Source organism: Amycolatopsis sp. lyj-108 (assembly GCF_046549005.1).
Classification (GTDB): Bacteria; Actinomycetota; Actinomycetes; order Mycobacteriales; family Pseudonocardiaceae; genus Amycolatopsis.
Map to the genome: position 1 here is coordinate 561,243 of NZ_JAJPWQ010000003.1, position 56,941 is coordinate 618,183.

51 protein-coding genes and 2 pseudogenes (2 of these 53 only partly in view) are annotated in these 56,941 nt (G+C 69.3%); 37 read left to right on the forward strand and 16 right to left on the reverse strand.

Going from position 1 to position 56,941, the window contains the following annotated elements; all coding sequences use genetic code 11:
• The 8 genes from ACLJO0_RS14285 to ACLJO0_RS14320 all read left to right on the forward strand — a co-directional run.
• Window positions 1-1,759: the 3' portion of an intein-containing Rv2578c family radical SAM protein gene (locus ACLJO0_RS14285; protein ID WP_410579037.1), read on the forward strand. It extends 149 nt beyond the left edge of the window; the window shows 1,759 of its 1,908 coding nt (coding positions 150-1,908); its start codon lies off the left edge, out of view; it ends in the stop codon at window positions 1,757-1,759.
• Window positions 1,760-2,068: 309 nt separating this feature from the next.
• On the forward strand, window positions 2,069-2,644 hold the full coding sequence (merB, locus tag ACLJO0_RS14290; protein ID WP_410579038.1) for an organomercurial lyase: 576 nt from the start codon (window positions 2,069-2,071) through the stop codon (window positions 2,642-2,644).
• A gap of 112 nt (window positions 2,645-2,756) precedes the next feature.
• Window positions 2,757-4,529, forward strand: coding sequence for an aspartate--tRNA ligase (gene aspS, locus ACLJO0_RS14295; RefSeq protein ID WP_410579039.1), 1,773 nt, complete (start codon window positions 2,757-2,759; stop codon window positions 4,527-4,529).
• Complete coding sequence (locus ACLJO0_RS14300; protein WP_410579040.1) at window positions 4,529-5,470, forward strand: DUF389 domain-containing protein; 942 nt, start codon at window positions 4,529-4,531, stop codon at window positions 5,468-5,470. The genes aspS and ACLJO0_RS14300 overlap by 1 nt, the downstream gene beginning before the upstream one ends.
• Window positions 5,471-5,549: 79 nt before the next feature.
• A complete protein-coding gene (locus tag ACLJO0_RS14305) occupies window positions 5,550-6,737 on the forward strand; it encodes a phosphotransferase (protein WP_410579041.1) in 1,188 nt (395 codons plus the stop codon).
• Window positions 6,738-6,812: 75 nt separating this feature from the next.
• Window positions 6,813-7,661 (forward strand): SGNH/GDSL hydrolase family protein, encoded by an 849-nt coding sequence (locus ACLJO0_RS14310; RefSeq protein ID WP_125793727.1) that lies wholly within the window; start codon window positions 6,813-6,815, stop codon window positions 7,659-7,661.
• 43 nt (window positions 7,662-7,704) lie between these two features.
• Complete coding sequence (locus tag ACLJO0_RS14315) at window positions 7,705-9,072, forward strand: replication-associated recombination protein A (protein WP_410579042.1); 1,368 nt, start codon at window positions 7,705-7,707, stop codon at window positions 9,070-9,072.
• Window positions 9,073-9,236: 164 nt separating this feature from the next.
• Window positions 9,237-10,328 carry a hypothetical protein gene (locus tag ACLJO0_RS14320; RefSeq protein ID WP_410579043.1) on the forward strand — a complete coding sequence of 364 codons (1,092 nt, stop codon included), beginning with the start codon at window positions 9,237-9,239 and terminating at the stop codon, window positions 10,326-10,328.
• A gap of 281 nt (window positions 10,329-10,609) precedes the next feature.
• On the opposite strand, the pseudogene ACLJO0_RS14325 reads toward ACLJO0_RS14320, so the two are convergent.
• Window positions 10,610-11,727: pseudogene (locus ACLJO0_RS14325) on the reverse strand (DUF222 domain-containing protein).
• A gap of 199 nt (window positions 11,728-11,926) precedes the next feature.
• On the opposite strand from ACLJO0_RS14325, the gene ACLJO0_RS14330 reads away from it, so the two are divergent.
• From ACLJO0_RS14330 to ACLJO0_RS14380, 11 genes are all read left to right on the forward strand, one after another.
• The gene (locus tag ACLJO0_RS14330) at window positions 11,927-13,504 is read left to right on the forward strand and encodes a purple acid phosphatase family protein (RefSeq protein ID WP_410579044.1); all 1,578 of its coding nucleotides are present in this window, start codon (window positions 11,927-11,929) and stop codon (window positions 13,502-13,504) included.
• Window positions 13,505-13,572: 68 nt separating this feature from the next.
• Window positions 13,573-14,610, forward strand: coding sequence for a BMP family ABC transporter substrate-binding protein (locus ACLJO0_RS14335; protein ID WP_233599085.1), 1,038 nt, complete (start codon window positions 13,573-13,575; stop codon window positions 14,608-14,610).
• Window positions 14,591-16,108, forward strand: coding sequence for an ABC transporter ATP-binding protein (locus tag ACLJO0_RS14340; protein ID WP_410579045.1), 1,518 nt, complete (start codon window positions 14,591-14,593; stop codon window positions 16,106-16,108). The genes ACLJO0_RS14335 and ACLJO0_RS14340 overlap by 20 nt, the downstream gene beginning before the upstream one ends.
• Complete coding sequence (locus ACLJO0_RS14345) at window positions 16,105-17,109, forward strand: ABC transporter permease (RefSeq protein WP_410579046.1); 1,005 nt, start codon at window positions 16,105-16,107, stop codon at window positions 17,107-17,109. The genes ACLJO0_RS14340 and ACLJO0_RS14345 overlap by 4 nt, the downstream gene beginning before the upstream one ends.
• A complete protein-coding gene (locus ACLJO0_RS14350; protein WP_410579047.1) occupies window positions 17,106-17,963 on the forward strand; it encodes an ABC transporter permease in 858 nt (285 codons plus the stop codon). Before ACLJO0_RS14345 ends, ACLJO0_RS14350 begins: the two co-directional genes overlap by 4 nt.
• The gene (locus ACLJO0_RS14355) at window positions 17,960-18,688 is read left to right on the forward strand and encodes a nucleoside phosphorylase (protein WP_410579048.1); all 729 of its coding nucleotides are present in this window, start codon (window positions 17,960-17,962) and stop codon (window positions 18,686-18,688) included. The genes ACLJO0_RS14350 and ACLJO0_RS14355 overlap by 4 nt, the downstream gene beginning before the upstream one ends.
• Complete coding sequence (locus ACLJO0_RS14360) at window positions 18,685-19,815, forward strand: acyl-CoA dehydrogenase family protein (RefSeq protein ID WP_410579049.1); 1,131 nt, start codon at window positions 18,685-18,687, stop codon at window positions 19,813-19,815. Before ACLJO0_RS14355 ends, ACLJO0_RS14360 begins: the two co-directional genes overlap by 4 nt.
• Window positions 19,815-20,825 carry a methylthioribose-1-phosphate isomerase gene (locus ACLJO0_RS14365; protein ID WP_410579304.1) on the forward strand — a complete coding sequence of 337 codons (1,011 nt, stop codon included), beginning with the start codon at window positions 19,815-19,817 and terminating at the stop codon, window positions 20,823-20,825. The genes ACLJO0_RS14360 and ACLJO0_RS14365 overlap by 1 nt, the downstream gene beginning before the upstream one ends.
• A complete protein-coding gene (gene mtnC / locus ACLJO0_RS14370) occupies window positions 20,822-21,538 on the forward strand; it encodes an acireductone synthase (RefSeq protein ID WP_410579050.1) in 717 nt (238 codons plus the stop codon). The genes ACLJO0_RS14365 and mtnC overlap by 4 nt, the downstream gene beginning before the upstream one ends.
• Window positions 21,535-22,176 (forward strand): methylthioribulose 1-phosphate dehydratase, encoded by a 642-nt coding sequence (gene mtnB / locus ACLJO0_RS14375; RefSeq protein WP_410579051.1) that lies wholly within the window; start codon window positions 21,535-21,537, stop codon window positions 22,174-22,176. The genes mtnC and mtnB overlap by 4 nt, the downstream gene beginning before the upstream one ends.
• Complete coding sequence (locus ACLJO0_RS14380) at window positions 22,173-22,751, forward strand: 1,2-dihydroxy-3-keto-5-methylthiopentene dioxygenase (protein ID WP_125793738.1); 579 nt, start codon at window positions 22,173-22,175, stop codon at window positions 22,749-22,751. The genes mtnB and ACLJO0_RS14380 overlap by 4 nt, the downstream gene beginning before the upstream one ends.
• 225 nt (window positions 22,752-22,976) lie before the next feature.
• Here the strand turns inward: ACLJO0_RS14380 and ACLJO0_RS14385 are convergent, their stop codons facing one another.
• Both ACLJO0_RS14385 and ACLJO0_RS14390 read right to left on the reverse strand, forming a co-directional pair.
• Entirely contained in the window at window positions 22,977-25,361 is a 2,385-nt protein-coding gene (locus ACLJO0_RS14385; protein WP_410579052.1) for a chitinase C-terminal domain-containing protein, read from the reverse strand.
• A gap of 178 nt (window positions 25,362-25,539) precedes the next feature.
• Complete coding sequence (locus ACLJO0_RS14390; protein WP_410579053.1) at window positions 25,540-26,235, reverse strand: VOC family protein; 696 nt, start codon at window positions 26,233-26,235, stop codon at window positions 25,540-25,542.
• A gap of 161 nt (window positions 26,236-26,396) precedes the next feature.
• Here ACLJO0_RS14390 and ACLJO0_RS14395 point away from each other — a divergent pair, with 161 nt between their 5' ends.
• On the forward strand, window positions 26,397-26,990 hold the full coding sequence (locus ACLJO0_RS14395) for a hypothetical protein (protein WP_410579054.1): 594 nt from the start codon (window positions 26,397-26,399) through the stop codon (window positions 26,988-26,990).
• A 64-nt stretch (window positions 26,991-27,054) separates the two neighbouring features.
• On the opposite strand, the gene ACLJO0_RS14400 is transcribed toward ACLJO0_RS14395, so the two are convergent.
• A complete protein-coding gene (locus ACLJO0_RS14400) occupies window positions 27,055-29,133 on the reverse strand; it encodes a phosphocholine-specific phospholipase C (protein WP_410579055.1) in 2,079 nt (692 codons plus the stop codon).
• Window positions 29,134-29,227: 94 nt separating this feature from the next.
• Between ACLJO0_RS14400 and ACLJO0_RS14405 the strand changes: the two genes are divergently transcribed.
• From ACLJO0_RS14405 to ACLJO0_RS14440, 8 genes are all read left to right on the forward strand, one after another.
• Complete coding sequence (locus ACLJO0_RS14405) at window positions 29,228-29,755, forward strand: hypothetical protein (RefSeq protein ID WP_410579056.1); 528 nt, start codon at window positions 29,228-29,230, stop codon at window positions 29,753-29,755.
• Window positions 29,756-29,885: 130 nt separating this feature from the next.
• A complete protein-coding gene (locus tag ACLJO0_RS14410; RefSeq protein ID WP_005157207.1) occupies window positions 29,886-30,284 on the forward strand; it encodes a DUF948 domain-containing protein in 399 nt (132 codons plus the stop codon).
• Window positions 30,281-30,592: a hypothetical protein gene (locus ACLJO0_RS14415; RefSeq protein ID WP_037305987.1), complete on the forward strand. Its 312-nt coding sequence runs from the start codon at window positions 30,281-30,283 to the stop codon at window positions 30,590-30,592. The genes ACLJO0_RS14410 and ACLJO0_RS14415 overlap by 4 nt, the downstream gene beginning before the upstream one ends.
• A 100-nt stretch (window positions 30,593-30,692) precedes the next feature.
• Complete coding sequence (gene alaS, locus ACLJO0_RS14420; protein WP_410579057.1) at window positions 30,693-33,356, forward strand: alanine--tRNA ligase; 2,664 nt, start codon at window positions 30,693-30,695, stop codon at window positions 33,354-33,356.
• Window positions 33,349-33,852 carry a Holliday junction resolvase RuvX gene (gene ruvX / locus ACLJO0_RS14425; RefSeq protein WP_410579058.1) on the forward strand — a complete coding sequence of 168 codons (504 nt, stop codon included), beginning with the start codon at window positions 33,349-33,351 and terminating at the stop codon, window positions 33,850-33,852. Before alaS ends, ruvX begins: the two co-directional genes overlap by 8 nt.
• A gap of 356 nt (window positions 33,853-34,208) precedes the next feature.
• A complete protein-coding gene (gene mltG / locus ACLJO0_RS14430; RefSeq protein ID WP_410579059.1) occupies window positions 34,209-35,654 on the forward strand; it encodes an endolytic transglycosylase MltG in 1,446 nt (481 codons plus the stop codon).
• Window positions 35,644-36,507 (forward strand): shikimate dehydrogenase, encoded by an 864-nt coding sequence (locus ACLJO0_RS14435; RefSeq protein WP_410579060.1) that lies wholly within the window; start codon window positions 35,644-35,646, stop codon window positions 36,505-36,507. The genes mltG and ACLJO0_RS14435 overlap by 11 nt, the downstream gene beginning before the upstream one ends.
• A 137-nt stretch (window positions 36,508-36,644) precedes the next feature.
• Window positions 36,645-37,913 carry a GrpB family protein gene (locus ACLJO0_RS14440; protein ID WP_410579061.1) on the forward strand — a complete coding sequence of 423 codons (1,269 nt, stop codon included), beginning with the start codon at window positions 36,645-36,647 and terminating at the stop codon, window positions 37,911-37,913.
• 316 nt (window positions 37,914-38,229) lie between these two features.
• Here the strand turns inward: ACLJO0_RS14440 and ACLJO0_RS14445 are convergent, their stop codons facing one another.
• Window positions 38,230-38,892, reverse strand: a complete 663-nt coding sequence (locus ACLJO0_RS14445; protein WP_410579062.1) for a TetR family transcriptional regulator — start codon at window positions 38,890-38,892, stop codon at window positions 38,230-38,232.
• Between the two features lie 17 nt (window positions 38,893-38,909).
• Entirely contained in the window at window positions 38,910-39,329 is a 420-nt protein-coding gene (locus tag ACLJO0_RS14450) for a hypothetical protein (protein ID WP_396557669.1), read from the reverse strand.
• A gap of 151 nt (window positions 39,330-39,480) precedes the next feature.
• Between ACLJO0_RS14450 and ACLJO0_RS14455 the strand changes: the two genes are divergently transcribed.
• Window positions 39,481-40,680 (forward strand): endonuclease/exonuclease/phosphatase family protein, encoded by a 1,200-nt coding sequence (locus ACLJO0_RS14455; protein WP_410579063.1) that lies wholly within the window; start codon window positions 39,481-39,483, stop codon window positions 40,678-40,680.
• 3 nt (window positions 40,681-40,683) lie between these two features.
• Here ACLJO0_RS14455 and ACLJO0_RS14460 read toward each other — a convergent pair whose 3' ends face one another.
• Window positions 40,684-41,307 carry a maleylpyruvate isomerase family mycothiol-dependent enzyme gene (locus ACLJO0_RS14460; protein ID WP_410579064.1) on the reverse strand — a complete coding sequence of 208 codons (624 nt, stop codon included), beginning with the start codon at window positions 41,305-41,307 and terminating at the stop codon, window positions 40,684-40,686.
• Between the two features lie 93 nt (window positions 41,308-41,400).
• On the opposite strand from ACLJO0_RS14460, the gene ACLJO0_RS14465 reads away from it, so the two are divergent.
• Window positions 41,401-42,342: a D-2-hydroxyacid dehydrogenase family protein gene (locus tag ACLJO0_RS14465; protein ID WP_410579065.1), complete on the forward strand. Its 942-nt coding sequence runs from the start codon at window positions 41,401-41,403 to the stop codon at window positions 42,340-42,342.
• On the opposite strand, the gene ACLJO0_RS14470 is transcribed toward ACLJO0_RS14465, so the two are convergent.
• From ACLJO0_RS14470 to ACLJO0_RS14505, 8 genes are all read right to left on the reverse strand, one after another.
• Complete coding sequence (locus ACLJO0_RS14470) at window positions 42,276-44,744, reverse strand: AMP-binding protein (protein ID WP_410579066.1); 2,469 nt, start codon at window positions 44,742-44,744, stop codon at window positions 42,276-42,278. The genes ACLJO0_RS14465 and ACLJO0_RS14470 overlap by 67 nt on opposite strands.
• Window positions 44,741-45,757, reverse strand: coding sequence for an ABC transporter ATP-binding protein (locus tag ACLJO0_RS14475; protein ID WP_410579067.1), 1,017 nt, complete (start codon window positions 45,755-45,757; stop codon window positions 44,741-44,743). Before ACLJO0_RS14475 ends, ACLJO0_RS14470 begins: the two co-directional genes overlap by 4 nt.
• The gene (locus ACLJO0_RS14480; RefSeq protein WP_410579068.1) at window positions 45,754-47,193 is read right to left on the reverse strand and encodes an ABC transporter permease; all 1,440 of its coding nucleotides are present in this window, start codon (window positions 47,191-47,193) and stop codon (window positions 45,754-45,756) included. The genes ACLJO0_RS14475 and ACLJO0_RS14480 overlap by 4 nt, the downstream gene beginning before the upstream one ends.
• Before the next feature lie 62 nt (window positions 47,194-47,255).
• Window positions 47,256-48,275: an iron ABC transporter substrate-binding protein gene (locus ACLJO0_RS14485; protein ID WP_410579069.1), complete on the reverse strand. Its 1,020-nt coding sequence runs from the start codon at window positions 48,273-48,275 to the stop codon at window positions 47,256-47,258.
• Window positions 48,276-48,681: 406 nt separating this feature from the next.
• The gene (locus tag ACLJO0_RS14490; RefSeq protein WP_410579070.1) at window positions 48,682-49,497 is read right to left on the reverse strand and encodes a serine hydrolase domain-containing protein; all 816 of its coding nucleotides are present in this window, start codon (window positions 49,495-49,497) and stop codon (window positions 48,682-48,684) included.
• A gap of 60 nt (window positions 49,498-49,557) precedes the next feature.
• On the reverse strand, window positions 49,558-49,824 hold the full coding sequence (locus ACLJO0_RS14495) for an HPr family phosphocarrier protein (RefSeq protein WP_076163675.1): 267 nt from the start codon (window positions 49,822-49,824) through the stop codon (window positions 49,558-49,560).
• 40 nt (window positions 49,825-49,864) lie between these two features.
• Window positions 49,865-51,121, reverse strand: a complete 1,257-nt coding sequence (locus ACLJO0_RS14500) for a PTS transporter subunit EIIC (protein WP_410579071.1) — start codon at window positions 51,119-51,121, stop codon at window positions 49,865-49,867.
• Window positions 51,118-51,906, reverse strand: coding sequence for a GntR family transcriptional regulator (locus ACLJO0_RS14505; RefSeq protein WP_410579072.1), 789 nt, complete (start codon window positions 51,904-51,906; stop codon window positions 51,118-51,120). The genes ACLJO0_RS14500 and ACLJO0_RS14505 overlap by 4 nt, the downstream gene beginning before the upstream one ends.
• 224 nt (window positions 51,907-52,130) lie before the next feature.
• Here ACLJO0_RS14505 and ACLJO0_RS14510 point away from each other — a divergent pair.
• Together ACLJO0_RS14510 and ACLJO0_RS14515 are read left to right on the forward strand one after the other, a co-directional pair.
• Window positions 52,131-52,376 (forward strand): annotated as a pseudogene (locus tag ACLJO0_RS14510) (glucose PTS transporter subunit EIIB); the annotation flags it as partial.
• Complete coding sequence (locus ACLJO0_RS14515; protein WP_396557683.1) at window positions 52,373-52,828, forward strand: PTS glucose transporter subunit IIA; 456 nt, start codon at window positions 52,373-52,375, stop codon at window positions 52,826-52,828. The pseudogene ACLJO0_RS14510 and the gene ACLJO0_RS14515, both read left to right, overlap by 4 nt.
• Before the next feature lie 65 nt (window positions 52,829-52,893).
• Here the strand turns inward: ACLJO0_RS14515 and ACLJO0_RS14520 are convergent, their stop codons facing one another.
• On the reverse strand, window positions 52,894-53,334 hold the full coding sequence (locus ACLJO0_RS14520; protein ID WP_410579073.1) for a Rieske (2Fe-2S) protein: 441 nt from the start codon (window positions 53,332-53,334) through the stop codon (window positions 52,894-52,896).
• Between the two features lie 132 nt (window positions 53,335-53,466).
• Between ACLJO0_RS14520 and ACLJO0_RS14525 the strand changes: the two genes are divergently transcribed.
• The 5 genes from ACLJO0_RS14525 to aroC form a co-directional block, all read left to right on the forward strand.
• Window positions 53,467-53,835: a hypothetical protein gene (locus ACLJO0_RS14525; RefSeq protein WP_410579074.1), complete on the forward strand. Its 369-nt coding sequence runs from the start codon at window positions 53,467-53,469 to the stop codon at window positions 53,833-53,835.
• On the forward strand, window positions 53,832-54,344 hold the full coding sequence (locus ACLJO0_RS14530; protein ID WP_125675061.1) for a sigma-70 family RNA polymerase sigma factor: 513 nt from the start codon (window positions 53,832-53,834) through the stop codon (window positions 54,342-54,344). The genes ACLJO0_RS14525 and ACLJO0_RS14530 overlap by 4 nt, the downstream gene beginning before the upstream one ends.
• Window positions 54,341-54,970 (forward strand): anti-sigma factor family protein, encoded by a 630-nt coding sequence (locus ACLJO0_RS14535; RefSeq protein ID WP_410579075.1) that lies wholly within the window; start codon window positions 54,341-54,343, stop codon window positions 54,968-54,970. The genes ACLJO0_RS14530 and ACLJO0_RS14535 overlap by 4 nt, the downstream gene beginning before the upstream one ends.
• Window positions 54,971-55,381: 411 nt before the next feature.
• Window positions 55,382-55,993: a prepilin peptidase gene (locus tag ACLJO0_RS14540; protein WP_410579076.1), complete on the forward strand. Its 612-nt coding sequence runs from the start codon at window positions 55,382-55,384 to the stop codon at window positions 55,991-55,993.
• A gap of 47 nt (window positions 55,994-56,040) precedes the next feature.
• Window positions 56,041-56,941, forward strand: the 5' portion of a protein-coding gene (gene aroC, locus ACLJO0_RS14545; RefSeq protein WP_125793765.1) for a chorismate synthase. The gene runs 287 nt beyond the window's last position; 901 of the gene's 1,188 nt are visible here — the first part of the coding sequence; the start codon lies at window positions 56,041-56,043; its stop codon lies beyond the right edge, outside the window.

Here is a 56,941-nt window from a genome sequence, read left to right on the forward strand (position 1 = left end):
GTCGGGTGTCCCGTTCGGATGGACGGTGAACCCGTACCGCGGTTGTTCTCACGCGTGCACGTACTGCCTCGAAGGCGGGACGCCGGTCCTGATGGCCGACGGCCGGACGAAGGCACTGGCGGACCTGGCGCCCGGTGACGCGATCTACGGGACGCGCGGGCGTGGCGCGGGGCGGCGGCTGGTGCCCACGGAGGTGCTCGCGCACTGGTCGACGCTGAAACCGGCGTACCGCATGACCCTCGAAGACGGAACGTCCATCGTGGCCAGTGGCGACCACCGGTTCCTGACCGGCCGCGGCTGGAAACACGTCACCGGCACCCGGTTCGGCGCGGCGCAGCGGCCGCATCTGGTCGGTGGCACCGAACTCGTCGGCGTCGGAAAACTCGCCCGTACCCCGGACGACACCCTCGGCTATCGCGCCGGGTATCTGTGCGGGATGTTGCGCTCCGGCGGCTTCTCGGCCGAGAAGGACGCCGCGGACCGCGCGCTGAGGTATCTGCCCGATTTCGGCGCGTCGGTCGGTTTCGTGCAGGTGCCGCCTTCGCCGGATTCCCATTGGCGGCGCGGCTTCCTGGCCGGGCTGTTCGATCTCTCCGGAAGTTACCGGCACGGCGCGCTGCGCGTCACCCACGACGAGCAGGACATCGTCTCGACCTTCTGCGCCGCTCTCGACAACTTCGGCTTCCGTTACGTCAAAACCGAAAACGCCAAGTTCAGTCCGTTGTGGACGGTGCAGCTCCTCGGCGGGCCGTCGGAGGAGGTGCGGTTCCTCCACCTCTCCGATCCGGCCGTCGGCTGGAAGCGGTCGCTGGACGGCCTCGTCATCGGCCGGACCAGGCGGAAGGTGACGTCCATCGAACCGCTGGGCATCGAGCTGCCGCTGTTCGACATCACCACCGGCACCGGCGACTTCATCGCCGACGGCATGGTCACGCACAACTGCTTCGCCCGGAACACCCACACGTACCTGGACTTCGACGCCGGACGTGATTTCGACACGCAGGTGATCGTGAAGGTCAACGCGCCCGAGGTGCTGGCCGCGCAACTGCGGCGGCCGAGCTGGACCCGCGAGCATGTCGCGATGGGCACGAACACCGATCCCTATCAACGCGCCGAAGGCCGGTACAAGCTGATGCCGCGCATCATCACCGCACTGGCCGATTCGGGTACGCCACTGTCCATCCTGACCAAGGGCACGGTGCTGGCCAGGGATCTGCCGTTGCTGGAGTCGGTGTCGAAGGACGTGCCCGCCGGGCTGGCGATCTCACTGGCGCTGCTCGACGAGGACCTGCAGCACCGGCTGGAACCGGGGACGCCGAGCCCGCGGGCGAGGCTCGACCTGATCCGCAAGGCGCGGGACGCCGGGCTCCCGTGTTCGGTGCTGGTCGCCCCCGTCCTGCCGTACCTGACCGATTCGGTGGAGGCGCTCGACGCCTTGTTCTCGCGGCTGGCCGAGGCCGGCGCCACGCGGGTCACCGTCCTCCCGCTGCACCTGCGGCCGGGCGCGCGGGAATGGTTCGCGCGCTGGCTCGGCAGGGAACATCCGGAGCTGGTGCCGAAATACCGCGAGCTGTACGCCCGCGGGGCCTACCTGCCGAAGTCCTATCGGGAGCGGCTGGGCACCCGCGTCGGCCCGCTGCTGCGCCGTCACGGCTTCGGTTCCCGTGCGGACGACGGGGACCGAATGCAGGTGACGATGCCCGTGCAGCGTTCGGGAGAGGCGGTGATCCCGGCGGCGGAGCAGCTCAAATTGCTGTGACGCGGCCGAACCCCAGCCGGAACGCGTGTCGTCCATCCAGTCACGCGTGTCGTCCGCCTGATCACCCGTGTCGGCCGATCAGCCACGCGAGACCGCCGGCGTGGCACCCCGGCGATGCCTCGCGTGTCACTTTCGCTTCGGGTGGCCGAAAGTGTGTCCTGTTTCGCGCGATCCGGGGGACGCCTTCCCGCTGCCCGTCGTGTCCGCACATTTTCTTACCGCGCAACGGATTCGGCCGTTCGGCGCAGTGACTTGGCGGAACACCTTTTCGTGATTAATCTCAATGGGACGAAGGCGAGGAGGTGCCTGTTGACCACCCGTACGGATCGCACCGCCGCTGTCCGCATCGCCTGGGCCGCGACCAAGCTGACCAGAGCGGGCAGACACCCCATCGCCATCGGCAGACTCGCCGCCACCGTCGGCATGGCCCCGGACGAAGCCCACCGCCTGATGGATCTGATGGGTTTCGTCATCCGCGACGGCCTGGTCGTGATGGACCGCGGCTCGCGCCCGGCCGAGCGCGCGGGCTCCGACCGGTACCGGGTCGACCTGTTCCTGCTGGCCGTCGCCACCGGTGAACCGGTGCACGCGGATTCGGTCTGCCCGGCGACCGGAGCACGCGTCCGCGTCCACTTCACCCGCGAGAGGGTCTTGAGCGTCGATCCGCCGCACGCCGTCGTCGCCGCGTCGCGGCTGTCCGGGATCGACCTCGCGCTCGGCCAGGACTACGTCGAGGCGCTGGTCTGCACGCAGTTCTTCGCGTCGAAGGAGGCGGCCTCGGGCTGGCTGCTGGAGAACATCGACGGCCGGATCCTGTCCGTACGCGACTATCTGGCGCACACCCGGCGGATGGTCGCGGCGCTGGAGTCCTGGCCGACGCTCTGAGAACACTCGGCTTGTACCTGGTCGCGAGGCATCCGGGGTGATTCGTTAGCCTTTGACGTCGGCGAAAAGCCGTCGAATCGCAGAATCGTGATGCCGAAGGAGAGCACCCGCAGTGCTTCGCACCCACAAAGCCGGCACCTTGCGTGCCGAGCACGCCGGTCAGACGGTCACCCTCACCGGATGGGTGGCTCGGCGGCGCGATCACGGCGGCGTCATCTTCATCGATCTGCGGGATGCCAGCGGCGTGAGCCAGATCGTCTTCCGCGAAGGCGAAATGGCCGAGCGCGCCCACCAGCTGCGCTCCGAATACTGCGTCCGCGTCGTCGGCGAGGTCTCGAAGCGCCCCGAGGGCAACGCCAACGCCGAGATCCCCACCGGTGAGATCGAGGTGCTGGTCACCGAGCTCGAGGTGCTGTCCGAGGCCGCCGTGCTGCCGTTCCCGATCGACGAGCGGGTCGACGTCGGCGAGGAGGTGCGCCTCAAGCACCGGTACCTCGACCTGCGCCGCAGCGGCCCCGCGGCCGCGATGCGCCTGCGCAGCGAGGTCAACCGGGCCGCCCGCGAGGTGCTGCACGCGCAGGAGTTCGTCGAGGTCGAGACGCCGACCATGACCCGCTCCACCCCCGAGGGCGCCCGCGACTTCGTGGTCCCGGCCCGGCTCAAGCCCGGCTCCTGGTACGCGCTCCCGCAGTCGCCGCAGCTGTTCAAGCAGCTGCTCATGGTCGGCGGGCTCGAGCGGTACTACCAGATCGCGCGCTGCTACCGGGACGAGGACTTCCGCGCCGACCGGCAGCCGGAGTTCACCCAGCTCGACATCGAGATGAGCTTCGTCGAGCAGGACGACGTCATCGCCCTCGGCGAGGACATCGTGACGGCGCTGTGGAAGCTGATCGGCGCCGAGATCCCCCGGCCGTTCCGGCGCATCTCCTACGCCGAGGCGATGGAAAAGTACGGTTCGGACAAGCCGGACCTGCGCTTCGACCTCGAACTCACCGACATGACGGCGTTCTTCGCCGACACCCCGTTCCGCGTGTTCCAGGCGCCGTACGTCGGCGCCGTCGTGATGGCGGGCGGGGCCGACCAGCCGCGCCGCACCCTCGACGCCTGGCAGGACTTCGCCAAGCAGCGCGGGCACCGCGGGCTCGCGTACATCCTGGTGAACGAGGACGGCACGCTCGGCGGCCCGGTCGCGAAGAACCTGTCGGAGAAGGAGCGCGAGACGGTCGCCGAAGCCGTCGGCGCCAAGCCCGGCGACTGCGTCTTCTTCGCCGCGGGCAAGCCCGCCGACGCGCGGGCGCTGCTGGGCGCCACCCGCCTGGAGATCGGCAGCCGTCTCGGCCTGATCGACGAGAACGCCTGGTCGTTCGTCTGGGTCGTCGACTTCCCGATGTTCATCTCGGCCGAGGAGTCCGACGACGTCGCCGTCGGCGGCGGCAAGTGGAAGGCGCTGCACCACGCCTTCACCTCGCCGACCCCGGAGTGGATCGGCAAACTCGCCGACGACCCCGGCAACGCGCTGGCCTACGCCTACGACATCGTCTGCAACGGCAACGAGATCGGCGGCGGCTCGATCCGTATCCACCAGCAGGAACTGCAGAAGCAGGTCTTCGAGCTGATGGGCCTCGGCGAGGAGGAGGCGCAGGAGAAGTTCGGCTTCCTGCTCGACGCCTTCGCCTTCGGCCCGCCGCCGCACGGCGGGATCGCGTTCGGCTGGGACCGGATCGTCATGCTGCTGGCCAAGGCCGAGTCGCTGCGTGACGTGATCGCGTTCCCGAAGACCGGTGGCGGGTTCGACCCGCTGACCGCCGCTCCCGCGCCGATCACGGCGGAGCAGCGCAAGGAAGCGGGCATCGACGCCAAGCCCGCGCCGCCCGTCAAGAACTGATGCTCCACCTCAGGGCCGTGTGCCCGCCGGACCGGACCGAGGAAGCGATCCGGATCCTGCGGGCACACTCCGGGACCGCGCACCTCGTCGTGCATCACGGGGTGGCGGTCGCGCCCGAAGGTGACCTGATCGAGGCGGACATCGCCCGCGAGGCGACCGACGAGATCATCGAGTCGCTGTGCGGACTCGATCTCGACCACACCGGCGGCATCACGCTGGAAGCGCTGGACACCGCGGTGTCCGACGCCGCGGACAAGGCCGAGGAAGCCGCGCCGGGCGAAGGCGCGGACGCTGTCGTGTGGCAGGAACTCGTCGGCCGCTCCGGCGAGGAGTCCCGGCTCACCTGGACGTTTCAGGCGTTCCTGACCATCGCTTGCCTGCTGGCGGCGGTCGGTGTCGTCACCAACTCGGCGGTCACCATCGTCGGCGCCATGGTCGTGGGGCCGGAATTCGGCCCGCTCGCGGCCATCGCCGTCGGGTTGGTGCTCCGGCGGGGAGATCTCGTGAAGCAGGGCGCCGTCGCGCTGCTCGGCGGCTTCCCGATCGCGATGGTGATCACCCTCGGTGTGGTTCTGGTCGGCAACGCCACCGGAATGCTCGAAGTCAGCAAACTCGCGGACAACCACGAGGTGGATTTCGTTTACCAGGTGGGAATCGCGTCGCTCATCGTCGCGCTGCTCGCCGGTGCGGCCGGGATGCTTTCCATGACTTCGGCCAAATCCGCCGCGCTCGTGGGTGTGTTCATCTCGGTGACGACGGTTCCCGCGGCGGGTTACGCGGTGGTCGCGGCGGTTGCCGGTCAGTGGGACCGGTGCCTTGATTCGGCCGGTCAGCTGCTGGTCAATCTCATCGGAATCGTTGCAGCTGCGGCCATTGTGCTGACATTGCGCCGTCGTGGGCAACGATCGAGGGTGATGGAACGTCCGCTTTCACGCGGATGAGTCCCAGATCGCGCCAGTGCGCGCGATTGCCCGGATCTCAGTGGTCATGGTTGCTCAGTCACGAGTAGGGTCGGTGGCAATGACAGTCGATACCTCCTCTGCCGACGATTCGACCGTCGGAGCTGGAGCCGAAACTCTCGCCGTCGCAGCGGCGGTCGCTGCCGGCGAGTCGGTCCTTTCGCGCCGCTTCGGCAGCGCGATCACTCTCGTAGCCCCAGAAGACCTGGACGGCAGTGGTCCGGCGACGGTCGTGCGGGCGCGAGTGGCGACGTCACCGTTCGCGCTGCCGCGCACGCTGGTCATCAAGCACTACCCCGATCCACCCGAACCGGGACGGCCGGATCCGTTCGCGCAGGAGGCGGTCAGCTACCAGCTGTTCACCGCGCTCGCGCCGGAGGACCGGATCTGCCCGGAACTGCTGGCGCACGACGGCCGGTACCGCGTCCTGGTGATCGAGGACCTCGGCGGCGTCCCGACGCTGCACGACAAGCTCCACGCCCGTGACGCTCGCGGCGCCGAGCGCGCGCTGCTGTCCTGGGCGCGGTCGCTGGGCAGGCTGCACGCGAGCACGGCGAGCCGCGAACCCGATTTCAACGCGCTGCTGCGCCGTCTCGGCGGCCCGGTCAAGAACGAGGACGCGCCGCTGCCCGCGGTCTGCGCGCAACTGCCGGGGCTGCTCGAGGAACTGCTCGACGTCGAGACCCCGGAGCGGGTGCAACGGCGGGTCATGGAGGTCGCCGAGCGGGCGGGTTCACCGTCCTACCGCGCGTTCAGCCCGGTCGATCTCAGCCCGGACAACAACCTCGTGACCAGCGACGGGGTGCGATTCCTCGATTTCGAACGCGGCCGGGTGCGCAGCACCCTGATGGACGTGGCGTACCTGCGGCTCCCGTTCGCGTCGAGCGCGGACGCGCTGGCGCTGCCGCCGGGGATGAGCGAGGCGATGATCGCGGCCTGGCGGTCCGAGGTCGTCTCGGTCTGGCCGGGGCTCGCGGACGAGGACGCGCTGGCCGAGCACCTGATGGACGGTCAGCTGCTCCTGCTGTGGGTGATCACCTGGGAGATCCTTCCGGAGCTGGATCTGGAGCGGCACGCCACGCCGATCAGCCGGGAGGCCGCGCTGGTCACCTGGTGGCGGGAACTGGCCAAGCAATCGCTGCGTGCCCGCCTCACGGACATCTCCGAACACGCCACCAGGGTCGCCGCGGCGCTCGGGGCCAGGCTGGGGCCGCACGCGGACCTCGCCTTCTACCCGGCGTTCCGGTAGCCGCCGCACGGACTTTTCGCTCGACCGTCCTCGTCGCGTTACCCAGGCATCACCGCTGGTGAGTCTGCGTGGCCGATGGTGGCTACCGTGACCGTGATCAGTGTCGAAGTCACTCCGAGTCCCGAACCTCTCCTTCCTCCCGCCCCGGCCGTACCGCGGTCCGCTCGCAGACTGGTCGTGCTCGGCGATTCCACGGCCGTCGGCCTCGGCGACCCGCTGCCGAACCGAGGCGGGTGGCGCGGGGTCGGCCCGCTCGTCGCCGAGGCGCTGGGCGTCGAGCCGGACGGCTACCTGAACCCGTCGTTCACCGGAGCGCGTATGGGATGCGTGCTGACGGAGCAGCTCCCCGCGGCCGTGGCGCACCGGCCGGACGTCGCGCTGGTGGTGGCGGGGATGAACGACACCCTGCGTCCCGATTTCAGCGCCGAGAAGATCGCCGCGGACCTCACCGAGGTGATCCGTTCACTGGCCGCCGTCGGCACCACCGTGGTCCCCGTGCGCTATCACGACCACGGCAAGGTGTTCCGCCTCCCGGGGTCGCTGCGGCGCGCGCTGAGCGAGCGGGTGGCCGAACTGAACGCCGCCATCGCCGGCGTCGTCGAGCGCGAGGGCGTGCCGTGTCTCGACCTCGAACTGCTGCCCGGCGCCTACGACCTCACCGCGTGGAGCGTCGACCGGCTGCACCCGTCGGAACTCGGGCACCGGATGCTGGCCACCGGGTTCACCGAACGGCTCGCCGAGGCTGGATTCGCGGTGCCGCGGCCGGTCAGCCTGACCTGCTCCGGAGGAGTCGAACCGAGCACCGCCGGGCACGTCGGCTGGCTGGTGCTCAAGGGTGTCCCGTGGGTGTGGCGGCGGGGCCGCGAGTTCGTGCCGTACGCGGCCGTGATCATGTGGCACTCGTTCCGGGAGCGGCTGCGCTGACCTGTGGCCGGAACCGTCGGTGGCTACGGCTACCGTCGACACCGTGGCACAGGACGAACTCTTCACCGTGAACCCCGATCTCGGGCCGCCGCCGGAGCAGGCCGAGCCGAGGGAGGTCGCCGTACCGGCCGGGTCGCCGCTGGCCGTGCGGATGCGGCCGCGTTCGCTCGACGAGGTCGTCGGCCAGCAGCACCTGCTGCGCGAGGGCGCGCCGCTGCGGCGGCTCGTCGAAGGCGCGGCGCCCGCTTCCGTGCTGCTCTACGGCCCGCCGGGAACGGGCAAGACCACGCTGGCCAACCTCGTTTCGGCCGCGACCGGCCGCCGGTTCGTCGCGATGTCGGCGCTGTCGGCCGGGGTGAAGGAAGTGCGGGGCGTCATCGAGGAAGCCCGCCGCCGCCGGAGCTACAACGCCGAGAACACGGTGCTCTTCATCGACGAGGTCCACCGGTTCTCCAAGACCCAGCAGGACGCCCTGCTCGGCGCCGTCGAAGACCGGACGGTGCTGCTCGTGGCCGCCACGACGGAGAACCCGTCGTTCTCCGTCGTCTCGCCGCTGCTCTCGCGGTCGCTGGTGCTCCAGTTGCGGCCCTTGACCGACGCCGACATCGTCGCGCTGATCGACCGCGCGCTGGCCGACGAACGCGGTCTCGGCGGCGAACTCACCCTGACCGAAGACGCGCGGGCACATCTGGTGCGGCTGGCCTCCGGCGACGCGCGGCGCGCGCTCACCGCACTGGAAGCGGCCGCCGACGCGGCGAGCGCGACCGAGGCCAAGACGATCGACCTCGCCATCGTAGAGTCCACAGTGGACAAAGCGGCGGTGCGCTACGACCGCGACGGCGATCAGCACTACGACGTCATCAGCGCGTTCATCAAATCCATCCGCGGGTCCGATGTGGACGCCGCGCTGCACTATCTGGCACGGATGATCGAAGCGGGGGAGGACCCGCGATTCCTGGCCCGCCGCCTGGTGGTGCACGCGAGCGAGGACATCGGCATGGCCGATCCGACGGCATTGCAGTCGGCCATCGCGGCGGCGCACGCGGTGCAGTTCATCGGGATGCCGGAAGGCCGTCTCGCGCTGGCGCAGGCGACCGTGCACCTGGCGACGGCGCCGAAGTCGAACGCCGTCATCACCGGCATCGACGCCGCGCTCAGCGACGTCCGGTCCGGGCGGATCGGCACGGTGCCGCCGCATCTGCGGGACGGGCATTACGCGGGGGCGGAGAAACTCGGCAACGCGAAGGGTTACCGGCATCCGCAAAAAGTGCCGGAAGGTGTTCTGGCGCAGCAGTACCCACCGGACGAACTGGTCGGCCGGGATTACTACGAACCGACGCAGCACGGAGCGGAGCGGACGTTGTACGAGCGGGTGCCGAAGCTGCGGCGCACCGTCCGGGGTGAGCGTTAGCCCGCATTCGGCGTAATCCCAAGGTGATCGGTAACGTTCGTTGATCATGGGGCTATATCCCCCATGGCTGAGGGATCACCGGGTTGTCGATCTGGGTGGGGGATTCCTCGTGCTCGACCATCTCGGCGAGCAGCACGAAACTGACAGCCTCAACTATGATGACTATGGGTAAGTCCAAAGTTCGCGGCTTGATGGCGTCCTCCGTCGCCGCTCTCGCCGCAGTGACCGTGATGACCGGTGTTCTCGCCCCCGCGGTGGCGACCGCCGCTCCGGTCGGGGCCTCGTCCGCCGCGGCGCAGACGCCGGAAGAGTTGCGCACCAACGCGGCCGCCGTCGTCGGGCTCGCGATTACTCCGGAACTGCTGCGCCTCAGTGAACGCGACTTCGTCTACGAGATCTACCGGGCCGCGAAGCTGCGGGGCGAGACCGCGCGGGAGGTTCAGTTCGCGGCATTCGACGCCTACAACGGCGGGTGGACCTCGTTGTTCCTCACGACCGGGATCTACGAGGCGCACCAACGGGATCTGGACCGGGAAGCGGTCTATCAGGCCCGGCGCACGGAGCGGCAGCCCGCCGCCGCGCTGCTCGGTTTCGAGCTGACCACGATCCTGCTGGCCCAGGACGACAAGAACTTCGTCTTCGCGTTGTGGGAACGGGCCGCCAGGGGATCGTTCGTGCGGTCCGCCGCGGGCACCGTTTACAGCGGAACGCCGGCGGAGCAGAAGGAATTCATCGTTCGAGGGATCTTCGTCGAGCACCAGCGTGATGTGGACGCGGCGAAGGAAGCGGCCGAGAAGGAAGCCGCGGAGAAGAAGCTTCGTGACGCGCGGGTGAAGGCGGCCGCCGTCGTCGGCATGGACCCGGCCTTGGCCGCACAGCTGACGGACGAGTACTTCGTGCAGCAGATCGTGACCGGCGACCTGGTGCCTCAGGACTCCGAGGTGTGGTACCGGGCCTACCTCAGCCGGACGCCGGAGCAGTGGCGGGCTTTCATCGACACCGGCATCTTCGAGGCCGCGGCCAAGGACAAGGTGGACGCCATCAAGGTCCGCGCCGCAGCCGTCGTCGGTATCGAGGCCGGGTACGCCAGGTATCTCCAGGAAGGTCCTTTGGTCCGCGAGATCTGGAACAGGGCGAAGTCCGGGAGTCAGGTCCAGGCGGCCGCTTATCGGGCGTTGCAAAGCGAATCTCCCGCCCAGTGGCGAGTCTTCCTGGAAACGGACATTTTCGTTGCGGCTGCGGCGGACAAGTCCTGAGGTTTTTGTATGAGTGAATGCCGGTCCGGTCGTGACCGTACCGTTGGTGAGGGACCGTGTGGATTTGGTGCGTTGGATGACCTGAAATCCACACGGCCGTGCGTGATCGGTCCGGTCATGCGGGTCGTGAGTGGGCACGGAACGGGACATCCCCACGAGGCTCAGTGGCACCGGCAGTCACACCTTTCCCAGTACATGAAGGACCCCTTCCTTGCGTCTAGCGCAAGGAAGGGGTCCTTCATGTACTTCGAGCTGGGCATGGCGGGCGGGCTCCTCGGGGGTCAGACGTGGTGGAGGGTGTTGCGGCGGGATCTTCGTAACGGGTCCAGGTATTGGGGTGGGATGAACTCCGGTAACCCGTCGCCCGCCATCCGTACTTGCCAATCGCCGTGGTGGATCAGCCGGTGGTGGAAACCGCACAGCAGCACGAGATTCCGGAGATCCGTGGGACCTCCGTCTGCCCAGTGATGAATGTGGTGAGCGTGGCAGTTCTTCGGCCGGCGATGACAGCCGGGGAAGGCGCAGCCGCCATCCCGGATGTTCAAGGCGCGTCGTTGGCCGGGGGTGACGAACCGTCGCAACCGCCCCACATCCAAGGGTTCCCCTGCGGCGCTCATGACGACCGGGAGCATCAGGCAGTCGCAGGCGGCGAGGCGTGCTTCGCGGGCGGTCATCGTCCCGACAAAGTCCAAGCAGGCGGTCCCGAGACCGGACTTCAGTTCGTCGAGGCCGATCGTGACATGCAAGAGGGTGCGGTAGCCGCTGGTGCCCGGCTGGTCCGGGCACGCGATCGCCAGACCGAGGATGTCGACCCCACGCATCGCCCATGCGTTCGCATTTCATCCGCAGGTCGGCTTGGCCGGACTCGTCGACTGGGCGCGGCTGGGCGTAGGCCTCGAGTGCGGCGGAGGTGCGGGCACCTGTCTCGTCGTCGAGCAGGCCGGTGAGCTTCCAGAACCCGTCCTTGCGGCGCTCCAGGTGATCTCGCGGCGCGGTTCTTGGGGTTCGTTGCCGTCGGGGTCCAGCCAGCCCAGCAGTTTCGCTTCGGCGTCCACCAACTGTCGTGGCCCGGCGTTCGGGGCCAGGTTGGCGAGGATCTTCTCCGCACTCGCCCGATCCTCAGCGGACCCCGGCGGTCGCGGGAGCCACAGGCGGAACCTCGGTGCCGTCCAACGCGCGGGTGGGATTCAACGCGATGGCCCGATTCACCACCGCACCCGCCTCGCCGACCGACAACCCCGCTACATCAGCGAACCAGTTCGCCGTACGGCCATACCCGTACAAGTCTTTGACACCACGAGACTCGACCCATCCTGATCACCTGCAACGACTGCTGCACGCCATGAGCAAGCTCCAAGCGTTCGTAATTCAAGCGACAATCGAAACGTCCGAACAACACTGAAGGGTGATGCCATCCTGCATGGAGATCGCTTAAAGACAGCGTGGCGCAATTAGGTGACTAAATGCGCTCGCCCATTCACGAGACCGGAACAGTAAAGCCTGCTTGAGAGTCCCTTGAGCCGGCCCTGGGCAGCTCGACCACTCCCGTTCGTTTCACCGTCGCGAGCCGAACATCTGCGTCGGCGAGTATCCCGCGCATGGAAATCCCCAGGGTCGGTGTGCCCGACGCGCTGGCCTCGCACCTCACGATGGCCGAACAACACGAGTACCTGAGCCGACGCTCGATGCTCAAGGGGACCGGCGCCCTCCTCGCCGCCGGGCCGCTTCTCTTACAGGGCACCGCGTACGCCGACGGCGACAAGGTCGTCCCGGCGGGGCGGCATCTAGCGTTCGGCCGGAATCCGCGGACGTCGATGCGGGTCGCGTGGCAGGTGCCGGCGCAGGTGCGGAAGCCGTTCCTGCGGATCGCCGACGGTCATGGCGGCTGGAGTCACCGGATTCCGGCCGAGGTCCGCGCGCTGCATTCGGAGGTCGCCGGGGTCATCGCGCCGTACGACCAGTACTACCTGCACGCCGAGGCCGATCACCTCTGGCCCGGTCACACCTATCGGTACGCCGTCGGGCACGAGGGTTTCGACCCGGCGTCGGGTGACGGCGGGCCTGCCGCGATCTCGACGTTCACCACCGCGCCCGCGCGGGGTGTTCCGGCCGGCAAGTTCACGTTCACCGCGTTCGGGGACCAGGGGGTCTCGACGACGGCGCTCGCGCAGGACGGTGCCGTCGCGGGACAGAATCCGCGCTTTCACCTGCTGGCAGGCGACATCGCGTACGCAGACCCGAGTGGTGCGGGCAAGCCGCCCGGGTCCAAGCCCGACGCGGGGCACGACCTCTTCGACCCCAAGGTCTGGGATGCCTACTACCGCCAGATCGAGGGCGTCGCGGCGTCGGTGCCGTGGATGGTCACCACCGGCAACCACGACATGGAGGCCCTCTACTCCCCGGACGGCTACGGCGGCCAGCTCAAGCGTTGGGACTTCCCCGGCGGCGGCCCACACGACTGTCCCAGCGTGTACTCGTTCATCTACGGCAACGTCGGGGTGATCTCGCTCGACGCCAACGACGTCTCCTACGAGATCCCGGCGAACCTCGGCTACTCGCACGGCTCCCAGACGGCGTGGCTCAAGCGGCGCCTGCGGTATCTGCGCTCGCAGCCGGACGTCGACTTCGTCGTGGTGTTCTTCCATCACTGTGCTTACTCGACGACGAACCAGCACGCGTCCGAGGGCGGCGTCCGTGAGCAGTGGGTTCCGCTGTTCGACGAGTTCCGGGTCGATCTCGTGATCAACGGGCACAACCACATCTACGAACGGACCGACGCCCTGCGCGGCGGCAAGGTGACCCGTGAGGTCAAGATCGGCGACACCGTCGAGCCGGATCGCGACGGCACCGTGTACGCGACCTGCGGTGGCGGCGGGAAGAGCCTCTACAGCTTTCCGGTGCCCGACACGTTCGCGGGGGAGTTCGAGTCGTACCACTGGGTCAAGGGCGGCGAGAATGTGACCGAGACCGTGTCCTGGTCGCGGGTGCGCTACACCGGATACTCGTTCCTCGCCATCGACGTCGAGCCCGCTTGGCCCGGCCGCCGGACGACGCTGACCGTGCGGACCCTCCGCAACGACGGCGCCGAGATCGACCGGTTCACCCTGCGTCGCACCGCCGGTCTCCACCGTTCGCGGCACGGGAGTGTGCTCGGGGCAGATCCGGGCGACGTATAACGACCTACACGGTTCCGCATGGTGGGAATCGGTGCCATATCGTGGACCGGCGACATACAGTCCGGGACATGTCGCCGAGAACCCTCCTGCGGGCCGTCATGGCCGTTTCCGCCGTCACGCTCCTCGCCGCGTGCAACGCCTCGGCCAAGGACCCGGCCGCGCAAAACGCCGCCGGTCCGGCGCTGGTCCTGATCACGCCGAGCCCGGTCGGGGTCAACGACTTCCTCAAGCTCGCCGTCCAAGGCATCGAGGACTCGGCCAAGAAGCACAACGGGACGCAGAAGGTGTACCAGAGCACCGATCCGGCGTCGATCCAGCAGAATCTCGCGGCCGCGGTGCGCGAGAAGCCCGCCGTGATCGTCGCCGTCGGCTTCAACTTCGCCGACGCGATCGCGGCCGAGGCCGAGCGCAACCCGGAGCAGAAATTCCTGTTCGTGGATTCCTGCACCACCAAACCGTTCCCGAACGTCACCTGCGCGGTGTTCCGTGAGCACGAGGGCAGCTACCTCGCCGGTGCCGAAGCCGGGCTGTTGAGCAAATCCGGCAAGGTCGGCGCGGTCGTCGTGCTCGACACGCCCCAGTTCCGCCGGTACTCGATCCCGTTCGGGCAGGGCGCGGAGAAGGCCAAACCCGGCACCACGCTGGCCCCGCTGTTCATCGGCGGAGCGAACCCGTTCAACGACCCGGCCCGCGCGAAGGCGCTGGCCACCACCCTGGCGGGCCAGGGCGTCGACCATGTCATGGGCGCGGCCTCCGCGGCGGGCAACCTCGGCGTGTTCGAGGCCGCGAAGCAGGGCAAGTTCTTCGCGTTCGGCGTCGACGCCAACCAGTGCCCGGCCAGTCCGGGACAGGTCGTGGACAACGTCATCAAGCGCACCAACGTCGTCGTGGGCGACGGGGTCGAGGCGATCCTCGGCGGCAAGACCGGCGAGACTAAGTCCTACGGCGTCAAGGAGAAGGGCATCTCCCTGACCGGGCTGGAGCCGGACGCGGCGACGTCGCAGTGCGTCGTCGCGAGCCACCCCGACGTGCTGGCCAAGGTCGGCGAGCTGCGGGACCAGATCATCTCGGGCGCGATCGTCGTCGATGACCCCGCCAAATCCTGACGCCGTCTCGCTCCGGGGGATCGTCAAGCGGTTCCCCGGAGTGCTCGCGAACGATCACGTGGACCTCGACGTCGGCAGCGGCGAGATCCACGCCCTGATGGGCGAGAACGGCGCGGGCAAATCGACGCTCATGTCCGTGCTCTACGGTCTGCACCGGCCCGACGAGGGCACGATCTTCCTGCACGGCGAGGAGGTCTCCTTCGGCTCGCCCGCGCAGGCCATCGACGCCGGTGTCGGCATGGTGCAGCAGGGGTTCGCGTTGTTCGGTGAACTCACCGTCACCGAGAACGTCGTGTTCGGCAGCGAGCCGACCCGCTGCGGCCTGCTGGACCGCAAGGCGGCGACGGCCCGTGTCAGCGAGCTGATCGAACGACACGAACTGCGGCTGCGGCCGGGTGACCGGGTCAGCGACCTGCCGGTCGGGCTCCGGCAGCGCGTCGAGATCCTCAAACTGCTGTACCGCGAGGCCGGCGTGCTGATCCTCGACGAACCCACCGCCGTGCTGACCCCGCCCGAAACCGAGCGGCTGTTCGGTGTGCTGCGCGCCCTCGCCGCCGAGGATCGCACGATTCTGCTGGTATCGCACAAACTCCAGGAGGTCCTCGCCGTCAGCGACCACGTCACGGTGCTGCGGGACGGCCGCGTCAGCGCACGCGGCCGCACCGCGGACCAGACGGCCGCCGGGCTGGCCGCGGCGATGACCGGCCGCGTGGTCGACCTCGACCGGGTGCATCCGGCCGGGACAGCAGGGGACACCGTGCTCGAAGCCCGCTCCCTGACCGTTCCCGGAACGGAAGGAAAACCGTTGCTGGACAACGTTTCCCTGACCGTGCGCGCGGGGGAGATCGTCGGCATCGCGGGGGTCGCGGGCAACGGGCAGGCCGAGCTCTCCGACGCCATCACCGGCCTCCGGAAGACCGACGGCACCATCGTCCTCAATGGACAGAGTCTCGACGGCCTGTCGGTCCGCGCGCGAAGGGATGCCGGGCTCGCCCATGTCCCGGAAGATCGCGCCGAGGTCGGCTCGGCGCCCACGGCGGGCCTCCGGGAGAACCTCGCCGTCGGTTTTCACCGCAAGCGCCCCTTGGTGCGCAAGGGACTCCTGCGGCGCAAGGCGATCGACGAGCACGCGTCGGCGATCATCGGGGACTACGACGTGCGCGCGTCCGGCCCCGCCGCCGCGATGGGCACGCTGTCCGGCGGCAACCAGCAGAAAGCGATCTTCGGCCGCGAGCTCACCCACGACGCGCCGTTCCTGCTGGTCGAGCAGCCCACCCGAGGCGTCGACGTCGGCGCGATCGAGAACATCCACGCCCGGCTCGTCGCCCATCGCGACGCCGGGCACGCCGTCCTGCTGATCTCCGCGGAACTCAGCGAGATCCTCGCGTTGTCGGACCGCGTGCTGGTGCTGTTCGAGGGCCGGATCGTCGCCGAGTTCACCAAGGACGAGGCCGATCAGCACACGATCGGCCTCGCGATGGCCGGAGGTGCCGGATGACCCGCGTCCGTCTCGTCGCCGTCCCGGTCGCCGCGGCGCTCGTCCTCGGCGCGATCCTGCTGCTGGCCACCGGAACCGATCCGCTGGCCGCGTACGGCGCGATCGTCTCCGGCGCGTTCGGCCCCGACGGCATCGGCGACACCCTGGCCTACGCCGTCCCCGTCGCGGGGATGGCGACCGCGCTCGCGATCCCGCTGCGCGCGGGCATGGTGAACCTCGGCGGTGAGGGACAGCTGGTGCTCGGGGCGGTCAGCGCGCTCGCCGTCGGCCTGTACGTGCCCGGTCCCGGGCCGGTCAAGGTCATCCTCGCGCTGCTCGCGGGCATCCTCGCCGGAGCCGCGTACGCCGCGCTGGCCGCGGTCTGCGAGAACCGCCTGGGCGTCCCGCTGCTGATCAGCACGCTGCTGCTGAGCTATCCGGCGATGTCGCTCGCCGGGTATCTGGTGCGGTTCCCGTTGAAGGACGCCGGGTCCAGCCTGCCGCAGAGTCCGCAACTGCCCGACGGCGCGCGCCTGCCCGAAATCGACGGCGTGACGACCGGGATCTTCCTGGTGGTGGCGGTGATCGCGGTCCACACGGTGATCGACGCCCGCACGCCCGCCGGTTTCGAGACCAAGGTGACCGGCTGGGCACCGCGGTTCGCCGCCTACGCCGGGATCGACCGGCCGAAGCTCACGCTGCGGCTGCTGGCCGCCTCGGGCGGGACGGCCGGGCTGGTCGGCGCGATCGCCGTCCTCGGCTTCCCGTACCGGTTCATCGACGGCGCGCTGATCACGCCGCAGTACACCTGGATCGGCCTGCTCGCGGCACTGCTCGCCGGGGCCAGCCCGCTCGGGACCCTGCTCGCGGCGGTGTTCTTCGCGGCGCTGACCAGCGGCGGCTTCGCGATGGAACGGGCCACCCAGGTCCCGCGCGAGCTGACCGCGGTCCTGCAGGCGGTGCTGATCATCTTCCTCGCGGCCGCCTCGGGGGTCTTCAAGCGGAAGGGGAAGCGGGCATGATCGACGCGAGCCTGTTCTCCTCGGCGCTCACCGCGCTGACACCGATCCTGTTCGCCGCGCTCGCGGGCGCGCTGTGCCAGCGGGCCGGGGTCTTCAACATCTCGCTCGAGGGCTCGCTCCTGGTCGGTTGCTTCGGCGCCGTCGCCGGGAGCTGGTACACCGGCAGCGCGTGGATCGGCGTCGTCGTGGCGGTGATCGCGGCGACGGCGTACTCGCTGATCCTCGCGATCGGCTCGATCACCTTCGACGGTGATCCGATCGTGCTGGGTGTCGCGAGCAACCTGCTCGCGGTCGGCCTGACGAGCTTCCTCATCCGCACCGTCTTCGGCACCGAAGGCTCGTTCAGCGACCCCTCGTTGCAGGGGCTGGGCCAGTTCGGGCCGATTCCCGGGCAGTCGTTGCTGGTCTACCTGTCCTGGCTGGCCGTGCCCGCGCTCGCGGTCCTGCTGTACCGGCATCCGTGGGGCCTGCGGCTGCGCGGCGTCGGCGAGCGCCCGGAGGCCGCCTCCAGCCTCGGCGTCAACGTGACCAAATACCGCTACGGGGTGATCCTCGCCGGGGGAGCGCTGTGCGGTCTCGGCGGCGCGCAACTGGCGCTGGGTTCGGTGACGCTCTTCGCCGAGAACATGACCGCCGGTCGCGGCTGGATCGCCGTCGTGGCGGTCATGCTGGGCCGCGCGCATCCGCTCGGGGTGCTGCTCGCGGCGCTGCTGTTCGGCCTCGCCGAGGCGTTCGGCTTCCGGCTCCAGGGCATCGGGTTGCCGCAGCAGGCGACCGACGCCGCCCCGTACGTCGTCACGCTCGTGGTGCTGTTCCTGTCCAATTTCAAGCGGAAGAAAGGACAGCCCGCGTGAGCGACGTCCTGCCCATCACCAAGATCCCCCGGCACGGACTGCCGCCGCGCGCCCTCGTCGTGGGCGATCCGGACCGCGCGACCGCGGTGGCCGAGTCGCTGGTGGACTCCGCTCTCGTCGGGCAGAACCGCGAGTACCGGACCTACACCGGCACCTGGAAGGGCGTCCCGGTCGTCGTGTCGTCGCACGGCGTCGGCGGGCCCGGCGCGTTGTGCCAGTTCGGTGAGCTGGCCGAGGCGGGCGTCCGCACGTTCCTCCGGCTCGGCACCGCCGGTTCGCTGGCCGAGGGGATCACCGACGGCGACCTCGTCATCGCCGAGGCCGCGGTCCGCGACGACGGCGTCACCCAGCAGCTGATCCACCCCGAGTACCCGGCGTTCGCCACGCCGGAGGTCGTCGTGGCGCTGAGCCGCGAGGCACCGGACGCGCACCGGGGCGTGGTGTGGACGCGGGCCGCGTTCAGCCCGCTGGTGCTCACCCTTCCGATGGCCGAGTACCTGGCCGCCCGGGTGATCGCCATTGAGATGGAACTCTCCACGTTGCTGGTGTTCGCGGCATTGCGCGGCCTGCGGGCCGGTGGTGTGCTCGTGATCGACGGCGACGCGCGGCCCGAGCACCCCGACCCGTCGGCCTACGACCCGCATCGCGACGTCGTGGCCGCCGGGGTGGCGAGGGCGACCCGCGTGGCGCTGGACGCTCTCATCGACGTGGAAGGGGCGGAATGACCGAAGTGTGGCGTAAGGCGGCTCTCGAGCTGGCGAGCACCCTGGCGGCGGACGCGGCCGAGCGGGACTTGGCCGGTCAGCTGCCGGTCCGGGAAGTCGGCCTGCTGCGCGAGTCCGGCCTGTTGCTTTTGCTCGACACCGCCGGCTGGGCGGCCGCGAACGAGGCCACCCGGATCGTCTCCGCCGCCGACGCCTCCGTCGGGCACCTCCTCGGTTACCACTACCTGCAGCTGTGGCGCACCGGCCTGTTCGGGCCGCGCGCGGCGAGCGAACCGGGCTGGTTCTGGGCTGGCGTGAGCAACCCGCTCGACGCCGCCCTGCTCCTGACCCCGGTCGAGGGCGGGTTCACCGTCGAGGGCACCAAGACCTTCGCCACCGGCGCGGCCGTCGCCGACCGCCTGGTGGTCAGCGCGACGAGGACCGACAACGGCGAGAAACTGACCTTCGTCGTCGACGCGCGGGCCGACGGGATCACCTTCCCCGGTGACTGGGACAACATCGGCCAGCGGCTCACCGCGAGCGGCGCGGTACGGTTCGAGGCCGTCCGGATCGCTCACGACGACGTGCTCGGCGCCCAGCCGGAAGACCAGTCGGATCCGAAGGTGCCCCGGATCTCCCTGGCGGCGATCGGCTTCCAGCTCATGCTCGCGCAGGTGTACGTCGGCCTCGCGTTCGGCGCGCTCGACGCGGCCGCGGTGTACACCCGCGAGACCGCGCGACCCTGGACACTGTCCGATGTGGACAAAGCGACGCAGGATCCGTACATCCTGGCCGGATACGGCGAGCTGGTCGCGACCGCGCGGGCGGCCGGTTTCGCCGTCGACGCCGCGGTTTCCGCGCTCGGCGATGCCGACGAGCGCGGGTTCGAGCTGACCCCGGCCGAGCGTGCCGAAGCGGCGATCGCCATCTCGTCGGCGAAGATCGTCGCGAGCCGGGCCGCCGTCGAGACCACGAGCAAGGTCTTCGAGTTCACCGGCGCGCGGGCCACTGCGACGAAGTACGGCTTCGACCGCTTCTGGCGCAACGCCCGCACGCTGACCTTGCACGACCCCGTGACCTACAAGGCACGCGAGGTCGGCGACCACTTCCTCAACGGGATCCCGCCATGCCTTTCGGGGTACAGCTGATGACGCTGCCGATCCTCGCCGAAAGCGTCCGCCTCGACGACGAAGGTGTGCACATCCTCGATCGCCGGGTCTTCCCGTTCGAACGGGAATGGGTGCTGTGCCGGACTTCGGAAGAGGTGGCGGTGGCCATCGAAGAGATGGTCACGCAGTCTTCCGGGCCGTACTTCGCCGCGTTGGGCGCGATGGTGCTCGCGGCGCGCGAGGCGTCCGGGCTCGCGGACCCGCGGGCGTACCTGGCGCGGGCGGGGGAGCGGATCGTCGCGACCCGCAAGACCAACAACCACCTGCGCAAGGCCGTCTCCGCCGTACTGTCCGAAGTAGACAAATCGGCAGATGATCTGGTCGAGGCCGCGACGGCCGGTGCGCAAGCAGGTGACGAATTGTATCGGTCGCGCAGCCGTGCGCTGGGTGAGTACACGGCGGAACTGGTGCCGGGCGGGGCGACCGTGCTGACGCATTGCTGGGCGGATCTGTACCTGGTCGAATTCGTGCTGGCCGCGCGACGGCAGGGCAAGGAGTTCTCCTTCCTCTGCACGGAAACCCGGCCGTACCTGCAGGGCGCGCGGCTGACCGCCGAGACGCTCGCCGAGATGGGCGCCGACACCCGCTTGATCACGGACGGCATGGGCGCCGCTGTGCTGTCCTCGGGTGAGGTCGGCGCGCTGGTGACCGCGGCCGACCGGGTCACCATGGACGGCCACGTCGTCAACAAGATCGGCACACTGGGGCTCGCGGTGGCGGCGGAGGCGTTCGGCGTGCCGTTCCACGCGATGGTCCAGGCACCCGACCAGGCCGCGCCGACCGGCGCCGACGTGCCGATCGAATACCGCGACGGCGACGAGGTGCTGAGCGCGCTCGGCCACCGAGTCGCGAGCGAACGCGTGCGGGGCCACTATCCGGCCTTCGACGTGACACCACCGCGGTTCGTGACCTCGGTGGTGACCGACCGCGGGGCCTTCGAACCCCGGCGGCTCCGCGAGTACTACGCAGAAGGGGAAGCGAACCAGTGACCGCAACGCTGACCGCCCGATGGGTGGTCCTCGACATCGAGGGCACGCTGACCGCCACCAGCTACGTGCACGTGACCCTCTACGACTACGCGCGCCCGCGGCTGGGCCCGTGGATCGACGAGCACCCGGACGACCCCGAGGTCGCCGGCGCCGTCGCCCGGATCAAGGAACTCGGCGGGCTCCCGGCGGCCGCGTCCACAGTGGACGTCGTGCGGGTGCTGCACGGCTGGATGGACGCGGACCAGAAGATCGCGCCGCTGAAGACGTTGCAGGGCCTCATTTGGCAGCAGGGCTACGCCGACGGCGACCTCACGACGGAGTTCTTCGGCGACGTCGCCCCGGCGCTGCGGTCGTGGCACGAGTCCGGGCTGCGGCTCGCGGTGTTCTCGTCCGGTTCGGTCGCCGGGCAGATCGCGTCGTTCTCGCGGACCACCGACGGCGACGTCACCGGCCTGTTCGAGAAGCATTTCGACACCGTCAATGCCGGGCCGAAGCGTGAGGCGCCGTCGTATCGCGCGATCGCCTCCGCGCTGGAAGCCGAGCCGGGCGACATCGTGTTCTTCTCCGACGTCCCGGCCGAACTCGACGGGGCCGCCGCCGACGGCTGGCAGACCGTCGGCCTCGCCCGCGACGGCGAGCCGTTCGGCGACGCGGATTTCGGGACGCACCGGACGATCCGGACGTTCGACGAGGTGAAGGTCGTCCGGAGGTGACTACACCGAGTGTCCTGGAACTCGCCGGGCGCGCGCTGGCCGAGGAGTCCGCGCGGTTCGCCGGGCTGGGCTGGATGCGGGGCACGTCGGGCAACCTCTCGGTGGTGCTCGGCCGTGATCCGCTGCGGGTCGCCGTCACCGTCAGCGGCCGGGACAAAGGCGAGCTGACCAGCGACGACGTCGTCGTGGTCGGCGAGGACGGACTGGCCGTCGCCGACCAGCCGTATCCGGACAAGGTGCCGTCGGCCGAGGCCGGACTGCATGCCCGGATCGCGGCGGTGTCGGGTGCGGGCGCGGTGATCCACGTGCACGCGCTCGCGCCGGTGGTGGCCGCCGAACACTGGCCGGACGGCGTCGAACTGCGGGACCTGGAGATGCTCAAGGGCTTCGGCCGGGCCGCGCACGACGACCTGGTGACGATCCCGGTGATCGCCAACGGCCAGGACATGCGCGTCCTCGGCGACGCGTTCGAGGCGGGCTTCCGGGCGGACACGCCGGCGGTGATCGTCGCGCGGCACGGGATCTACGTCTGGGGCGATGACCTGCGCCACGCTCGCCACCGTCTGGAATGTTTGGAGTGGTTGCTCCGGTTCCGGGTAGAGACAAGACTTGTCGGTCGAGAAAGGGGAGTGCGATGACCCTGCTGACGGTGTGGCCGGACGACCGGCCCGACGAGATCGCGCTCAGGACCGAGGATCCGGCCGTGATCACCGGGGAACTGGGGCGGCTCGGTGTCCGGTTCCAACGCTGGGACCTCGTCCCGGACCTGCCGCGCGACGTGACGCCCGAGCAGGTGCTGGCCGCCTACGAGGAGCCGATCGGCAAGGTTTCGGCGGCCGAGGGCTACACCTTCGTGGACGCCGTCCGCATGACCCCGTCCGACGAGCCCGGCTGGGCGGCCGAAGCCGCCGAAGCCCGGCAGAAGTTCCTCGCCGAACACACCCACGACGATGACGAAGACCGCTTCTTCGCGCGTGGGTCCGGCGTGTTCTACCTGCACGTCGGCGGCAAGGTGTACGCGGTGCTGTGCGAGGCGGGAGACCTGCTGAGCGTGCCCGCGAACACCACGCACTGGTTCGACATGGGCACGCGGCCCGACTACGTGTCCATCCGGTTCTTCCACGACGACGGCGGCTGGGTCGGCAACTTCACCGGCGCGACGCTGGCAGGGGAGTTCCCGGACTTCGACACGTTGACGGCTGGACGTTACTGAGCGCTTCGGGGTCTTTTGAGTCTCGGGGCGGGGGCAGGTCGCGAAAGCCACTTTCGCGACACTCAGCGTCCCGAAAGTGGCTTTCGCGACGCACCCCTGAGGGCCGCCCGGTCACTCACGTGCGGCACGGCGGGCCTTCGCGGAACGAGCTCCGACGCCATGAACGGTCCTTTCCTTGCGAAATTCGCAAGGAAAGGACCGTTCCTAGCGCGCTGCCGGGCTCTGTCAGGCGGGGGTCCAGAGGGCAGGCACGTTCGGCGGCTCCCAGCCGGGCAGGGACCGGTGGCCCTGACGGCATACGTATGCCGCGCCGTTGTGGGTCACGCGAGCACCGGTGGCGTAGTCGGTGTTCGGCTTCCACGCGTCGGACGGCACCGTGGTGGTCGTCGTCGGGGTGGTGGTGGTCGTCCGCGTTGTCGTCGTCGGACTGGTCGTGGTGGTGGTCGTCGTACCGGTGGTCGTGGTGGGTGTGGTGGATGTCGGCGGGGCACCGCCGCCACGCGGGTGGTCCGATGCGATCGCGTACGTCGTCCCGCCGAAGGTGAACGTGAAGTTCGAGGGTGACGCGATCGGCATGTAGTAGTTCAGCCGGATCTCGACCGTCGCGCCCGGCGCGATGTTCTGCCAGGTCGGCACGGTCACCGCGACGTGCTGGAAGTCTCCCTTCATCCCGCCGACGTTGGGCCCGCTGTGGCCCTTGCTCGTGACCGTCAGGCCGAAACCGGACTGGTCGGACATGCTGCCGGGCGCACTGGTGCCGTAGTCGAACTCGATTTTCGTCCCGCCGGGGATGGTGGTGGTCGAATTGTTGGTGATGCGCATCCGCGGGGTGATCGGGTAGTTCGCGTCGCCCAGCGCGAATCCGGTCAGGTTGACGTTCGCGTTCAGCACCGACGAGGGCGCGGGACGCGACGACTTGGTGTTGCCGTACGGGGCGGCGCCGCGCAGGCCGTCGTTGATCTTCGTGATCAGCGTGTCACCCATGAAGTACTGGCCCTTGGCCTCGTCGAAGGCGTAGTCACCCGCCAGTTCCCAGATCATGATGCCGCCGATGCCCTTGTCGGCCACGTACTTGGCCTTCGTGGCGAGCGAGGCTTCGTCCTCAGTGGACAGGAACACCTTCTTGTCGTTGTTCCACAGCCACGGCGTCACCATCGTGTTGTCGTAGTGCCTGTTGTAGCTTCCGGAGACCCGGTCCGCCGGGTCGGTCTTCGGGGTCAGCCCGTACGCCTCCAGGTAGTCCGGGGTGATTTCGTTCTCGAGGTTCTTCGCGTGCCACATGGGGTTCGCGCCCGCGGGGACTTCGCCGCCCGCCAGGCCCAGATCGTGCCAGAGGTTGTCGATGCCGATCGCGCCGTTACCGCACGGCACCGTCGAACCGACCTGGGATCCGGTGCCGGGTGGACACTGTTTCTGGTCCGGTAGTGGCGCCTTGCCCCACAGCCCGTTCGTACCGCCGGACACACCTTGCCAGCCGCGGGTGTAGAAGCCGACGCCGATGTTGATCCGGCCGGCTTGCATGGCGCCTCGGAAGTAGTGATAGGCCCAGTCGGTGTTGAGATAACCCTGCCCGTCGTACTGCGGTGTCGTGTACACCTGCCAGTGCGCGAGTTCCGCGTCGTTGCCGGCGTCGTAGAGCGCCGCGTTCGGCCCGACGAACTGGTTCCACGCGCCGTGCAGGTCGTAGCTCATCATGTTGGCGTAGTCGAGATACCGCGTGACGCCGTAGACCTCCTGGCCGCGCAGCAACCAGCCGGACGCGGGCACGGCGGCCGTCAGCAGATAGTGCCTGCCGTCGGCGGCGCCCGCCCTGTCGAGCTTCTCGCGCAGCGTGCGCATCAGGTTCTCGTAGCCCGCCCAGAGGGTGCCGCGGTTGGACTGCGCGATCCAGTAGTCGTCCGGGTTTCCGGCGTAGCTCGCCGACGTCGCGTACTCGTAGTCGATGTCCGCGCCGTTGAAACCGTAGGCGCGCAGGAACTCCACGACGGAATCCGCGAAGACGTCGATACCAGCCTGAGTCTGCGTCATCTTGTAGAAGCCGCCCGAGGCGTTGCGGGTGCCGTCGGGATTGAGGAAGCCGCCGGTCTCGGCCCAGCCGCCGATCGAGATCAGCGACTTCACGTTGGGGTTCTGCTTCTTGTACTTGGTCAGCAGATTGAAATGTCCCTTGTAGGGCAACGACGGATCCATCTCGGCGCCCGGGACGCCCGGCCATTCCATGCCGATGGACTCGTTGGTCGCGCTCGGCGCGCCGACCGACACCTTGTTCTGCGCGTCGACGTGGGCGAACGCGTAGTTGAGGTGGGTGACCTTCGACCACGGGATGTTGTTGACCAGATAGGCCGGTGCGCCGTTCTTTCCGGTGCGCCAGCTGGTGAAGTAGCCGATCACGCGGCGGGAATGCCCTTCTCCCAGGGATTCACGGCCCGCGGTGTCGTAGACGGTGCAGTAGGGGGTGTCGACGCCGGGTGTCCGGTACAGCCCGTCGGGACGACAGTCCTCGTGACCTGCCGCGCTCGACGTGGACGGGGTGATGACGACGATCATGAGTCCGGCCAGCGTGATGAGCGACGCCAGCAGGGGGAGTAGTTTCCTGATTCTCCTTGGCACGCCGAACCTCCGACAGTGGAAGATGGCCCTCGGTCACAGCAGCTTGAGCCGCTGACCTGGCGCGCGTCAATAGGTGTAGACCAATTTCCATCCTGTGCCGTACGGCGGGGCGTACCTGCGGTCCGTCAGGTCCGGCTTTGCCGTGGGTGGCCATATCCTCGACCACATCCGGTGCGTGTTATGCCGCCGTTTCCCGCACCACGAAGGAAAACTCGTTCCCGTCGGGATCCGTCATCGCCACCTGGCCGCGCTCGCCGGTGCCGAGCCGGGTCGCGCCGAGCGCGACGAGCCGCTCGACTTCCGGAACAGGGCCGTGCACAACGAAATGGAGCCGGTTCGGCCCGGTTTTCGGGGTGAACGGCGGCCCGCCCCAGGTGATCTTCGGGCCGCCGTGCGGTGACCGGATCGCGGTCTCCTGGTCCTGATCCCAGACCAGCGGCCAGCCGAGCGCCTTGCTCCAGAAATAGCCGACTTCCTGCGAACCGTCGCTCGCCACCGCGCCGACGAAACCGCATTCGGCGAGGAAATCGTTGCCCGGCTCGATGACGCAGAACTCGTTGTCCTCGGGGTCGGCGAGCACCACGTGCTCTTCCTCGGGAAGCTGGCCGATGTCGAGATGCCTGCCGCCGAGTCCGAGCGCCTTCGCGACCGTCCGCCGCTGGTCATCGAGGGACTCGCTCGTCAGGTCGAAATGCATCTGGTTCTGGCGGGTCTTCGGTTCTTCCGTCGGCAGGAAACGGAGCCGGAAACCCGTGTCGTCGGTCGGGACCAGGGCGTCGCCGTCGGTTTCCCAGCCGAGGAGGCCCGCCCAGAAGCGCGCCAGACGTCGCGGGTCGTGCGCGGCGAAACAGAGCGTGTGCAAGGTGACGGTCATAGGCGACGCTAGAAACGACGGCGACCCGCACGCAACCGAATAAGGTGCTCTCCCCCATGGAGTGGACCCGCTTCCATCCGGCGGGGGACGCCGCGGGACGGGACGGCTGTGATCGTTGAAACCGATCAAGCGAGCTGAATCCGATCGTCCGAGGAGCACGTATGACCGTCCACCAAGCCACCGCGACCGGGCGGCTGCGCGCCGCGTGGACGAGAGCGCACGCCCCGGTGCCCGGGGTCCCCCGGTGGGCCAAGGTCGCCGCCTACGCCATCCCTTTCGTCGTGCTGCCCTCCGGCCTGTGGCGGATCATGACCGTCGTGTTCCACATCGGCGACGACGCCGCGCACGGTGCGGGCCAGCTCCCGTCGTGGTTGCCGGGGCCGGTGTACGTCATCGCGTTGTCCGTTGTCTCCGAGCTGATCGCCTTCACCGCCGTCGGGCTGATCGCCGAGTGGGGGGAGGTCCTCCCGCGCTGGATTCCGCTGCTGGGCGGCCGCAAAATACCGCCCCTCGCCGCCGTCGTGCCCGCCGCTCTCGGCGCCACGATCCTGACCGTGCTGTGGACGACCGCCTACGCCACCTCACTGGCCGGGCTCACCCTCCAAGGCGATCCCCTGCCGGACGACTTCCCCACGGAGTCACTGCACGGCTGGCAACTCGCCTTCTTCGAACTCACCTACGCCCCGCTTCTGCTCTGGGGGCCGCTGCTGGCGGCAGTCTGCTTCGCGTACTGGCGGAGGCGCCGACCGCAGTAAGTACATGAAGGCCCCCTTCCTGTACATAGGCGCAAGGAAGGGGGCCTTCATGTACTTCGAACGGTCAGCAGGAGACGCCGGTCCGCCCGTTCTCCACCCGCGCGGTCAGCGTCCGCAGGAACGACGGATCCCCGTCCGCGGTGACCTTCACGTCGTACCAGCCACCCGAAACCGGCCAGTCCACGGTGACCGAACGTCCGGCACCGACCCGCACGACGCGCGTGAGCCGCGAGGACGAAAGCCGCAGCGTCAGTGCCGAAGTGCCCGAGTTGGACAGCTTGAACTCGACACCCGAACGCCACGTCAGGAAGCGCGTCCGGACATCGACACCCGCGGCGGCCCCGCGACGGTTCCCGCGCAGTTCCCACCACGAACGGTTCGGTCCCTGGACGACCACGCGGTACTCGTCACCGGCCGGCCGAACGAGTTCCGGCGCCTCGCCGCGGACGTCGCGGTGCGCGGGTTCGGCGAACTCGCCCTTGTACGGGTACAGCGCGAAATGCGCCGATGAGGAGCCGCTGTTGGCCAGCGCGAGCGCCAGGTTCCCCGACTTGTCGACCGAACCGGACACCGACACCTGGTACGGCAGCGGACGGGACGGCCGGTTGCCGGGTTCGGCCACGGGCAGGCTCTGCTCCGCCGGGGCGGACGGCCGCCAGCGGCTGATCGGCGCGGGAACGGGACCGGGCCGGTTCACCCGAGGTTGCCGCCCGGCGTGCGAGAAGTCGAAGGCGCCGGTGAGGTCGCCCGCCACGGTCCGCCGCCACTTGCTGATGTTCGGCTCGCCGATCCCGGTCCAGCGCTCGAGGAACCGCAGCACCGAGGTGTGGTCGTACACGGTGGAGTCGACGTTGCCGCCGATCGACCACGGCGAGACGACCGTCATCGGCACGCGCGGCCCGAAGCCGAGCGGCTGGCCGTTGAAATGGTCCGCGTCGTTGGCCGCGTTCCCCGGCGGCATCGGCGGCGGGACGTGGTCGAAATAGCCGTCGTTCTCGTCGAAGTTGATCAGCAGCACCGTTTTGGACCACGTCTCGCGATCGGACGCCAGCGCGTCGAGTACGCGGTAGATCAGGTTCGCGCTGCCGACCGGGGTGGACGCGCCGGGGTGCTCGGAGTCCTTCGCGGACGGCACCAGCCAGCTGACCGCGGGCAGCCGGCGCGCCTGGATGTCCGCCTTCAGTCGAGTGACCAGCGTCTCCGGCTCGCTGCGGTACATGGCCTTCTTGAACAGGTTCCGCTCGGCGGGCGTCAGCTTCGCGACCCCGGCGTCGAACTGCGCCAGCAGTTTCGCGCGCTCTTCCGGGGTCTTCTTCGACAGCGCGTCGTAGAACTCCTCGGTGGTGCGGAACTTCTCCTCGACCGAAGCGAGGATCTTCGTGCCGACCTTCTTGAACGGCAAGAAGTACTCGACGGCGTTGTCGGTGAAGTTGTCCCACTCCTGGTAGATCTGCCACGGCACCCCGGCGGCCTCGAGGCGCTCCGGGTACGTCGTCCAGTCGTAGCCCTTGTGGTCGTAGGAGTACGCCGCGTTCGTCACCGCGCGGTTCGTCGTGCTGCCCGGTTCGAAACCCGTGGTCCCGGTCCAGAGGAAGTTCCGGTTCGGGTTGGTCGAGCCGAAGATCGAGCAGTGATAGGCGTCGCAGATGGTGAACGTGTCCGCGAGTTCGTACTGCAGCGCGATGTCACGGCGCTCGTAGTAGGTCATGGTGGCGGGTGTCTTCGCCGCGATCCAGCCGTTGTTCCAGCCGCGCGCCCACGCCTTGCCGCTGCCGTTCCAGCTGTGGTCGAGGTCGCCGAGGTACTGGATGTCGTCCGCTTTCCGCCCGGCGAGTTCGGCCGCCTTGCGGACCGAAAAGGGCAGCACCGTGCCGCCGGCGGGATTCGGCTGCTCGAACACCGATTTCCCCGACGGCAGTTCGAGCGGGTGGGCGTCGGAGAAGCCCCGGACGCCGCGCAGGCTGCCGTAGTAATGGTCGAACGACCGGTTCTCCTGCATCAGCACGATCACGTGCTCGATGGCGTCGAGTCCGCCGCGCCGCATGGGTTCGGCCATGGCGGCGTGCACGGACGGCGGGAGAAGGGTGGTGGCGGCCGCGGCGCCGGTGGCGCCCAGCAACGTACGGCGTGACAGTTCAGGCATGCCGGAACCTTGACCCAGTAACATGAACGTCACAAGAACCGAACCGGTCGACTCGGAGTCGGCAGCCGGAGTGGTCCGCCCGTACGATCCCTGGATGGCCGTGATTCCCGAGCATCACGACGAAAACGGCGGTGGGGGAGAACCCGCGAAGCCGGTGTCCGCCGAACCCGGTGGCCGTCGCGGCGTCTTGATCCGCCGGATCGCGATCAGTGCCGGCGCCGCCGCCGGTTACGGAGTCCTCCTTCTCGTCGCGCTCTCCGGCGTGCCGGACCTGCCCACCGCGTTGGGCCCCAGGCCGGTACCCAGGCCACAGGAGACGTCCCAGACTCCCGTGACAACGCCTCCCGCGACGACGCCGCCTACGACACCGCCGCCCACGACAACGACGGACGGGCCTCGAACGGCTTCGCCGCCGGAATCGCGGGGAGCGCCCGAGCCGGTTCTCGAAACAACGCCCACGAGCGCCAGGCCTGCTCCGGTCCGGACCACGACCGTGTCCGGTCCGCCGGACACACGGGCCCCCTCCACCACTTCGCCGCCGGACAGCGAGCGCCGCAACAGCCGCGCGCCCGATGACCCGCCCGGGCACGCGAGGACCACGCCGCCCAAGAGCGGGCGCTGACGTCCGGTTCTCCCCGGTTCGTCGTGAGGTCACTGCGCTGAGTGACCGTCCGGCGGGGTGACACCGCCGAACGGCTGGCGGGGCGGTAACCTCACGGGCACCAAAGACCGCAGACCCTTGAGGAGGGCCCGTGTCGGCAGGGCAGATCGCCGCGCTGATCGCCGCAGGAGCATTCGTCGTACTCGTCGTGCTTCTGGCGATCGTGCTGTTCAAGCTCGGCCGGACCCTGGACGAGGCCACGATCGCCATCCGCAAGGCGCATGAGAACACCGACCCGTTGCTGATCGGCGCGAACGAGACGATCACGCACGTCAACACGCAGCTGGAGCGGGTCGACGGCATCACCGCGAACGCGCAGGCCGTCTCCGGCAACGTGTCCGCGCTGTCGTCGGTGTTCACCGCGACGCTCGGCGGACCGCTGGTGAAGACGGCCGCCTTGTCCTACGGCCTCAGCAAGGCCATCAAGGCCCGCCGCAAGAAAGCGGAAGCGAAGGCGGCCCGCCCGGCGAAGAAGCGGGGCCGCAAATGAAGCGCCTGTTCTGGCTCGGCGTCGGCGTGGTCGCCGGCGTCGCCCTGTCACGCAAAGCGACCGAAACCGCTCGCCAGGCCACGCCGGCGGGGCTAGCCTCGAACCTGGGCGACGCCGTGCGGGAACTCGCGGGCGCCGTCGGTTCGTTCGGCGCGGAGGTCCGCGCCGGGATGAGCGAACGGGAACAGGAGCTGCACGACATGGTGTCCGAACGCACCGGTTTGAGCACGGCCGCCGATGGCCCTGCGGGCAGGCACGCGGCGTCGCCGCGGCGCCCGGCCCGGCGAGCTCGCCGGGCGGAGGGCTGATCGGGTCGCGTCCGCGACCGGAACAGACCCAGCCCTCCGCCGTTCCCGCCTGTCCGCATTCCCAGCGCTTTCGCGCGAGCCCGTATACAAGGACGATCCCGTGGAAACACACGAAATCACCCAGCGTTTTCTGAGCCATTTCGAGAACAAGGGACATACGCGCGTCCCGAGCGCGCCGCTGATCCTCGACGACCCGAACCTGCTGTTCGTCAACGCCGGCATGGTCCAGTTCAAGCCGTACTTCCTCGGCGAGGTCCCGCCGCCGTACCCGCGTGCGACCAGCGTCCAGAAATGCGTCCGCACCCCGGACATCGAAGAGGTCGGCAAGACCACCCGGCACAACACGTTCTTCCAGATGGCCGGGAACTTCTCCTTCGGCGACTACTTCAAGGAAGGCGCCATCGAGGCGGCCTGGGAGCTGATCACCAAGCCCCAGAGCGAAGGCGGCTACGGCCTCGACCCGGCACGCATCTGGGCGACGGTCTACGAGGACGACGCCGAGGCGGCCGGCCTGTGGAAGAAGCTCACCGGCCTGCCCGGCGAGCGCATCCAGTCCCGTGACGGCAAGGACAACTACTGGGACATGGGCGTGCCCGGTCCCGGCGGCCCGTGCTCGGAGATCTACTACGACCGCGGTCCCGACTACGGCCGCGAGGGCGGCCCGGTCGCCGACGAGGACCGCTACATCGAGATCTGGAACCTCGTCTTCATGCAGGACGTGCGGGGCGAGAAGAGCCCGAAGCACGGTCACAAGCCGATCGGCGAGCTGCCGAAGAAGAACATCGACACCGGCATGGGTGTCGAGCGGGTCGCGACGATCCTGCAGGGGGTCGAGAACGTCTACGAGACCGACCTCGTCCGCCCGGTGATCGGCCGCGCCGAGGAGTTCTCCGGCAGGCGCTACGGCTCCGACCACACCGATGACGTCCGGTTCCGCGTCATCGCTGATCACGCCCGCACCGGCGTCCTGCTCATCGGCGACGGCGTCACCCCCGGCAACGACGGCCGCGGTTACGTGCTGCGCCGCCTGCTGCGCCGCATCATCCGCTCCGCGCGCCTGCTCGGCGTGCACGAGCCGGTGCTGCCCGCCTTCGCCGAGGTCGTCCGCGACACCATGGGCCCGACGTACCCCGAGCTGGTCTCCGGTTTCGACCGCATCGAAGACGTCGTGCGTGTCGAGGAGGAGGCCTTCCTCTCCACGCTCACCAGCGGTTCGCGCATCTTCGATATGGCGGCCGAGGAGACCAAGCGCTCCGGCGGTTCGCTGCTGGCCGGTGACAAGGCGTTCCAGCTGCACGACACCTACGGCTTCCCGATCGACCTGACCCTGGAGATGGCGTCCGAGCAGGGCCTGAGCGTCGACGAAGAGGGCTTCCGCACGCTCATGAACGAGCAGCGGCAGCGCGCGAAGGCCGACGCGGCGTCGCGTAAGACCGGTCACGGTGACCTGTCCGAGTACCGCAAGGTGCTCGAACAGCACGGCGAGACCCAATTCCTCGGCTACACCGACCTGCAGGCCGAAGCGAAGGTCGTCGCGCTGCTCGAAGACGGCGTGCCGGTGCGCAGCGTCGGCGCGGGCAAGAAGGCGGAGCTGGTCCTGGACCGCACGCCGTTCTACGCCGAGAGCGGTGGCCAGGTCGCCGACACCGGCGTGCTGCTCGGCGACGGCGTCGAGCTCAAGGTCCACGACGTGCAGAAGATCGTGCCGGGCCTGTTCGTGCACCGTGTCGAGGTGCTCGACGGCGAGGTCGGCATCGGAACCGCGCTGACCGGTTCGGTCGACCAGCACCGCCGCCTGTCGATCGAGCGGTCCCACTCCGCGACACACCTGGTCCACGCGGCCGTGCGCGGCGCGTACGGCAAGCGCGCGGCGCAGGCCGGTTCGCTGAACTCGCCGGGCCGGATGCGCTTCGACTTCACCACCTCCGGCGGGGTCTCGGCCGACGTGCTGACCGAGGTCGAGGAGGAGGTCAACGACTACCTCCAGACCAATGTCGAGGTGAACACCTTCGTCACCACGAAGGACAAGGCCCTCGAACTGGGCGCGGTCGCGCTGTTCGGCGAGAAGTACGGCAACGACGTCCGCGTCGTCGACATGGGCGAGTACTCCCGCGAACTCTGCGGTGGCACCCACGTCGACCGCATCGGGCAGCTCGGCCTGGTGAAACTGGTCGGCGACTCGTCCATCGGTTCCGGCGTGCACCGCGTCGAGGCGCTGGTCGGCACGGACGCGCTCAAGTACGTCCGCAAGGAGCAGCTGCTCGTCTCGCAGCTCGCGAGCACCTTCAAGGTGCCGTCGGAGCAGCTGCCGTCGCGGATCGACGACGTGCTCACGCGGCTCAAGAACGCCGAGAAGGAGATCGAGCAGCTGCGCACCCAGCAGGTGCTCGGCTCGGCGGGCTCGCTCGCGGACAAGGCCGAGGACATCGGCGGCGTCGCGGTCGTGGCGGAGAAGCTCGGCGAGGGCGTCGACTCGAACGGGCTGCGCGCGCTGGCCTCCGACATCCGCGGCAGGCTCGGCAACCGTCCCGGCATCGTCGCGCTGTTCGCCCCGCAGGGCGAGAAGGTCGCCTTCGTCGTCGCCACCACCAAGGCGGCGCAGGAGAAGGGGATCGCGGCGGGCAAGCTCGTCCCGTCGTTCGCCGAGGCGATCGGCGGCCGCGGCGGCGGCAAGCCGGATATGGCGCAAGGCGGGGGTACCAACCCGGCCGGGGCCGAACAGGCCATCGCCTCACTGCGCGCGGCGGTCGCCCAAGTTGGCTGACGACGCCGTTGGGCGGCGCCCGGATCGGCCAGGGGAGACCGATCCGGGGCGCGGCAGGCGGCTCGGGGTGGATGTCGGATCCGTCCGGGTCGGGGTCGCGCTCAGCGATCCCGACCCCATCCTCGCGAGCCCGCTCGTTACCCTCACTCGCGACGCGGCGGGCGACAAGGACGTCGACCAGCTCGTCGGACTCGTCACGGAACACGACGTCGTCGAAGTCGTCGTGGGCCTGCCGAGGACGCTCAAGGACCGTCACGGCCCGGCGGCCGAAGCGGCGCTCGACTACGCCGAAAAGGTCGCCGCCAGGATCGCCCCGGTGCCGGTGCGACTGGCCGACGAGCGGTTGACCACGGTGACGGCATCCAGGATGCTGTCGCAGCGTGGGGTGAAGGGACGTAAGCAACGTGCCGTCGTCGATCAGGCGGCCGCGGTCGAGATCCTGCAGGCGTGGATCGACGCGGTAGCGGCACATCGCGCACGGAAGGGCGATACATGACCGAGCCCCACGGCCGGCCCGAGCGCCGTCAGGGCGGTAGGCGACGATTGCGGGAGCCTGAGGAGGCCATCCAGCCGCCGGCCCCGCCCCGTCGAAGGCCCGAACCCCAGCCGACGGGACGACGGCACATCCGGCAGGAACCACCCGAGGCGCCCCCCGTGCGGCGTCCGGCGGAGGAACCGCCGCGTGCCCGCCGGTCTCCCGAAGAGCCACCGCCGCGTGTCCGGCGTGCGGCCGAGGAGCCGCCGCCGGTGGCACGTCCGGCCCCGCCGAGGCGGGCTCCGGAACCCGCGGCTCCTCCGCCGCCTCCCGCGCCGCCGCGGCGGTCCCCCCAGCCGGGTGACCGGAGTCTTGGCATGCCCGCCTACGCCCAGGACGAGCCGCCCCGCCCCGGCCGCCGCAGGCGCCGCGAGGACGACGGCCCGCTCCCGGACGAGCGGCCGACCGACATCCTCCCCGCGATCCAGGACGCGCCGATCGCCCGGCGCCCCGGCGCTGCTCCTTCTTCGCCGCCTCAAGGCAGCGAAGAGGAATACAACGAGATCTTCGGCGATGACGAGTACGACGACTATGACGAGTACGACGACTACGAGGATTACGACGACTTCGAAGACGACGATCGTGCCGAGCCGGAACGCATCGAGGACGAGCGCCCGGAACGTCAGGGGCCGCCGCCCAAGAAGCGCAAGAAGAAACGCGCGGTGGGCTGGATCGCCGCGCTGACCGTGCTCGTCCTGCTCGCCGGTGGCGCCTACTACGGCTTCACACAGATCTTCGGTTACGACGACTACGAAGGCACTGGCGAGAGCGACGTCCTCGTCCAGGTGGAGAAGGGCGACTCGACCTCCGCGATCGGCAACCGGCTGCAGGCGGCCGGGGTGGTCGCCAGCGGCAAGGCGTTCGTGAAGGCGGGCGAGGACAACACCGCCGTTTCGCGGCTCCAGCAGGGCTACTACGTCATGAAGACGAAGATGTCCGGTGCCAGCGCGGTCGAGAAGATGATCACCCCCGCGTCGAAGGTCGGCCAGGTCGAAATCCGGCCGTACACCCAGTTCCACGACATCACCCAGCCCGACGGCAAGGTGACGCCGGGTGTGTATTCGTTGCTGTCCAAGGCTTCCTGCGCCGACTTGAACGGCAAGAGCACCTGCATCCCGGTCGAGGAACTGCGGAAGACGATCGAGACCGCGGATCTGGCGAAACTGGGTGTCCCGTCGTGGGCCATCGACTCGGCCGCGAAGGCGGAACACAAGGACCGGCGGCTCGAAGGGCTGATCGCCCCGGGCATCTTCAACGTCAAACCCGGCTGGACGGCCGAGGAACTGCTCACCGACGTCGTGAAGACCTCGGCGAAACGCATCCTTGACGCAGGACTGAGCGATCAGTCCAAGGGCGAGGGCAAGACGCCGTACGAGACGCTCATCATCGCGTCGATCATCGAACGCGAGGCGGTGAAGGCCGACTTCGGGAAGATCTCGCGGGTCATCTACAACCGGCTCGACGAGAAGATGCGGCTCGAGATGGACTCGACGGTCAACTACGTCCTCGACCGGCCGACCCTGCTCACGAAACCCGAGGAACGGGAAAAAGCGGGCGCGTACAACACCTACAAGTCCGTCGGCCTGACCCCGACACCGATCGCGGTGCCCAGCGCGGAAGCGATCCAGGCCGCGCTCAAGCCGGTCGCGGGAAACTGGATCTTCTTCGTCAAGTGCGAGAAGAACGGGCTCTCCTGCTTCGCGGTGACCTTCGACGAACACCGGAAGAACCGAGATGACGCGGTGCGGCGCGGTGTCATTTAACCGCAAGGCGGCGATCCTCGGGAAACCGGTCGAACACTCGCTTTCGCCCGTGCTGCACGGCGCCGCCTTCCGTGCGCTGGGCCTGGACGGCTGGACCTACGAGCGGGTCGAGATGGACGGACCCGGGCTGCCCGCGTTCGTCGACGGTCTCGGTCCGGAGTGGACCGGGTTTTCGGTGACCATGCCAGGGAAACGGGCCGCACTGGAGTTCGCCGACGAGGTCACGCCGCGGGCGACGGCGGTCGGCGCGGCGAACACGCTGGTGCGCCGGGAAACCGGCTGGCTGGCGGACTGCACCGACGTCGACGGGGTCACCGAGGCGCTGCGGATCGCGGGGGAGTACTCGCCCGGTGAGGATGACGCGGCCGTCGCCGGTGTCGTTCTCGGAGCGGGCGGCACGGCCGCGGCGGCCGTCGTCGGGCTCGCGTCGCTCGGCGTGCGGACCGTGCGGCTTGTCGTGCGGGATCCCGCACGGGCCACGGAAACGGTCGAGGCGGCGCAGCGGGCGGGGCTCGACGCCGAAGTGCTCCGCTGGGCCGACGCCGACTTCGGGAAGCTCGCGGCCGACTCGGCGGTACTGGTGAACACCGTGCCCCCGGACGCGGTCCGCCCGCACCTGGCGGAGCTGGCCCGGATCGGCTGCGTCCTCGACGTCATCTATCATCCCTGGCCGACAGCGCTCGCCGAAGCCGTCGCCGAACAGGGCGGTCGGCTCGCGACCGGACTGGACATGCTGCTGCACCAGGCTTTCGGGCAGTCCGAGTACTTCACCGGGCAGCCGGCGCCGCGAGCGGAGATGCGGGACGCTCTTCGGGAAGCGACCGGCGGGATCCTTCCGTTGCCGATCAGCTGACAAGTTCGCCGAGGTTCGATAATCTGGCCGACTGCCTCGAGAGGGGCGTCGCGGCAACCAGGTGACCCACCGCGCGCGCTGGGCCTCCTCGAATCGCGCAGACTCGCGATGAGTGCTGAGGAAGGAACAAGGGGTCGATGCCTAAACCCGATCGAGACGATTACACCGAAGAAGACATCAACAACGCCTGGGTCGGTCAGCCTCCGGTACTGAACTCCACCGTCACGCTGGCCGAATACGACCCGGAGTGGCCCGCCCTGTTCGAGCGGGAAGCCAAGCGCATCAGGGGGATCCTGGGGGAACGCGCGCTGGTCCTGGAGCACGTCGGCTCCACGTCGGTGCCGGGACTCTGCGCGAAACCGATCATCGACATCATGCTGATCGTCGCCGATTCGGACGACGAAGACGCCTATGTACCGCAGTTGGAGGCGGCGGGCTACCAGCTCGTCATCCGCGAGCCGGAGTGGGAGAAGCACCGCAGCTTCAAAGGTCCGGACACCGACATCAACCTGCACGTCTACTCATCGGACAACGGCCAGACCGAGCGTTACCGGCTCTTCCGCGAGCGCCTGATCGCGCACGAGGACGAGCGGAAGCTCTACGAGGTCAAGAAACGCGAGCTGGCGTCGCGCACCTGGAAGTACATCCAGCACTACGCCGACGCCAAGACCGAGGTGATCGACGAGATCGTCGAGCGGGCGCGCGCCGCCCAGTACGACGGGTTCGCCCGGCTCTACGCGGCGCACGCCGAAACCAGCAGCACCAACGCCCATTACGACCGTCCCGCCATCGTCGAACTGGCCGGGGACGTGGCGGGCAAACGGGTGCTGGACGTCGGCAGCGCGGCGGGTCACCTCAGCGCGCTGCTCGCCGCGAAGGGGGCGGATGTCCTCGGCGTCGACGCCAGCGCGGGCATGGTCGCCATCGCCAGGGAGAAGTTCGGGGACGTCGCGAAGTTCGAGACGGCCGACGTCTCGCAACCGATGTCCTTTCTGGACGACGGCTCGATCGACGTGATCACGGCGTCCTTGGTCCTGCATTACCTGAAGGAGTGGGCACCGGCGCTGGCGGAGTTCCGGCGGGTGCTGAAACCGGGCGGGCTGCTGGTGTTCTCGGTGCACCATCCCGGTGAGGACTGGCGCTGGTTCGGGAAGCAGAACTACTTCCAGCTCGAACTGCTGGAAGACGAGTTCCCGGCGGGTCAGAAGGTCCGGTTCTACCGGCGGCCGCTGAGCTGGACGTTCGGTGCGGTGCGGGATGCCGGATTCGCGGTCGATCGGCTGGTCGAGCCGATGCCGGACGAGGCGATCGCCGAATCGGACCCGCGGTGGTACGCGAAGCTGCGGACCCAGCCTCGGTTCCTGTACTTCCGGACCGTCCGGGAGCCCTCCCCGGCCCGCAATTAGTCACCTACTTGCGGCCGGTGGGCCTCCCAGAAGTCTGTGAAGGCCTTCCCTGCTTTGAGGGTAAGGGCCCCGGCAAAGTCGCATAACCGCTGGTGAAGTGGGTGGTGAGTGGCGATTCGGGTTGTGGTGACGGGTGGGGGCTCGGCACAGTGGCCTGGCAATGGTCGTTCTAACGATCATTGCCACTCACGACTCCCCTCGAGAACCGCGCATCTAGCCATCAATCAGACATTTCACCCCTCGAAAGTGTCCCTTGTGGACACTCAGGGGCTTGATGCATGCCTCGTGCCGTCCTGCGAACCCCGCAAGTAGGTGACTAATTGCGTGGGGGAGAAAGGTCCCGGATCAGCGAAACGATCTCCCGGCTGACCGGCCTCAGCACCCGCAGCCGCGAAAGCCCCACCAGCCGCGCGATCAACGGGACCGTCCGTTCCACCAGCATCCGGCTGCGTTTCTGGCCGGGGGAGCGGTCGTGGACCCAGAACAGCACGACACCCATCTGATACAGCCACAGCAGGTCGGGCAGGTCATCGCGCAGGTCCGGGTCGAGTTTCACGTCGGAGTCGGCGATGACGTCGCGCATCAGGCCGATCGAGGCGTCCCGCGCGGGCGAAGACTCCTCGCTGAACGGGCTCAGCGGCGAGTCCGGGTCGGCGGCGTTGACGAAGAACTGGGTGCCGAAGCGGTGGTACGGCTCGGCGACATCGAGCCAGCTGAGCAGGACGGTCTTGAGTCGCGCGCTGAAGTCCCGCTCATCTTCGATCGCCTCCCGCGCCGTCGTCAGGTGAACCCTGGCGATCTCGTCGTAGAAGCCTTGGATCAGCTGGTCTTTGGAGGCGAAGTAGTAGTAGGCGTTCCCGACCGACACGCCCGCTTCGGCGGCGATGGCCCGCATGGTCGTGCGGTCGTAGCCGTTCTCGGCGAACAACCGTAACGCGGTCGCCACGATCAGTGACCTGGTTTCCTCACTCTTCGCCACGACTGCACGTTATCCGGTCAGGGCGCGGGATGCGGAGCGGGCGCCGGGTAGCCGGGGTAGGGCGGCGGCGGCACGGGCCGCGCGGCCGTGTGGTTGAGGTGCTTGCGCCGGATGCCGTTGAACACCAGCACGTTCCCGACGTGCATCACGCCGAGCACGAGCGCCACGGTGCCGACCTTCACCGACAGCATCTCGAAGACGTCGCGCGCGTCGAGGACGATGTCGTCGCTGGTCAGGAACAGGGTCACGAAACCGAGGCTGACCAGGTAGAACCCGACGACGAGCAGTTGGTTGACCGAATGCGCCAGCGCTTGTTTGTCCTGGAAGACGTCTTCCAGGAACGTCTTGCCGTGCCTGCTCAGCGTGCGGGCGACCAGGACGGTCAGCGGGACGGTGATGGCCAGGTAGAGGGCGTAGGCCACGACTACGGGTTGCATGGGGACCTCCTTTTGAACGTGTTCAAGAAGTACCGTAGCCCAGATTTTGAACGCGTTCAAGAGATGCTGTTCACCTGAAGCTCACCCGTGCGGCCGCGTCGAGTGCGTAAGGTCGCACCGACTGTCGCCCTCACAACGGGAGTTCAAGACCGTGAAACGCATCGCCGCCGTGCTCACCTCGGGCGCCTTGCTGGCCGGGACGCTGCTGGCCGCCACACCGGCGGAAGCCACCGTCGGGCACAACGTCCGCTTCGCGACGTACAACGCTTCGCTCAACCGTGGCGCCGCCGGCCAGCTCGTGACCGACCTGTCGCAGCCGGGCAACGCCCAGGCGGGCGAGGTCGCCGAGGTGATCCAGCGCAACCGGCCCGACGTGCTGCTGATCAACGAGTTCGACTACGTGCCGGGCGACCGCGCCGCGGACCTGTTCCGCGAGAACTACCTCGAGCGCGGCCAGAACGGTGCCGCGCCGATCGACTACCCGTACGCCTTCACGGCGCCGTCGAACACCGGCGTCTCGACCGGCTTCGACCTCGACCGCAACGGCCAGGTCGGCGGTGGCAACGACGCGCACGGCTTCGGCCTCTTCGAGGGCCAGTACGGCATGCTCGTGCTGTCCAAGTACCCGATCGACACCAAGAGCGTGCGGACGTTCCAGAAGTTCCTCTGGAAGGACATGCCGGGCGCGCTGCTCCCGGACGATCCGGCCACCCCGGCGCCGGGCGATTGGTACTCGCCGCAGGCGCTCGATGTGCTGCGCCTGTCGTCGAAATCCCACTGGGACGTCCCGGTCCGCGTCGGCCGCTCGACCGTCCACTTCCTGACCGCGCATCCGACGCCGCCCACCTTCGACGGCCCCGAAGACCGCAACGGCACCCGCAACAACGACGAGATCCGCTTCTGGGCGGACTACGTGACCCCGGGCAAGGGCCGCTACATCCACGACGACAACGGTCGCCGCGGCGGGCTCTCCCCGCACGAGAAGTTCGTCATCGCGGGTGACTACAACTCCGACCCGCTCGACGGCGACAGCGTTCCGGGCGCGATCTCGCGCCTGCTGAACGCGCCGCGCGTCATCGAGACCCGGCCGGGCAGCGAAGGCGGCGTGCGCGCCGCCCAGGACCAGGCAGGCGCCAACATCGGCCAGAAGGGCGACCCCTTCTTCGACACCGGCGACTTCAACGACAACGCGCCTGGGAACCTGCGGATCGACTACGTCCTGCCGTCGAAGGGCCTGATCCCCTGGCGTGCCGAGGTCTTCTGGCCGCTGCCCGACTCACCGCTGGCCCGGCTCAACGACGCTTCGGACCACCACCTGGTCCGGGTCGACGTGTTCGTCCCTCGCTGGTGACGTTCAGCTGAGCCGCACGGCACCTGGGCCGGTGAGCGTGGCGAATCCGGCACTTCGCCCGCTCACCGCCAAGAGCAGGTCGTCGAGCGGGCCTCGGACCTCTTCGGTGCCCGCTCCGCCGGACCATCCGGCGTCGGTGGCGATCAGCTTGAGGTCCTTGCAGCGCTTCTTGGCGCCCCAGAACGGGCTGACCAGCAGATGCTCCAGGGCCGCGATCGCCGGCTTCTCCGGCATCGGCCGGTCGATACCGAGCGGGCGGGCGACGTCCTGACCGTGGATGAGGACGTCGGCGAGCTCGTCGACCGGTTTGGCGCCGAGCGGGCGGCGCGCCGATCCGGCGTCCTCGCGGATCTGGGCGACGAGTTCGGCCGGGGTGAACCGCGCGGCGTAGGCGATGGCCTGGTCGACGTTCATCCGGTCCCAGTTCCCCTTGGCCTTCATGATGCCGACGAGGGTGTCCTTGAGCCGGTTCCTGGTGGTCTGCGCGAGATGGCCCGCCATCGCGTGGACCGTCCACTCCGTACACAGCGTCTTCGCCGACCAATCCCGCTCGGAGAGGCTCTCCAGCAGATCCGCGAAGCTCAGCCGTTCCGTCTCGGTCCAGGCCAAGATCTCGCCGTCGTTCATCCCGCTCCCTCTGTCCGGAGATACAGCTCGATGACATGGAACCAGAGTTCGCGCCGTTCGAGTTCTTCAAAAGAGCTGAACTAGCCTGAGGGTATGAAGATCGCGATTCTCGACGACTACCAGGAAGTGGCGCTCGGCTTCGGCGACTGGGGCTCCCTCGGCGCCGAGATCGAGGTGTTCACGAAGCCGTTCGCGGACCCCGCCGACGTCGTGGGCCGCCTCCGGGACTTCGACGTCGTGGTCGCGATGCGCGAGCGCACCCGGTTCCCCGCCGAGGTCCTCGACCGGCTGCCCACGCTCAAGCTGCTGGTGAGCACCGGCCACCGCAACGCCGCGATCGACGTGGCCGCCGCCCGGCGCAATGGCGTGGTCGTCTCCTCCACCGGGTACATCGCGGCTCCGGCGGCCGAGCACACCTGGGCGCTGATCCTCGCCGCCGCCCGGAACGTGCCGGTGGAGTCCGCGAACATGCGCGAGGGCGGCTGGCAGACCACCGTCGGCACGATCCTGTCCGGCAAGACCCTCGGGCTGCTCGGGCTCGGCAGGCTCGGCGCCGGCGCGGCCAAGATCGGCAAGGCGTTCGGCATGGAGACCATCGCCTGGAGCCAGAACCTGACTCAGGAGAAGGCCGATCCCCACGGCGTGACGGCGGTGCCGAAGGAGGAACTGTTCGCCCGTGCGGACGTCCTGTCGGTCCATCTGGTGCTCAGCGACCGCAGCCGCGGGCTGGTCGGCGTGCCCGAACTCGCCGCGATGAAACCGACGGCGATGCTGGTCAACACCTCACGCGGCCCGATCGTGGACGAGGTCGCGCTGGTGGACGCGTTGCGCCGCAAGGAGATCGCGGTCGCCGCGCTGGATGTCTACGACGTCGAGCCGTTGCCGTCGGAGCATCCGTTGCGGACGCTGGACAACGTCGTGCTCACCCCGCACATCGGCTACGTCACCCGGGAGGCCTACGAGATCTTCTACCGCGACGCGGTCGAGGACATCGCGGCCTTCCAGGCGGGTTCGCCGCTACGTGTAATGGAGTGAGGCTTCATGGAGTAGGAGCGCAGGCGGCGCGTGGCGAGTTGCACGGTCCACCACACGGCCGTGCCCGCCGCCACGCTGAGCACCAGCACGACCGGCGCCGGAAGGTACGGGAGCAGGGCGGGAAAGACCGTCCAGTGCGTCAGGTAGATGTAGAGCGACGCACTCGCGACCTGCCCGAGGACGCCGATCGCCGCCCCCGGCACCGGAACGCGGACCTGGAGCAGCACCAGCACCAGCCCGCCCAGCACCACGGCCTCCCACAGCGGGTCGCCGACCATCCCGGGGACGAGCAGGAAACCGAACCCCAGCACGATCGCCCGCTGCGTACCCGTCCGTGCCTTGTGGGCGAGCCACCCGAGAGCGAAGAACCAGACCGTGCCGAGAGTGCTCCAGTGCAGTTCGGGAAACGACGGCGTCGCGCCGAGACTGACCCGCAGCAGGAGACCGGCGCCGAGCGCCACCAACGCCGTGGCGAATCCGTGCGCCCGCTCGGCCCGGCGCACCGCCGGGATCGCGAACACCAGCGACAGCGCCAGGAACGCGTGCACGAGGACCTCGACGAACCAGTACCCGTATGCGCCGGTGAGGGTGAAGTTGTTGATCAGCAGCACGTTCGTCCACGACACGTCGTCGGTGACGGCGAGCCGGTAGCCGAGCCAGGCGATCGCGGGCACGGCGATCGGCAGCGCGGCCCTGGCGATCCGCGTCGCCGGGCCGGGCAGCACGAACCGGGCGAAGTTCCAGCCCGCCACGATGAGCAGCAGATGCGCGCCGCCGTGGACGGTGAACAACTCCATGTGCGTGCTCACGATGAAGACGATCGCCAGTGCGCGAAGGAGGACGTTGGTCTCCAGCGACGGCCACCGCGAAGGGGTCGTGCGCAGGCGCTCGAGTTCCGAGACCGGCGTGGTCGGCCAGTCACCGGGAAGCCGTCCGAGCACGCGTTCCAACGCGATCGACATCCTGACGTAGGAGAGCGAATCACCGCCGAGCCCGACGAAGGTCGCGTCGCCGGGAACGCTCCGCCGACCGAACACGGTGGCGAACACCCGGCGTACCGACGCCGGTTCCTGGCTCGCCGGTCCCGCCGCCGCGGTGATGGCCGGATAGTCGGGCTTTCCGTTGGGCAGCAAGGGGAATTCGCGCATGCGGCGGACGACGACGCTGGACGGCGGCATGCCGAACCGGGTGCGCACGAGGGTGGCCGCCCGTTCGGCGGACCGGTGGACGGCGATCACCACCCCGGTGTCGGCGCCCGCGCACACCGCCTCGATGCCGGCCTCGGCGAGGACGCGTTCGACCCGGTCGAGGTCGACGCGCAGCCCGAACGGTTTGACGAACCGGCTCTTGCGGCCGGTCACCTCGTACAGTCCGGCGGCGTTCCGGCGGCCGAGGTCGCCGGTCGGGAGTTCGTGGACGGTGCGGCCCAAGGCGAGGTCCGCGGTGCCGTGCGCGTAGCCGAGCATCACGTTCGGGCCGCGATAGATCAGCTCGCCGTCCTCGGCGAGGTCGAAGTCGCCGCCGGGGACGGGCAGGCCGATCGCGCCGGGATGGGCGCTCGCCAGGTCGGGCGGCAGATAGGCCATCCGCGCGGTGGCCTCGGTCTGGCCGTACATCACGAAGAACCGCCAACCACGCCGCCGCCCGAGTTCGGCATACTCGGCGACCTTCGCGGGATCGAGCCGTCCGCCCGCCTGCGTGACATAGCGGAGGGAGGGCAGGTCGAGCCGATCGAACCCGATCCGGTCGAGCAGGGCGAAAGTGTGCGGGACACCGTGCAGGCTCGTCGCGCTCCTGTCCCGCACCAGTGTCCAGAACTCGGAATCGAGGACGGAGCGCTCGGTAAGCAGCAGGCAAGCGCCGCGCAGGAGGTTGCTGTTCACCACGGAAAGCCCGTAGCAGTAGGACAACGGCAGCGAGGCGACGGCGCGGTCGTCGGACCTGATGTCGAGATACCCGGCGATGGCGGCGGCGTTGGCCCGCAGGTTCCCGGCCGACAGGCGCACCGCTTTGGGGGAGCCGGTGGACCCCGAGGTCGAAAGCAGCAGCGCCAGTTCGGGATGCAGTTCGTGCGCGGTACCCGGTCGCCGTTCGATCAGGCCGCCGTCGATGACGACGTCCGGGTCGTAACGTTCGGCCGGCGCACTCGCCTGGCCGCGCGGGACCAGCAGCACGGGGTGCCGACCGCGCAGTGCCGCCAGGTAGGCGACCAGCGAGTCGACGTCGTTCGCGGCGGCCAGCAAGACCAGCCTGCGCACCGGGCCCAGCCGATCGGCCACAATGGACACTCGCTGGTCCAGTTCCCGGTAGCTCAGCGCGGAGCCGTCGGGGGCGACCAGCGCGGTCCGGTCGCCGTGGACCGCGAGATCGCCGAGGAAGCCGAGGTCGGCCGCCCTGGTCATGCCGGTTCCCCGGCGAAGAACAGGGCAGGGCCGGACACGTGCACGCGGACCTCGTCACCAGGGGAAACCCCGAGCGGTCCTTGGACACGTTGGCGCACCCGCCTGCCTTCGGCGAGTCGCAGCAGCACCGTGGCGTCATGCCCGTGGAACAGCACATCGTCCACGGTGGCCGGTACGCCGTCGGCGCCGACGTGCAGTTGTTCCGGGCGCAGCAGGACGGTGCCGGTACCGCTGCCCTGGACGGGAAACCTGCCCAAGGGTGTGCCCACCGTCCCGTTTTCCGCGTCACCGGGGAAAGTGACCGCCTCACCGACGAAGAGCGCGACCCCGAGATCGGCCGGCCGGGCGTAGATCTCTTGCGGCGTCCCGAGTTGCGCGACGACACCGTCACGCAGCACGGCAACGAGATCGGCCATGCCGAGCGCCTCCTCCTGATCGTGCGTCACGAGTAGCGCCGTCGCGCCGAACGCGCGCAGCGCCGCGCGGACGTCTGCCCGGAGTTCGTCGCGCAGGCTCGCGTCGAGCGAGGAGAACGGTTCGTCCATCAGTACGACGCCCGGTCGTGGCGCGAGCGCGCGGGCGAGCGCGACCCGGCGTTGCTGCCCGCCGGACAGCTCACCGGGTTTCCGCGAGGCGTAACCGGAAAGCCCGACCAGTTCGAGGAGTTCCTCGATCCGGCCGTCGCGGCGCCCGGCGCGCGGCAACCCGAAACCCACGTTGCCCGCGACGGTCAGATGCGGGAACAGGGCGCCTTCCTGCGGCACGATCCCGATCCCGCGGCGCTCCGGCGGCAGGTGCGCGGATCCGCCGGCGAGCAGCCTGCCGCCGAGGCGTACCTCGCCGTCGCGGATCGGGTGGAATCCGGCGAGCACCCGCAGCAGGGTCGTCTTCCCGCAGCCGGACGGCCCGAGCACCGCCACGAGACCGCCTTCGGGAACCCGCAGATCCAGCCCGCGCAGCACCGGTTCCGGTCCGTAGCCTGCGATCAGGCCCTTGACGTCCAAGCCGCTCATCGCGTCACTCCTCGCAGGAACCGGTCGAGGACGACGGCCGGGATGGCCGCCACCACCAGCAGGACTGCCGCGTACGGCGCGGCCGCGGCGTAGGCGCCGATCTCGGTCTTCGTCCACAGTTCGGTGGCCAGCGTGTCCACCCCGGTCGGGCGGAGCAGCAAGGTCGCGGGCAGTTCCTTGGCGCAGGTGAGGAAGACGAGCGCCGCGCCCGCCAGGATGCCGGGCGCGGCCAGCGGCACGGTCACCAGCAGCCGCGTGGCCGACCGGCCCTTGCCGAGCGACCGTGAGACGTCCTCCAGCACCGGTGGGGCGTGCGCGACGGCGGTCCGCACCGCGCTCACCGCCAGCGGGAGGAAGAGCACCGCGTAGGCGAAGGCCAGCATCGACGTCGTCTGATAGAGGTCCGGCAGCACGCGGATCCCGAAGAACACCAGCGCGAGCCCGACCGTGATCCCCGGCAGCGCGTGCCCGGCGAAGCTCGCCAGTTCCATCCCGCGTACGAGCGGTCCCCGGTGCCGCGCCGCGAGGATCCCGACCGGAAGGGCGAACACGACGGTGAGGACCGCGCCGGAAGCCGCCACCGCCACGGTGTTCCCGGTCGTCGAGAGCAGGTTGCCGCCCGCCGCCGAACTCCCCGCGACCAGCCATCGGACGAGGCTCGCCACCGGCACGCCGAGGGCGAACAGGAGTACCACCGCCGTCCCGATCACCGCCGGGATCTTCGCCCGGCGAAGGGGAACGCGAATGGACTCGCGTTCTCCGCGGCCGCCGGTCGCGCCTCGCGCGCGCCGTTCGCCGACGGTCAGCAGGATCGCGAGGACGACCAGGACGCAGCCGAGGATGGCGGCGGGCGTCCGGTCGAAGGTCCCGCGATAGCTGGTGTAGATGCCGAGGGTGAACGCCTCGAACCGCATCAGCGACACCGCGCCGAAATCGCTCAGCACGTAGAGCGCGACCAGCAGCCCGCCCGCGGTGGCCGCGGGCCGGATCTGCCGCAGGGTCACCGAGAAGAACGTCCGCGTGCTCGTGCGGCCCAGCGACCGCGCGACCTCTTCGACCGCCGGGTCCGCGGTGCGCAGCGCCGCCGCGACGGGAAGCAGGACGTACGGGTAGGACACCAGCGTCAGCACCAGGGACGCGCCCCAGAACCCGGTCAGCCCGGGGGCCAGCGCCAGCCAGGTGAACCCGGCGACGTACGACGGCACGGCCAGCGGCAGTACCAGGAGGATGCCGGCGAACCGGCGCCCCGGCAGGTCGCTGCGCACGACGAGCCACGCGGAGAGCACGCCGAGCACCAGGCAGGCCGTGGTGACCGCGACCGCGAGCGCGACGCTGCGCACGGCGAGGTCGAAGGTGCGGGACCGCCACAGGACGTGCCACACCTCGCCCGCCCCGTGGTCGAACGAGCGGACCGCGAGGTAGCCGAGCGGCGTCACGGCCGCGGCCGCGACCAGGACGCCGAGCGTCGTCAGCGCGGGGGCGGCCCGGAAGACGCCTTTCAGGACAGGCCCGCTTCCTGGAGCAGCGCGACGGTCTGCTGAAGCGACGACAGCCGCGAGAGATCGATGTCGGGACCGTGCAGTTCGGTGAGCGGAGGCAACTGGTGCTTCGACGACTTCACCGCCGGGACGACCGGGTACTCCGCGGTGACGTCGGCGAAATGCCGTTGTGCCTCCTCGGAGAGCAGGAACCGGACGGCCCGCAGCGCGGCGTCCTTCCGGTCGGTCCCTTCCACGACACCGGCCCCGGCGACGTTCACCAGCCCGAGCGGGTCGCCGCCGGTGACGTGGTGCAGTTTCGCCCGCACCGCGCCCGCGCCCACCTCGGCGACCTTGGCGTGCCAGTAGTAGTGGTTGATCAACCCCGCGGGAAGCTGTCCGTCGTTGACCGCGTTGAGGATCGCGACGTTGTTGTCGAACCGCTTCGGTTCGTTCGCGGCGAACCTGCGCAGCCAGTCGCGGGCGAACTCCTCGCCTTTGAGGACCCGTACCGAGGTCACGAACGCCTGCCAGGAGCCGTTGGCCGGGGCGAACCCCAGCCTGCCCTTCCACTTCGGGTCGACGATGTCGTCGAGGCTCTTCGGCAACTCGGCTTCGGTGACCGCGCCCGGGTCGTAGGCGACGACCCGGACCCGTGCCGAAGTGGCGACCCAGCGGCCGTCGTCGGCGCGGTACCCGGCGGGTACGAGGCCCAGCACGTCGGCGGGGAGGGCGGAGAGCCTGCCCTGGCCGGCGACCGCGCCGAGCGCGCCCGCGTCCTGGGCGAAGAAGACGTCCGCCTGGGTCCGCTCACCCTCTTCGAGCAGTTGTGCGGCCATCTCCCCGCTGCCGCCGTAGCGCACTTCGACCGGGGTTCCCGTGGCCTGCTTCAGCCGGTCCAGTAGCCCGCCGACGAGCTCCTTGTTGCGTCCTGAGTAGATCACCAGCGCGTCGGATTCCTCCGCGCTGTCGCAGGCGGCGACAGAGGTCGCCAGCAACGCCGCGACGAACAGAACCACAGCTACCCGGCCCACAGCCACGGGGCCCTCCTTCGGTCAGCCCCCACGGTTGTGCCGCGGCTAAGGTAAACCTCACCTAAGGGACTAACAAGGCATCGTGGCCATTACGTGATGCAACCTCGGTCACGTCACTCATTCGAGTGGCGAGCGGGTTCCGGGTTGGTTATTTCCCAGTGTGTCCGGGTAGGGCGAGGGTGGCGGGTTCGTGAGCGAGGCCAAGCCGGGATGAAGGCTCCCTTCGCCGCGTCCGATGCGACCAAGGGAGCCTTCTGCCCTGGTCAGGCACGGGCCGGTGAGTGTCGCCTAGTCCGGTGGTCATGTCGCGAAAGCCACTTTCGGGACATCCAGCGTCGCGAAAGTGGCTTTCGCGACACGCCCGACCTCACGACACCTATGCCTTACCCCTCAAGAAAACACGGATCGCCGCTCACGACCCCAGCTCAGCCAGTACGGCGTCGGTGTAGGGCGGCCACACCTCGGCGGCCCACGGTCCGAAGGCGCGGTCGGTGAGCGCGACGCAGGCGGCGCCGGCGTCGGGATCGACCCAGAGGAACGTGCCGGACTGCCCGAAGTGGCCGAAGGTCCGCGGCGAGCTCGACGACCCGGTCCAATGTGGACTCTTGTGGTCGCGGATCTCGAAGCCGAGGCCCCAGTCGTTCGGCTTCTGGTGGCCGAAGCCGGGCAGGACACCGGAAAGCCCGGGGAAGACCACGGAAGTCGCCGCGCGCACCGTTTCGGCGGCGATGAGCTTCGGTGCCTGCAGTTCGGCGGCGAACGCGACCAGGTCGTCCACAGTGGACTCCGCGCCCGAAGCGGGAGAGCCGGTCAGCTTGGTCGCCTTCATGCCCAGCGGCTGGAAAAGCGCCTCCGCCTGGTAGTCGGCGAAGGGGATGCCGGAGTGCTCGGTGAGCGCGTCGGCGAGCTGCTCGAATCCGGCGTTGGAATACAGGCGCCGGTTGCCCGGCGCGGCCATCGGCTTGTGCTCGTTGAAGGCCAGACCCGAGGTGTGCGCGAGGAGATGCCGGATCGTGGAGCCTTCCGGCCCCGCGGGGGTGTCGAGTTCGACGACGCCCTCTTCGATGGCGATCAGCGCGGCGTAGGCGGTGAGCGGCTTGGTCACCGACGCCAGCTTGTACACCTTCGTCGTGTCGCCGTGCGTGCCCAGCACGTCACCGGCGGCGGTCACCACGGCCGTGGCGGCGTTGTCCACCGGCCACTGTTCGATCTCGCGCACGCTGTCCATGCCCAACACCCTACGAAGCCCGGGCCGGTCGGGGCGGCCCGGGCTTCGCAGGGATCGGGATCAGGCGTCGAGGTCGGTCGCCACCAGCTCGGCGATGGCGTCGACGGCCGCCTCGGCCCCCTCACCCTCGGCACTGATGATGACCTCGTCGCCGTAGCCGGCGGCGAGCGTCATCAGGTTCAGCACGCTGCCGGCCGCGACCGGGTCGCCGCCCGCCTTGGCGATGGACACCGCGACGGGCTGCGCCGCGGCCGCCTTGGCGACCGTCGCCGCGGGCCTGGCGTGCAGGCCCACCTTGCTGGCCACGGTGACGCGTTTCTCCGGCATGTTCTTTCCCTTTCGTGCCTTTGGTCCTACTGAGCTGAAACTACTTTGCGGGCTTCGCCGCGGTGGCCTCGAGGTCGGCCTCGATCGAGTCGTCCTCGCGGCCCGGCGTGCGCAGGTTCCACTTCTTGATGACGAAACGGAAGAGCACGTAGTAGATGACCGCGTAGGCGAGGCCGATCGGGATGAGCAGCCAGACGTTGCCGCTCGCCGCCGGGTGGTTGAAGTTGAGTCCGAAGTCGATCGCACCGGCGGAGAAGCCGAAGCCGAGGTGGATGTCGAGCGCGTTCACCAGTGCCAGCGACGTACCGGTCAGGACCGCGTGGATCAGGTACAGCGGCCACGCGACGTACATGAACGAGAACTCGATCGGCTCGGTGATACCGGTCAGGAAGGAGGTCAGCGCGCCGGCGATCATCACACCGCCGACGATCTTCTTCTGGCTGGGCTTCGCGCTCTGCCAGATCGCCAGCGCCGCGGCTGGGATGGCGAACATGAAGATCGGGAAGAAGCCGGTCATGAAGGTGCCGCGGGTCGGGTCGCCCTCGAAGAACTTCGTGAGGTCACCACCGTCGAAGATGAACCACACCGGCACGTTCAGCAGCTGGTGCAGACCGACCGGGATCAGCAACCGGTTGAGCACACCGTAGATACCGCCACCGACCACGGGAGAACCGGTGACCGCCTCACCGGCGGCCTGGATGCCGTCGTTGACCCAGTGGAAGACCAGGCCGAGGGGTACCGCGAGGATCATCAGCGTCAGTGCGGTGACGATCGGCACGAACCGGCGGCCGCCGAAGAAGGCCAGGTACGGCGGCAGCTTGATGCGGTAGAACTTCTGCCACAGCAGCGCGGTGACCAGACCGACGATCACACCGGCCAGCACACTGTAGGGCCACTTGAGCGGGTTGAGCATCAGGCCCGCGGGCTTCTCGGGGTTCCAGCCCGGCAGTTCGGAGAACGGCGCGAAGACCTGGAGGACGCTGGTGAACACGAAGAAGCCGACCACTGCGGCCAGCGCGGTCGCGCCGTCGCTCTTCCGGGCGAAGCCGACCGCGATACCCACCGCGAACAGAAGGGGCAGCCAGTTGAACAGCGAGTTGCCCGCCGCGCCGAGCACTTCGGCGACCTTGTCCCAGCCGAGGCCGTCCTTGCCGAGCAGGTCGGGCTGACCGAACCTGTTGAGGAGTGCGGCGGCGGGCAGAGCGGCGATGGGGAGCATGAGGCTGCGGCCGAAGCGTTGAAGCCCGGCGAAGCCCTTGCCCTTGCCCTTCGCCCCCTCCGCGGTGGTGGAGCTCATCGGGTACCTCCGTAGTGAGGATGGTGACCGGAATCCGGGGTGTTCCGGTCCAGCTGCATGGTGACCTGGTAGTGATCGCCCCGGTACCAGGAAGTCATGTCTTCGATCGGTTCCCCGTTGACGCTGGAGACCCGGCGGAAGACAAGAAGCGGACTGCCGGCGCGCATGCCGAGCAGGCGTGCCGTTTCGCGGTCCGCGGATTCGGCCCAGACCGTCTGCCACGCGTGATCCGGGCGCAGGTCGTACGACTGGGCGAGTTGGACGTACAACGATCGAGTGAGATCGAGGTCGAGCAGACCGGGCATCCGGCCCGCGTGATACCAGCCGCGTTCGACCGCCAGCGGTACCCCGTCGGCGCGACGGAGCCGCACCAACCGGTGCGCCGGGGTGCCGGCGGCCAGGCCGAGGGCGTGCGCCGAGGGGGCGGGCGGGACCTCGGTGGCCGTCTTGACGACCTCTGTGGTCGGGGTCATCCCGCGACGGCGCATGTCCTCGGTGAAGGACATCAGGTAGAGCTGCAGTTCCATCCGCCTCGCGGCGGTGAACGTCCCCTTGCCGCGCACGCGCGACAAGAGCCCTTCTTCGACCAGCTTGCCGATCGCCGAGCGGACGGTGAGCCTCGACACCTGATAAGTCTCGGCGAGGTCACGTTCCGAGGGGATAGGCGAGCCAGGGGGTAGCTCACGCTCCACTGTGCGGCGCAGAATCTCCCGCAGCTGGGCGTGCTTGGGCGTCGGTCCGTTGATCACACGGTCGGACGGCGGCAGCTGCGCCGAAGCGCTCATGACGGTCACCGTCCTTTCGGGCCGGTCTGTCGGGGAACCCGTACTCGCATCTGGTCCGGAAGATTGGTACGTTCCGGTCTAGACCAATGATCCGATGGGGCAGGATGCTCCGTCGCACGAGCGGGTGTCAACCACCGTTACGCGTTCGTGGCCAGGGATCACGTGCGAGTCGGCGAACGGCGTAGTAGAGCTGGTTCGCATGTGGGAAACCGACAGGGAACAGGGAGACCGCGATGGCGGATGACAGGGCGGAAAAGATCCTCGCGGCGCTCGGCGGTGCCGAGAACGTCATCGAGGTGGAGGGCTGCATCACACGCTTGCGCTGTGAGCTCGAAGACGTGAGCCTGCTCGACGAAGCGGCGCTGAAGGCCGCCGGCGCGATGGGCGTCGTGCGGATCGGCGCGGGCGTCCAGGTCATCGTGGGGCCGGAGGCCGACACGATCGCCAGCGACATCGAGGACCTGATGTGAGTCTCGAAATTCTGAGCCCGGTGAGCGGTAAGACGACCGCTATGACCGAAGTGCCCGATCCGGTCTTCGCGCAGGCGATGGTCGGCCCCGGTCTCGCGGTCATGCCCTCGGGCGGGCGCCAGGACGCGGTCGCGCCGGTGGACGGGACGGTCGTGACCCTGCACCCGCACGCCTTCGTGGTGGCCACCGAAGACGGCCGCGGGGTACTGGTCCACCTCGGGATCGACACGGTGAAGCAGAAGGGCGAGGGGTTCAGCCTCCACGTCGTCAAGGGTGAGACCGTCCGCGCCGGGCAGCCGGTCGTCGAGTGGGACCCCGAGGCGGTCAAGGCCGCGGGCTACTCGCCGATCGTGCCGGTGGTGGCGCTGGACGCGAAGGCCGAAGTTCTTTCCGGACTGCTCACCGGCGGCGACGTCGAGGCGGGCGACGCGATCTTCACCTGGGACAGCTGAAGCATCGGATCAAAAGGGTCCCTTTAGGACGGAAATTCCGTCCTAAAGGGACCCTTTCGTGCTCGTCAGGCCGTGACGACCTGGCCGTTCATGACCTTGACCGCGATCGAGGGCAGCGGCTGGTCCGCCGGTCCCTTTTTGACCGCGCCGGTCGCGGCGTCGAAGATCGAGTTGTGGCAAGGACATTTGAGCTCGGCGCCCTCGGGGACGACCGCGCAGCCCTGATGCGTGCAGATCGCGCTGAACGCGGCCGCCGTGCCTTCCGCGGTCCTGGTGACGATGACGTCCTTGCCGTCGGCGGTCTTGGCGGCCTTCGCCTTGCCGACCTCGATGTCGGAGAGCGCGGTCAGGGTTTCGCCCGGTGCCGCGGCGGGTGGTGCGGCGGCCGAACCGGACGGCGGGGTTTCGCTTCCGCAGGCCGTGAGGGCCACGGCACCGACGGCCGCGCCTGCGACGGCGGCCCCGGTGGTCAGGACGGTGCGGCGGGAATGGAGTTCGGCAGTCATGCCCCTACACACGGTCCAGGCGGCCGTCCGGTTCAATTTCGGCGCCCATCGGGTGCGGAATTGAACCGGGAGGCCCGATTTTCCGTGTTCACAGGCATAGGGGAACCGAACACGCGGAAAAGGGATACGGACATGATCCGGTGGTTGTTGCGGGCGGTCGTGGCGGCGGGCCTGCTCGGCTCGGCATGGGTGCACTACGTCGTATGGCTGGACTGGGCGTCGGAAACGGACGTGGTCGGCCCGCTCTTCCTGGTGAACGTCGTGGCGGGCGTGGTCATCGCGGTCGCCGTCCTGGTGTGGCACCACTGGTTGCCGGCACTCGCGGCGATCGGCTTCGGCCTGGCCACGCTGGGTGCGTACGTCCTCTCCCTGACCACAGGGTTCTTCGGTGTCTCGGAGCGCTTCACCACCCAGGCCGAGCTCTGGGGCCTGATCACCGAAGTGGTGTGCGTGGTCTTCGCCCTCCCGCTGCTCCTCAACCGCGAGAGCACGGATCGGTGAAGGAATTCGCGGAGGACCGGCTCATGCGGGCTCTGCACGACGAGCACGCGGCGGCGCTCTGGTCCTACGCACTGCACCTCACCAGCGGCGACCGGGTCCGCGCGGAGGACGTCGTCCAGGAGACGTTGCTGCGGGCCTGGCGCAACGCCAAGGTGCTCGACCAGTCGGAGGGATCGGCGCGCGGCTGGCTGTTCACCGTCGCGAGGCGGATCGCCATCGACGACTGGCGCGCTTCCGAGGCGCATCCGGAAGTGGTGACCGGTCAACCGCCCGAAACGGCGGTCACGGACGGCACCGAACGGGCCGTCCAGGGCTGGCTGGTCGCCGAAGCCCTCGGCGAGCTCTCGCCGAGACACCGGGACGTCCTCGTCCTGTGTTATTTCCAGGGTTACTCCGTCGCCGACGCTGCGAAGCGGCTGGGTGTGGCCGAAGGAACCATCAAGTCGCGGACGCACTACGCGTTGCGGGCGCTGCGGCTGATATTGGAGGAAAGAGGGGTGACTCAATGACCGACCCCTTCGCCACCTACGACGCGGCCTACGTGCTCGGGGCGTTGTCCCCGGAAGACCGGTTCGCCTATGAGAAGCACCTTCGCGTCTGTGACCGGTGCGCCGCGTCCGTACGCGATCTGGCCGGCATCCCCGGCCTGCTCGCCCAGGCGGGCGCCCCCGCGCTGCTGGAGGACGAACCGGCACCCTCGCCGGAACTGCTGCCGACCGTGCTCAAACGGGTCCGCCGGGGAAGGCGGATCCAACGGGCCATCACCACCACCGCGGCCGGACTGGCCGTCGCCGCCGGTGCCGCGCTCGTGGTCGTCCTGACCGGGCCGGTCGCGACGGCGGGGAACCCGATGACCCCGCTCGGCGACTACCCGGTGACCGCGGAGGTCGCCATGTCCGCCACGGACACCGGCACGAAGGTCGACATGACGTGCAGCTACGGCGGCAACCGCACCGGCGACTACATCCTGGTCGCCGTCGGCGCCGACGGCGGCACGAGCGAACTCGCGTCCTGGCGCGCGATGCCCAAGGACACCGCGCACATCGTGGTCGGCACCGCGATGCGCACCGGTGACATCAAGGCGCTGGAGATCCGCACGCCCTCGGGTCTCCCGCTGCTGCGGATGAACCCCTGATCCCGGTGTCATGACAGGCCTTCGGCACCGGAGTCGATGCGGATTGGTGCCGTTGCCGATAACTTTCGGGTCGCGTCGGCTGCTGCTGGCGGGGCTGCTGTGACCAGCGTGGCGGAATAGGGGAACCCAGCACGGCGCCTCTGTCCCCAAGTACATGAAGGCCCCCTTCCTTGCGCCTAGGTACATGAAGGGGTCCTTCACGTACCTAGGCGAATGGCCACGCCGCGCGCCGTCGGCCGGGGGCTGAAGGACGCTTTCCCCGCATGCCATGCAGCGAAAGGGCCCTTCACCGCACGAGACGCGGCGAAAGGCCCTTTCAGCCCGCCCCCGAACTGCCGAAAGTGCGTGAAAGTCCCTGTCACAAAAAGAAATCCTTGCCTCACCGAGCGCGACGGGCGCACTCTTGATCTTGTGTTCATGCCGATCGCGTTCGCCGCGGCGGGCGCCGGATCGGCGCTCGTCACCCGCTCCTGCCTGCGCAGGGCCGGAGCACCGGTGACGGCTTGGGCGGCGGCCGTCGCGGCGGTGGCGCTCGTCGCGGTCTGGCTGCGGCATCAAGCGGGAGCCTGGCCGGCGTGGTGGCTGGCGGTCCCGGCCGTGCTGACCGTCTTCGCGGTCCCGCTGGCGCTCGCCGACCTGAAGTACCGCCGCCTGCCCGACGTCCTGACCTTGCCCGCGTACCCGGCACTGGCCGCCGCGCTCGCGGTCGCCGCGCACGGGGGAGGGGCGGCCATCGCGTGGCGGGCCGTGCTGGGCGCGCTGGTCTTCGGCGGGGCGCACGCGCTCGTCCACGCGCTGTCGCCACGCTCACTCGGCGCCGGTGACGTGAAGCTCGCCGGGAGTCTCGGCGCGGTCCTCGCCGCGACGGGCTGGCCGTCGGTCGTGCTCGGTGCCGTCGCCGCCGCGTTACTGAGCGTGGCGCTCGCGGTGGGCGGGCCCCGGCACCCCACGGTGCCGCACGGCCCCGGTCTCCTGGTCGCGGCGTGGGCGCTCGCCGTCTTCGCCGGACCCGGTCCGGGATAGCCCGGCCTGTACCGGGACGGAGAGGAGGTTGTGACAGGATCTGTCAGGTGTTGCGCTGGATAACCGCAGGGGAATCGCACGGACCCGCTCTCGCCGCCATCCTGGAAGGGATGCCCGCCGGGGTCGAGGTCACCACCGCCGAAGTGGGCGAGCAGCTCGCGCGACGGCGGCTCGGCTTCGGCCGCAGCCCCCGGATGGGCTTCGAGACCGACCACATCGAGTTCACCGGCGGTGTCCGGCACGGGCTCACTCAGGGTGGCCCCGTCGCGGTCCAGATCGAGAACGCCGAGTGGCCGAAGTGGGAGAAGGTCATGTCGGCCGATCCCGTGCCCGCCGAGGAGCTGGAAGGCCTGGCGCGCAACGAGCCGCTGACCCGTCCCCGGCCCGGCCACGCGGATCTGCCCGGCATGCAGAAGTACGGCTTCCCCGAGGCCCGTCCGGTGCTGGAGCGCGCGAGCGCCCGCGAGACGGCGTCCCGCACGGCGCTCGGCACGGTCGCCCGCGCGTACCTCAAGCAGCTGCTGGGGGTCGAGATCCTCAGCCACGTCGTCTCCATCGGCGGCGCCTCGGCGCCCGAGGGCCCGCTGCCGGTTCCGTCGGACCTGCCGTCCATCGACGAGAGCCCGGTCCGCGCCTTCGGCAAGGAGGGGACCGACGCGATGGTCGCCGAGGTCGACGCCGTGCGGAAGGCGGGTGACACCGTCGGCGGTGTGATCGAGGTGATCGCCTACGGCCTGCCGCCGGGCCTCGGCTCGCACGTCCACTGGGACCGCAGGCTCGACGCCCGCCTCGCCGGCGCGCTCATGGGTGTCCAGGCGATGAAGGGCGTGGAGGTCGGCGACGGCTTCACCACGGCCAAGCGCTGGGGCAGCCAGGCCCACGACGAGATCGACCGCGGCACCGGTCCGGTCGGGGTGACCCGCCGGTCCAACCGCGCGGGCGGGCTCG

Excerpts from the sequence above, each read along its gene's own strand:
- ACLJO0_RS14300 (WP_410579040.1), top strand. The coding sequence starts at position 4,529 with ATGCTCCACCTCAGGGCCGTGTGCCCGCCGGACCGGACCGAGGAAGCG.
- ACLJO0_RS14305 (WP_410579041.1), top strand. The coding sequence starts at position 5,550 with ATGACAGTCGATACCTCCTCTGCCGACGATTCGACCGTCGGAGCTGGA.
- ACLJO0_RS14310 (WP_125793727.1), top strand. The coding sequence starts at position 6,813 with ATGGTGGCTACCGTGACCGTGATCAGTGTCGAAGTCACTCCGAGTCCC.
- ACLJO0_RS14320 (WP_410579043.1), top strand. The coding sequence starts at position 9,237 with ATGGGTAAGTCCAAAGTTCGCGGCTTGATGGCGTCCTCCGTCGCCGCT.
- ACLJO0_RS14330 (WP_410579044.1), top strand. The coding sequence starts at position 11,927 with ATGGAAATCCCCAGGGTCGGTGTGCCCGACGCGCTGGCCTCGCACCTC.
- ACLJO0_RS14335 (WP_233599085.1), top strand. The coding sequence starts at position 13,573 with ATGTCGCCGAGAACCCTCCTGCGGGCCGTCATGGCCGTTTCCGCCGTC.
- ACLJO0_RS14340 (WP_410579045.1), top strand. The coding sequence starts at position 14,591 with ATGACCCCGCCAAATCCTGACGCCGTCTCGCTCCGGGGGATCGTCAAG.
- ACLJO0_RS14345 (WP_410579046.1), top strand. The coding sequence starts at position 16,105 with ATGACCCGCGTCCGTCTCGTCGCCGTCCCGGTCGCCGCGGCGCTCGTC.
- ACLJO0_RS14350 (WP_410579047.1), top strand. The coding sequence starts at position 17,106 with ATGATCGACGCGAGCCTGTTCTCCTCGGCGCTCACCGCGCTGACACCG.
- ACLJO0_RS14360 (WP_410579049.1), top strand. The coding sequence starts at position 18,685 with ATGACCGAAGTGTGGCGTAAGGCGGCTCTCGAGCTGGCGAGCACCCTG.
- ACLJO0_RS14365 (WP_410579304.1), top strand. The coding sequence starts at position 19,815 with ATGACGCTGCCGATCCTCGCCGAAAGCGTCCGCCTCGACGACGAAGGT.
- ACLJO0_RS14380 (WP_125793738.1), top strand. The coding sequence starts at position 22,173 with ATGACCCTGCTGACGGTGTGGCCGGACGACCGGCCCGACGAGATCGCG.
- ACLJO0_RS14390 (WP_410579053.1), bottom strand. The coding sequence starts at position 26,235 with ATGACCGTCACCTTGCACACGCTCTGTTTCGCCGCGCACGACCCGCGA.
- ACLJO0_RS14395 (WP_410579054.1), top strand. The coding sequence starts at position 26,397 with ATGACCGTCCACCAAGCCACCGCGACCGGGCGGCTGCGCGCCGCGTGG.
- ACLJO0_RS14400 (WP_410579055.1), bottom strand. The coding sequence starts at position 29,133 with ATGCCTGAACTGTCACGCCGTACGTTGCTGGGCGCCACCGGCGCCGCG.
- ACLJO0_RS14405 (WP_410579056.1), top strand. The coding sequence starts at position 29,228 with ATGGCCGTGATTCCCGAGCATCACGACGAAAACGGCGGTGGGGGAGAA.
- ACLJO0_RS14415 (WP_037305987.1), top strand. The coding sequence starts at position 30,281 with ATGAAGCGCCTGTTCTGGCTCGGCGTCGGCGTGGTCGCCGGCGTCGCC.
- mltG (WP_410579059.1), top strand. The coding sequence starts at position 34,209 with ATGCCCGCCTACGCCCAGGACGAGCCGCCCCGCCCCGGCCGCCGCAGG.
- ACLJO0_RS14440 (WP_410579061.1), top strand. The coding sequence starts at position 36,645 with ATGCCTAAACCCGATCGAGACGATTACACCGAAGAAGACATCAACAAC.
- ACLJO0_RS14450 (WP_396557669.1), bottom strand. The coding sequence starts at position 39,329 with ATGCAACCCGTAGTCGTGGCCTACGCCCTCTACCTGGCCATCACCGTC.
- ACLJO0_RS14460 (WP_410579064.1), bottom strand. The coding sequence starts at position 41,307 with ATGAACGACGGCGAGATCTTGGCCTGGACCGAGACGGAACGGCTGAGC.
- ACLJO0_RS14465 (WP_410579065.1), top strand. The coding sequence starts at position 41,401 with ATGAAGATCGCGATTCTCGACGACTACCAGGAAGTGGCGCTCGGCTTC.
- ACLJO0_RS14470 (WP_410579066.1), bottom strand. The coding sequence starts at position 44,744 with ATGACCAGGGCGGCCGACCTCGGCTTCCTCGGCGATCTCGCGGTCCAC.
- ACLJO0_RS14475 (WP_410579067.1), bottom strand. The coding sequence starts at position 45,757 with ATGAGCGGCTTGGACGTCAAGGGCCTGATCGCAGGCTACGGACCGGAA.
- ACLJO0_RS14490 (WP_410579070.1), bottom strand. The coding sequence starts at position 49,497 with ATGGACAGCGTGCGCGAGATCGAACAGTGGCCGGTGGACAACGCCGCC.
- ACLJO0_RS14495 (WP_076163675.1), bottom strand. The coding sequence starts at position 49,824 with ATGCCGGAGAAACGCGTCACCGTGGCCAGCAAGGTGGGCCTGCACGCC.
- ACLJO0_RS14500 (WP_410579071.1), bottom strand. The coding sequence starts at position 51,121 with ATGAGCTCCACCACCGCGGAGGGGGCGAAGGGCAAGGGCAAGGGCTTC.
- ACLJO0_RS14505 (WP_410579072.1), bottom strand. The coding sequence starts at position 51,906 with ATGAGCGCTTCGGCGCAGCTGCCGCCGTCCGACCGTGTGATCAACGGA.
- ACLJO0_RS14520 (WP_410579073.1), bottom strand. The coding sequence starts at position 53,334 with ATGACTGCCGAACTCCATTCCCGCCGCACCGTCCTGACCACCGGGGCC.
- ACLJO0_RS14525 (WP_410579074.1), top strand. The coding sequence starts at position 53,467 with ATGATCCGGTGGTTGTTGCGGGCGGTCGTGGCGGCGGGCCTGCTCGGC.
- ACLJO0_RS14535 (WP_410579075.1), top strand. The coding sequence starts at position 54,341 with ATGACCGACCCCTTCGCCACCTACGACGCGGCCTACGTGCTCGGGGCG.